Origin of the sequence: Telluria antibiotica (genome assembly GCF_011682055.1) — a bacterium.
In the GTDB taxonomy this organism is placed as follows: domain Bacteria; phylum Pseudomonadota; class Gammaproteobacteria; order Burkholderiales; family Burkholderiaceae_D; genus Telluria; species Telluria antibiotica.
On record NZ_JAAQOM010000021.1, the window covers coordinates 1 to 57,671 of the forward strand.

Here is a 57,671-nt window from a genome sequence, read left to right on the forward strand (position 1 = left end):
TTCTGCGGATCACGTTAGGGTCGGGGATTTACCTCCACGATTAATGCTCGACCTCTATCGCCAGCCTTCCACCCTGTATTCTTTCATGCCCCGGGGCGGCCGCTCTGCAATGACCGTTAGGGTGGGCTCCCCCGAGCCCACGCGAACGTTTGCGTTATGCGAACGTCACGCGTGGGCACGGGGTGCCCACCCTACGTTAAGCTGGCGATACCGGCCGTTCACAGTTTCTCGATCTGCCCCCGCGCATACCCGGCACCCGCACCGTTCGGCGCCAGCTCGAGATAGGTCTTGTACGCGGCCTTCGCCTTGTCGCCTGCACCCGCGCGTGCGTACGCGTCGCCCAGGTTCATGTATGCGATCGCGCGCGACGGGTCCATCTTGATCGCGTTCTCGAACCAGCGCACGGCCTCGGCGAACTTGTCCTGCTTGTAGAACACGAAGCCGAGATTGTTGGCCGCCAGCGCGAAGTCCGGCCGCAGCTTCAGCGCTTCCGTGAACTGGGCTTCGGCCTGCGCGTACTGCTTTTCCTTGTACAGCTGCAGGCCGTGATCGTTGGCACGCTGCGCCTGCTGGCGGCTTGACACCGGCACGGCGGCCGGCGCCTTGATCGTCTGCTCGCCGCCCTGCAAGTCCTTCACGACGACGGGCGCGGACGGCGCCGACGCCTTCGCCTCGAGCTTCGTGTTGAGGGCGATGGCGTCGTTCGACAGCTGCGCCGTGTTCGTATTCAGGAATTCGCTTTCTTCCGGCAGCTCGAACACGAAGTCGCCGCCTTCCGAGCCGGGCAGGCTGCCGAAGGCGGGCGTCTGCTGCGACACGCTGGACACCGCGGGCGCCACGTACGCCGCGAGTTCCGTCGCCGTGATCAAGCCGTCGCCGTTCAAGTCGGCCTTGCCGCCGAGGCCTTGCAGCAGCGTCCACGTGAACACGGAGTGGCCGTTCGGGCCGCCGTCGGACACCATCTGGTCCGTGCCGCCGGCCGTCAGCATCTGGCGGCCGAGCCGCTTCGCGTTATCGCGCAGGAAGGCGGCGTTGGCGCCGCCGCGCGTGAGTCCGAGCCCGCTGTAGCAGGCATCCATCACGAACAGCACGTGCTTGGCGGGCAGGCTCTCGGCGATGTTCTGGATTTCCGTCATCGGGATCGCGTCGCTGGCGAGGTTCTCCGGATCGGCGTCGTACGGCACGATGTAGCCGAGGTCGCGGCCGGAACTCAGCTTGCGCGTCGCGCCGTGGCCGGCGAAGAACACGAACACGCGGTCGTTCGACTGCAGGCCACCCGTGCCTCCATGGCCCGCGAGGTCGTGAAAGGCGGCGAGGATGTTGCGGCGCGTGGCTTGCTCGTTCTTCAACGTGATCACGTGGTCGGGCGCGAAGCCGAACTTCTGCACGAGCGTCTGGCCCACGCCTTCCGCGTCGCGCACGGCGTACTGCAGGTGCGGCCATTTCGGATAGCCGTCGACGCCGACGACGATCGCCCACGAACTCGCATACCCGGTCGCGGCCGCGCGCGCGACGGGTGCGGGCACCGCGGCCGCGCCGCCGGGTACACGGAACGTGGTGCCGTCCCAGCCGGCGAACTGGTAGCCCTCGGCGACGAGGCGGTCGAGGATCGCGGGCAGCGCCTTCACGGTGCGTTCGTGGATGTCGTGGAAGAGGATGATGCCGCGGCCTTCCTTGTCGACGGCGCGCAGGACGCGGTCGGCGATCGACGTCGGTACCGGGTCGGCCCAGTCGAGCGAGTCGATGTTCCACATGACGGACTTCAGGTGCGCATCGGCCAGCAGGTGCATGCCTTCCTTGTTGCGCGCGCCGTAGGGAAAGCGGAACAGGCTCGATCGCTGCGGATCGACGGCCTTCAGCAGCTTGTCGGTATCGAAGATCTCGGCCTTCAGGCTGTCGCCGCTTTCCTTCGACAGCTGCGCATGCGTGAAGCTGTGGTTGGCCAGCACGTAGCCGGCCGCCTTCAGCTTGCGGCTGACTTCCGCACCAGCGTTCAGCTGCGCGGCGCCGTGCGCATCGAGCGTGCCGAGGTTGCGGCCGATGCTGAAGAACACGGCCGGCGCATCGTACTGCTTGAGGATCGCGGCGATCTCCTCGCTGTAGCGGCGGTGCGGACCGTCGTCGAACGTGAGCACGATCGTCTTCTTCGGCAGGCCCTTGCCGAAGATTTCGTCTTCGTCCTTTTGCGCGACCTGGCCCTTGTCCGCGCCTTGCGACGCCGGTTCCGCCGGCTCGGGCTTGGCGGGGTAGGGCAGCACGACGCCGTAGTCCTTGAGGATGCGGTCGCGCTGGTACAGCGTCTTCAGGTAGGTGACGTAGCTCTCCCACTTCTCGCGCTTGAGCACGATCGCGCGCGACTCGAAGCGGCCGAACACGGCCTGGATCTCTTTCTCGTAAGTGCGCTCGATCTCGGCCAGCGCGTCGAGGTCTTCCGAGATCCGCTTGTGCAGCTTGATCGCCGGCAGCGACGAGTCCTTCGCCACGTGCTCCAGCAGCGACCGCATCAGTTCGCGGAAGGCGAGACGGTCGGCGTCGTACAGACCTTCGTTCGTCTCGACGTAATCGAGCAGGCCGCCGATGGCCTCGAAGCGGCGCGGATTCTGCGAGCGGGCGAGGGCCGCGAGCGCGCCGTCGACCTTCGCGATGCGTTCCTGGTTCTCGTGGAACAGCTGCTGGCCGACGCGGTTGACCTCCGCCTGCCCCTGCGCCGGCAGGCCGGCCTCGTCCTGCGTGAGCACGATCATCTTGCGGTAGGCGGCCAGTATCTGCTGCATGTCGGCGGCGATGGCGGCGGCTTCCGGGGACTGTCCGAGCGGCTGTTGCGCCTGGGGCATCGGCTTGCGGTTGACGAGATAGGTGCCACTGGCGGCACCGGCCGCGGCGACGGCGAAGATGACGAGATAGAGGGCTTTGCGTTTCACGGCGATATTGAAAAAGTTTTATCGCGGCAACAATACCACCACTTGGCTGCGGAGCGGCAAGGAAAACGCGACTCTTGTGGTGGCGCAAGCGAGGTTGCCGTCTGACGGGGTGCGCTGAGCCGAACGATGCCGGCAGCATGACACTCTTGTACTGCCGAGAATCCTTGTTATAATAGGCGGCTTCGCGCACATGGTCAGCCATGTGCTTGCGAAAACCCATCAGGAGAGATGGATGAGTGGTTTAAGTCGCACGCCTGGAAAGCGTGTATAGGTTCATAGCCTATCGGGGGTTCGAATCCCCCTCTCTCCGCCAAGTATAACTAGTTGATTTTAAAGAGAAAAAAAGCCGACTCGGCAGTCGGCTTTTTCTTTATCTGTACTATAGATCGCAGTTGTACTATTCAATTTCCGGTTACCCCAGTGATTTCGCGTTCTCGATCTCAGCTGCAGCGCGCGTGACGGCGCGACGTGCCGCTGCTGAAGGGTCGGCGCCTACTGGTTCGGACCAATTCCCATCCGCGAATACCACCGACTCGCCTCCCCACTCGATATCGATCCGTAACCGAGCTGACAGGTCCAACATGTCGTCGCTGTGCACAAGCGGATTCCAGGCGTGGGTGACCGTGCCGTCGGCGAAATGCAGGCTCAGCCAGTTCTCGCCCGCGACGATCTCGACCTGGGCACCGATCCGCGCGGCCGCTGCGGCATGCCGTCCGGGCCGTCGTCGTCGCTCTCGTGCCACTGGTCGCCGGTCCATTCGACGCGCCTGAAGTTATTCTCGTCCGTGCTCATCTTCATTCCTCCTGCTGCTACCGCTTATTTCCATGGCTGGTTTCGAGCGTAGAGCGACTCGTAAATATCCCAAAGCACCGTTCCTCGAGCATTCGTTTCTGGGGCTCTGACGCCGATTTTTTCCAGACAGTAAAAGCAGATGAGGAAGCCTGCGCATGCGCTGAGTACAGCGCGGGGGGTGTAATGCAGGATGGGCTGAAATCGACCGAAGGCTTTGCCATCCTCTTCGACAAGGTAGGGGTCTGTCGCCGAGAGGGAGGGGTGCGCCGCGAAGTGCGACAGGTGGCGATAGAGCCCATCATACATCATCAATGCATCAGCTTTCTTAGCAAACTCGAAGATTTTGATTTCTGCCGACCCGGCGTTTTCGGAGACGAACGCGGATAGTCGCTCCTTAAACACTTCAACGTTTTCATAGTCGTTAGGTTTTAAAAGCGCTTTTGCTGCCTTCGTCCGGGAAGCAATATCGTGTTCTACAAGGTCGTTCGCTTTGATTTCCCCTGCAGCGAGAGCGCCAAGCACAAATGAAGTTTCGACAAGACTGCGAGCAATGATGAGGGCTTCAATAGTCATTCCGCCTTCCGCCAAAGAAATGGCCGCCTGGAAATGGGCTGCAGCCCGGGCGAAAAGCAAACACGCGGGCAGGGTGCTTTTGTCCTCAATTTTAGGGAGCATCGATACGGCCTGCATCGCTAGACTGGAGCATTCCCCCGCGAAGCCGAACAGCTCCATGTAGTTTTCTTTTTGTTGCTCCCTAAGCTTAGTTCCGCTCAGTCCGCTGAAACCTTCGAAGTCCATTGGGGATCCTTAAATTGATGAGTCAGATGTACATAGGCTGAGTCATAGTATAAGGTCTGCATCGGCTACCGCAGCGGCTTGACAACTTCCGGCCGGCGCCTATACACACGTTCGGTGATCTTGCCGTCGGCGTGGGCCAGCAGCTGGCGTGCGTGCTCAAGCGTCTCGGCGTCGCTGGCGCACTTGGCGCGCAGGTCGTGCTCGGTGAAGTGTTCGGACACCTTCGTCTCTTCCATCACCCTGGTGATGAAGTTCCGCCAGAGCGATTCCCATCCGCCGGCGCGGCCCGTCTTCTCGTCGATGTAGCCCTCGCCGTTGCGGTTGCAGAACAGGAAGGGCGATAGCTTCACTGGCCGCGCCGCCTTGGCCATCTCGACCGCCGCACGTAATTCCTCCGACCATTCGATGATCAGCCGTTTGCCGGTCGAGTCGCGCGTCTTGTTCGGCTCGACGTAGATCCCGTCCTCCTTGAGGTCCGACATCGTCAGCCGCAACATGTCGCCGCGGCGCATGCCCGTGAGTAGCTTCAGCCGGATGTAGGCTTGGGCGGCCAGTACGCTGCCGGCCTTGCGCCGCGACGTGAGCGACAGGCACTCGACCACTTCCCAGTCCTCGACGTAGCGCGTGCGCGCCTTCTCTCCCTGCAGGCGCACCTCACCTTTGAAGGGGTGCCGGTCGATGGAGCCCCACTCGACGGCTTTCGTGAGCGCATGGCTCAACACCTCCATCTCGCGGCGCGCGCCGGTCTTCCCCTTCGCTTTGTCGACGTACTGGTAGACGTGGCGCGGCTTGATGTCCATCAGCCCCATCGAGCCAAACGCGGTCCGGACAGGCTGGATTGCGCTGCGGTTCTGCGCCTGGGTGGTCACGGCCTTCGTGGGATCACCTCAAGGGCGTAGCGGTCGAGCAGCTGGGCGACCGTCTTGGCGTCCTGCACGTACTTGAGGCGTTCGGCCCACACGGTGTACGCGTCCGACAGCGTGGCGCCGAGGCGGAACAGCTTTTTGCCGTCCCACGCGGCTTCCTGGCCGGGCGGCACCTGGTAGTAATAGGCGCCGTGGGTGTGCCGCCAGCGAAGGGGAAGTCCCTTATTCTCCGGTTTACGCGCGCGCGGCATCGAGCGCTCCCCAGTCCGGTTCTTTCGGCGCCGCGCGGCGGCCGCCGGCGGCGACGGCGCCGAACACTTTCTCGGCGTGCGCACGCATGACGGCGACGGTGCCGTCAGGCCGCACCCGGTGCTCGATGCCCACCCGCGCAGCACCCGTACCTGTGCGGCGTGCTGCACGCGGCACGTCAGCTCGCGGATCTCGTCCGAGTCCAAGAACATGTTGCTCATCACTTATAGCCCTTCTGCTTCATCGCGGACCGTCACCACCGACGTTCACGCACAGGTGCGGCGTCGTACGCACACCTCCTGGCGTTCGTGGCAGTTTGGCTGCATGGCAAGAATTACTGTCGCCATGTGCATAAAGTTTCCGCGAGTAAACCAAAGGGAACGTCCCGACTTATAATGGCGTATTGATAGGACATATATTAGCGGGCGTGCCTGCGCGCCGCCGGGAGCCGCATGACATGATTCCATTTCTTCGAATCCGCAGCGCCGCCTGTGCCGCCCTGGTGGCATTCGCGGTTGCCGCGCCGGACATGGTCGCGGCCGCGCCGTCGAAGCTGCCCGCGCTGGAGCGCCTGGTGCGCGCTGCCGACGATGGCGCGCTGCCGGCGCTCCTCGCGGCGCAGCGCACGTTCCAGGATGGCCCCTACGCCGACCGCATGGCGTACCTGAAACTGTTGCGGCGGGCGTACCAGGACCGCGGCAACGCGGCGGACGCGGCGCGGGTGTGCGACCACATCGTTGACCTCGCGCGCGAGCAGGGCGATGCACTGAATATCGCACTGGGACGGCTGGGAACCTACGACAGGAAGCTCGGTCCTGAACGGACGGCTGCGCTGGCCGCGCTGAATGCCCTCGACGTCCAGTACGCCAATCTGCACGAATCGGAATTCATGGCAGCGCTGCAGCAGGCGTATGGTGACGTCTACCTGAACCTGGGGCAGCTCGACTTCGCGCTCAGCCACTACCTGAAAGCGCTCGACCTCGCGCGCCAGCACCCGGAACTGCTGGCGCCGACCGTGAACGGATTGCGCGTGTCGATCGCCAGGGTTTATGTGCACAAGAACGCGCCGGAGAAGTCGTTGGCGATGCTGGCGCTGATCGACGAAACCGGTGGCAAGCTGGGCCCGTGGCTCGTAGTGCGCAAGTTCGTCAACGAGGGCATTGCCTACCGTATTCGGGGCGATATGGTCCGGGCGCGGGCGGCCCAGCAGAAGGCCCAGGTCGTCGCGCATGCGCACGGCCTGCTCGAGCAGGAGGCGAAGGCGCTCAGCAACATTGCCGACACCTGGCTCGCGACCGGCAACTACGTCGAGGCCGAGCGCGCCGCGCGCGCGGCACTGCCGGTGGCCGAGCGGTCGGGCAATCCTGGTGTGCCGCTCTTCGCCCGCGTGAACCTGGGTTTCGCCCTGATCGGCCAGGGCCAGGTGGCCGCCGGGCGGAAACACGTCGACGCCGTGCTGGCGGAACAACGCGCGCTGAATCTCTTGCCTGACCTGGGCCGCGTACTCGCCGACAAGAGCGAGATGCTGGAGAAGGTCGGCCTGATCCGCCCCGCGCTGCAGGCCTTGCAGGAAGAGCGCAAGGTGGTCGCGACTATCGAGGCGGCCGAGCGCGAAGACATGCTGAAGGTGCTGCAGGATCAGTTCGACGCCCAGCGCCGCGCCATCCAGATCGAGTACCTGCGGCGCGAGAACGCCTTGAAGGACGAGGAGATCCGCAAGCGCCGCAGATGGCAGTTGTTCGCGTCCGCCAGCGCCGGCATGGCGCTGCTGCTGTGCGGCTTCGTCTGGCGGTTGTATCGCCGTTCCGAGTCCACGAGCGCCCGCCTCAGCGACATGAACGAGGAACTCGCCTACCACTCCACGCACGATGCGCTCACGGGCCTGTTGAACCGTCGCTCGTTCCGCGACGCGCAGGCGGCGCGCGGGGGCGGCGCCGGTTGTTGCTTCATCCTGCTCGACATCGACCACTTCAAGTCGATCAACGACCGTCTCGGCCACGCGGCCGGCGACGACGTGCTCGTGGAAGTTGCGCGCCGCCTGCGTGCCTGTGCCGACGGGCACGGACAGGCCTTGCGCTGGGGCGGTGAGGAATTCCTCGTTCATGTCGACGGCGGCGAACCTGCGGCGCACGCGGCCCTCGTGCGTGCGCTGCTCGACGCCGTGGCGGGCGCGCCGGTCGCGCTGGCGGATGGGCAGGCGCTGGACGTGACCATCACGGCCGGTGCGCTGTCGGTGCCCGCCGGCGCGCCGCTCGACTGGCAGCACGCGCTCGTGCTGGTCGACGAGGCGTTATATCGGGGCAAGCGGGACGGGCGCCGCTGCGCCTGGTTCGGCGAGTGGGACGGGAGCGGTACGGTCGCGCGCGAGGTGCGCATCGCGGCGGTCGGTGCCGCGCGCGTTGCGGACCGGCATGCTGGCGGCGTGAAGATCGGCAGTGCCGACGGCGTCTGCGCCGCCTGATCCGCTCGGTACGTCCCGGACCACTCCCGCAGATGGCAACGCGACAGCCGCTGCCTGCTTTGACCGCCTTGGCATGCCACGGCTCTCATCACCTCGACCTCTCGAACCGCCCGGTGCGGACCCGCATGCCGGGTGGTGTGGGAGGGGACCGGTCAGACTCGCTGCCCGCCCCAATCCCGATCTACTTCCGTCTTACTGCGCGACCTTCAGATCGACGTTCGGCGCTTCCCCAAAAGTTCGCGGGCGCGGCGGATGCGCACGTCCGGCACCAGGCCGGGCATTTCGCCAGCATCCCGTTTTATCGGGACGACGTCGACCCCGCGCAGTGGCCCTGGCATCTGCCCGGCACCGGGCCCACGCACCTGCTGGCCGAGATGGCGGAGCTGGAAGCCGTGCTGGCGCGCCGTGCGCAGGCGCTGGGTGTCGAGATCCGGCGCGGTCTCGCCGTCTCGGACGTGCACCAGACGGCGGACGACGTCGCCGTGCACGCGGGCGGAAGCTTCTTTACGGCGCGCTGGCTCGTGGGCTGCGACGGTGCCCGCAGCGCCGTGCGCAAGGCCGCCGGCTTCGCGTTCGAAGGCACGGAGCCCGAGTTCACGGGCTATACGCTCAGCCTCGATCTCGCCGAGCCGCACCGCATCGCGGTCGGCCGCACGATGACGGCAGCCGGCATGACGATCCAGTTCCAGCCGGGCCACCTGGCGCTCGGCGATTTCGACGGCGGCGTCGGCCACGATGCGGGCACGCCGCTCACGCGCGAGCGCGTGCAGGCGGTGCTGCGCCGCGTGTCCGGCACCGACGCGACGGTCGCCACGCTCCATCACGGCACCACCTGGACGGACCGCGCGCGCCAGGCGACGGCCTACCGCGCCCGTCGGGTCCTGCTGGCCGGCGACGCGGCGCATATCCATTCGCCGCTGGGCGGGCAGGGCCTGAATCGCGGCATCGGCGACGCGCTGAACCTGGGCTGGAAGCTCGCCGCTACCGTTCGCGGCACGGCGCCGGACACGCTGCTCGACAGCTACCACGCGGAGCGGCATCCGGTCGGCGCGCGGGTGCTGGACTGGTCGCGCGCCCAGGTCGCGCTCATGCGGCCGGAGCCCGCGGCCCGCGCGCTGAACGCCGTCATGCGCGACCTGATCGCCACGCGCGACGGCGCCACGTACGTCGCCGGCAGGGTGTGGGGCATGCACACGCATGTTGATGTCGGCGGCGAGCATCCGCTGGCGGGCCGCAGCGTGCCCGATTACCTCTTCGACGACGGCACGACGGTGGCCCACGCGATGCGCGGCGGCGGGGCGCTCCTGCTCGACTTCACGGCCGACGCGGCGCTGGCCGCCTTCGCCGGACGCTGCGGCGGCAGGCGGCGCCATGTTGCGGGCAGCGTGCGGGAGCGGCTCGGCGCGGATGCGCTGCTGGTGCGGCCGTACGGTATCGTCGCGTGGGCGCGCGCCGGTCATCCCGATCCCGCCGAGCTGGAACGCGCGGCGGCGCGCTGGCTCGGCGCCTGTTGGACTGTGCAGAATGCCGCAGCGCGGCATCAGCGGTAATCCGCGCGCGGCCCGCATCCGGCTACAATAGGCCCATGAAAAACTGGATCAACCGCCTGCGGGGCGGTGCCGACAACACGGACGGCGCGAAGCCGGCCGTTCCCGCACCCGGCGAGCTGGACGGACAGGTGGGCATGGCCGCCGAGATCGAGGCCACGTATTACCGCTGGCTGACGGCGTCCGCCGGCTACGCCGCGCCGGCCGCGATCGAGAACGCGATCCTCGACGAGGTGCGCGGTCTCGCGCGCGACCCCGGCACCGCGGCCGAGCTGGTGCCGCGCGTGCCGGAAGTGATCCCGCAACTGCTGCGCAGCCTGCACGACGAGGCGTCGAACGCGGAACTGGCGCGCCAGGTCGCGCAGGACGTCGTGCTCGTGGCGGAAGTCATCCGCGAGGCGAACAGCGCGTACTACCGGCCCATGTCGCCCGTGAAGACGGTCGAGGCGGCCCTCATGATGCTGGGCCAGAACGGCTTGCGCATGCTGCTCGCGCGCATCGCCTTCCGGCCCATCATCAAGCTGCAGTCGACGGGGTTCGCGCGCGTGGCCGCGCCGCTCGTCTGGAACCAGTCCGAGAAATGCGCGCTGGCCGCGAGCCTGATGGCGCCCGGCCTCACGGCGGGCGCGTTCGAGGCCTATCTCGCTGGCCTGATGCAGAACCTGGGCGTCATCGTCGGCTTCCGCCTGGCCGACCGCGTCTGCGACGACGGCAAGGTGCCCGGTTCCAGCGACTTCGGCCTGCAATTGCTGGACGAGGGCCGCATGCTGTCGGCCGCCATCGCCCGCCACTGGGACTTCCCCACGTCCGTCGCCGATGCCATTGCGCACGCGGGCGAGCCGGGCGAGGAAAACCTGGCGCAAGCGCTCGCGCTGGGCGACCGCATCGCCAAGCTGCGCCTCCTGATCGACGCCCACGTCATCGGCGAGGACGACGGCTTCGTCTCCGAAGGCCTCGACAACTTCCAGCGCCGCTGCCTCGGCAAGCTGAGCAACGTCGAAAGCTGACCTCGCGCAATGGCGCCGCGTGCGCGCACCATTGCGCCACACGCGTGTTGCCACGACCGTGTTTCCGTGTAATCATGATTTTCGGGCAGGAAACTTTTTTACCGGACGTGGAGGAGACACGATGATCCGCAAGACGAAAGTTGCATCCCTGATACTGGCGATGGCCGTGCTGCCCTGGTGCGGCGGGCACGCCGTCGCCGGTCCGCTGGACGAGGCGAAGGCGAAGGTCCACCTGGACGCCGTCGCCGCCGGCGACCTGGACGCGCTGATGCGCGACTATGCGGACGACGCCTACCTGGAGTGGGTCGGGGGCCCGCTCGACGGCCGCTACCACGGCAAGGCCGCGATCCGCGCCGTCTGGCAGAAATTCATCGCGGCGAACGCCGGCAAGTCCCGTCCGGCCAGCTTCGGCAAGCTGACGGCGCTCGGCAACCCGCGCGGCACGTCGCTGCAGGCCAAGGCCGACTACGGCGGCGCGGTGCCGGTGAAAGTGTGGCACGTGCTGACCTACCGCGACGGCGACCTCACCACCGAGGTCTGGCAGATCGCGCCCACGCTGCAGATCGATCCGTGATGCCGTCGTCGTCCCCGGCGCTGCTGGCGCTGCTGCTGGCCGGCGCCGCCTCTGCCTCCGCGGCGTCCGTCGAGGTGCTCGTGCAGACGCCGGCGGGCGGCCCGGTGGCCGATGCCGCCGTGATCGTCGAGCCGCTCGCGGGCCCGGTCCCGCATGCGCGCGCGGGCGCGCATGCCGCCATCGAGCAGCGGGGCCGCGAATTCCTGCCGTGGATGACCGTCGTGCAGACCGGGACGAGCGTCGACTTCCCCAACAACGACACGATCCGCCACCACGTGTATTCGTTCTCGGAGCCGAAGCGCTTCGAGATCAAGCTGTACGCCGGCAAGCCGGGCAAGCCCATCGTGTTCGACAAGCCGGGCCAGGTCGACATCGGCTGCAACATCCACGACTGGATGGAGGCGCACGTGCTGGTCGTCGACACGCCGTACTTCGCCCGCACGGGCGCGGACGGCCGCGCCACCGTCGCGGGCGTGCCGGCGGGCCGCTATCGCCTGCGCCTGTGGCATCCGCGCCAGAAGGCGCAGGTCGCGCCGGACGAGATCGACGTGGACGACGCACCCGTGCGCCTGACGCTCGCGCTCGACGCGAAACCGCGCGAGCCCAGGCCGCACACCGAGGACGACCCGGACCGCTACTGACATGTCATCGAGATCGCTGCGGCACAGGATCGCCATCGTCTTCGTCGGCCTGCTCGTGCTGGTCATGGGCTTCGTGCTCGCGCTCGTCCACAGCAGCAGCGCGCGCATCGTCGAACGCGAGACGCAGCGCGAGCTGGCCGTCGGCGCCAAGGTATTCCAGCGGCTGCTCGAACAGAACCAGCGCCAGCTGGAGACGGCGGCCACCGTGCTGTCGGCCGACTTCGCGTTCCGCGAAGCGATCGCCACGCAGGACCAGCCGACCGTGCGCTCCGTGATCCGCAACCACGGCCAGCGCATCCACGCGCAGGTCATGATGGTCACGGGCATCGACGGCAGGATGATCGCGACGACGCAGCGCGCGGCGGCGGCCGGCGATCCGTTCCCGTTCCCCGACCTGCTCGCGCAGGCCGAGGCCGCGGGGCGCAGCGCGGGGTTCCGCCAGATGAAGAACGGCCAGCTGTACCAGGTCGTGCTCGTGCCGATCATGGCGCCCACGCGCATCGCCTGGGTCGCGATGGGCTTCCACGTGGACGACCGGTGGGCGAGTGACATGGCGGACGTGACGGGCCTCGGCGTGCACATCGTGCGCGCGGGGACGCCAGGGCTGCTCGCGTCGTCCGCGCCGCCCGCGCAACGGGCCGCGCTCGAGGGCGGCGCGCGCTACGCCCACGTGGACGTGCCGCTGGACGGCGGCCTGCAGGCCGTGCTGCAGCTTCCGGTCGCGCAGGTCCAGGCGCCGTTCGAGCAACTGCAGGGACGCCTGCTGGGCGTGATCGGCGCGGCGGTGCTCGTGTTCGCGCTGGGCAGCGTGATGCTGGCCGGGCGCATCGTGCGGCCCCTGAACGAATTGTCCGCGGCCGCGCGCCGCATCGCGTTGGGCGACTACGCGCAGCCGCTGCCGCCCGCAAAGGGCGACGAGATCGGCCAGCTGGCCGCGAGTTTCGAGCAGATGCGCAACGGGATCGCGAGCCGCGAGGAGCGCATCGGCCGGCTGGCCTATGTCGACGAACTGACGGACCTGCCGAACCGCACCCGCTTCCTCGAAGCGTTCGGCCGCCTCACGCCGGGCGGTGGGGGCGCCGTGCTGGTCGTGAACGTCGACCGCTTCGCCCTCATCAACAACGCGCTGGGCCACCTCGTCGGCGATCGCCTGCTGCGCGCCGTCGCGGGACAGCTCGCGCCCCTGGTGCCGCCCGGCGGCATGCTGGCGCGCCTGTGGGGCGACCAGTTCGCGTTCCTGCTGGAGCGCGCGGACGCCGACGCGGCGCGCACCTTCGCCGACGCCGTGCTTGCGGCATTGCGCGATCCCGTCACGCTGGATGGCCAACGCCTCGACATCGAAGCGGGTGTCGGCATCGCGCTGTATCCGGACGACGGCCCCGATGCGAGCACGCTGCTGCGCCGCGCGGAACTCGCGCTGGCCGCGGCCAAGCGGCGCCATTCCGGCGTCGCGTTCGCGTCCGAGACGGGCGCCGAGCCCGCGCACGAACAGCTGTCCCTCATCGGCGACATGCGGCGCGCGCTGGCGGCCGGCGAATTCACGCTCGCGTACCAGCCCAAGCTGGCGCTCGCCAGCGGCCGCATCGTGGCGGTGGAAGCGCTGCTGCGCTGGCAGCATCCGGAGCGCGGCAGCATCGCGCCGGCGCGTTTCATCCCGTTCGCCGAGCAGACGGGCTTCATCCGCGAGATCACGCCATGGGTGCTCGACATGGCCGTGCGCCAGGCCGCCGTGTGGCATGCGGCTGGCCTGGACATCGCCGTGTCGGCGAACCTGTCGACATTGGACCTGCTCGACCCATACCTGGGCCGGCGCGTACGCGGCCTGCTGGAACGCCACGCCGTGCCGGCGCGCCGCCTGTGCCTGGAAATCACGGAGAGCGCGCTGATGGACGATCCCACCCTGGCGCAGGCGCACCTGGACGAACTGGCCGGCCTGGGCATCAAGCTGTCGATCGACGACTACGGCGTCGGCCAGGCGTCGCTGGCCTACCTGAAAAGCCTGCCCGTCGATGAATTGAAGCTCGACCGCAGCTTCATCACGGCCGTCACGGAATCGCCGCGCAACGCCGCGATCGTCGAGTCGACGATCATGCTCAGTCACGCGCTGGGACTCACCGTCGTCGCGGAAGGTGTGGAGACGCAGGCCGAACTGCGCTGGCTGCGCGCGCACGGCTGCGACATCGCGCAGGGTTATGGCATCGGGCGGCCGATGACGGCGGCGCAACTGCAGGACTGGCTGGCCGCGTTCGTGCCCGACATGACCGTCTGACGGCGGCTCAGGCCAGGAAGTCGAACGCCGACGGCGGCCGTCCGCCGTTCATCATCCCGAACAGCGAATTGGCCCCCGCATTCGTGTACTGCTGCACGAGGGCATTCGCCTGCGCGTTGACCGCCTGGGTCAGCCGCGTTTTCTTGTCGGCGAGTGCGTCGCGGTCCTTCGTCACCGCGGTGGCCTCGTTGGCGATCGTGCCACCCGTCGCCAACTGCTGCGCGATGCCGGTGCCGACCTTGTCCGCGAGCCCCGCGCCGCCGTTCGCGAACAGCTTCGCCACGCGGTCCGGGTCGGCCGCGATCGCCGCGTTCAACGTCGCGTCGTCGACGGCCAGCCTGCCGTTCTTCGCGCTGACGCCGATCGCGGCCAGCGCGGCGGGATCGATGCCGGCCATCAGGCGCCCGACCTGGTCCTGGGCCTGCGCCAGCATGCGGTCGCCGGCCGCGTCGCCCGTCTTCAGCGCGGCCAGGCGCGCGGGCAGGGCGTTGACGGCAGCGGCGAACGCCTTCACGTTGCGCGCGATGGCGCTGCCCTTGTCGGCGGAGTCGCCGGCCAGCGTCACCGTGCCCGTGCCGACGGCCTTGAGGTCCAGCGTGACGCCGGCGATGGCGCCAGCGAGCTTGTTGCCGGCGCTCGTGACGGCCTTGCCGTCGACGTTCACGAGCGCGTCCTGCGCGGCCCGCGTCTGCGTCACCGTGCCGTGCGCGGGCGGCTGCCAGGTCAGCAGCGCCTGCAGCGCGGGGTCGCCGGTGACGCCGATGCGCATGGCGTTCGCGGCGCCCGGCTGGCCCGCCAGGCTCAGGACGACGCCCTTGTCGGTGGACGCCAGTGCCGCATCCACGCCGGCCGCCTTGAACGCGGCGGCGATGCCTTGCGGCGTGTTGTCGGGCGCGCCGATGCGGATCGTCTTGGTGCCGGCGCCCGTGTCGATCTTGACGACGGTGGGCGCGCCGCTGCCGATCGGCGTCGTGGCGCTCGGCATCCGCACGGTCGACAGTTGCTGGGCCTGGGCCAGTTGCTTCACCTCGATCTTGTGCGTGCCGGCGGCGGCGCCGGTCGCCGTGATGCGCGCATCGACCGCCTTGCCGTCGACCTGCGGGACGAGTTTCAGGCCGCTGGCCGCGAGCGTACCGGCGACGGACCTGACGTCGTCCAGCACATTGGCGAGCCGGCCCAGCACGGACAGGCGCGCGTCGTCGCGCCGGATCTGCGCGTCGACGCCTTGCAGGCCGGGGTTGCGGGCCGTCAGCGACGCGACGGCGCTGCCGTACAGATCGGACACGCTCCGGTTGCCTGCCGCCGCGGTCGCCGTGGAAGGGATCGTGGATGCCATGGGGTGATTATCCGCGCAAGCTTGTCATTTCATGCATTGAATACCGTGCCGATTACCCGTCAATCTCCGCGTTCGGCGCAGGCGCCTCGGCGAAGGCGGCGACGGCGCCCACGACTTCGCCCGACGCGTCGCGCACGGGCACCGCGTTGATCACGACGTGCATCCGCTCGTCGTCCGAGAAGCGCACCGTCAGTGCTTCGCCGCGCACTTCCTCGCCGGTGGCGGCGGCGCGCTGCAGCGGCAGTTCGTCAAGGCCCAGCAAGGTGCTGCCGGCATACACGGCGAACGCGCGCCCGCCGCGGATGTCGGGCCGCGGGCAGTCGCCGCTGTGCAGCCGCAGCAGGCGTTCGGCCGCCGGGTTGGCCTTGATGCGCCGGCATTCGCGGTCGCCGGCGACGAACAGGGCTGACTGTGCGGCCTGCATGACGCCTTCCAGCTCGCTCGTGCGGCGCTGCTCGCGCCGCTGGCTGTCCTGCAGCGCGCCCGCCAGGCGCCGCTGCTCCGTGATCTCCTCGACGACGACCGACACACCCAGCAAGGTGTCGTCGCGGTCGTACACGGGATGCAGGCTCTCGCGCCAGACGCGGCGCGCGTGCGGCCGGGCCGGCGTCGCGCCTTCGAACACGGAGCCGACGATGGGACGTCCCGTCGCGATCACCTGGCGCAGGCGCACCTCGGCGGACGGCGCGATTTCGGGGATGACGTCGTGGATCGACTTGCCGATGTGGTCCTCGACGGGCAGGCCGTTGATGTCGGCCAGCAGGCGGTTCAGGCGCACATAGCGCAGGTCGAGGTCCAGCAGGGCCAGGCCGACCGGGACGTGGTCGAACGCGGCCTCGAGGGTCAGCGCGGCGCGGCGCACGTCGCGGCCGGCGCGCTCGGCGTCCGCCAGGCGCTGCTGCTGCCGGCCCAGGAGGATGGCGACGACGGCCGCGAGGGGCATCAACAGCAACAAAAGCTCTGCACTTGCGACGGGCACGAATCTCCTCCGAAGACGACCTTTTGCTGGTTGAAATTAACAATGCTGGGTCAGCGATTCGTCAACATATCATTACATCGGCGAACTGCTCAATATCTGCATGCCAAACTGCGGCCGCGACCGAGGGAAGTGGGGATGTTTGCGCACTCACTTACGAACTTGCAGCGTTATTGCGGGCACGACCGGGGCGCGACCGACGACGTGTATGCGACAGTAATTTTACGTATATCAAAGGTTTGTCGAATCAATAATAATCGCCTGCCAGGCAGGTCAAAAAAAGAGGAGACCCATGTCATTCGTAATCGTTCTCGCCGCGCTGGCGTTCCTGATGTTCGCCGCTTACCGCGGCTACAGCGTGATCCTGTTCGCGCCGATCGCCGCGCTCGGCGCCGTGCTACTCACGGCGCCGGACGCCGTCGCCCCTGTCTTTTCCGGCATCTTCATGGAAAAGATGGTCGGCTTCGTCAAGCTGTACTTCCCCGTGTTCATGCTGGGCGCCGTGTTCGGCAAGGTGATCGAGCTGTCCGGCTTTTCGGAGTCGATCGTCAACGCCGCCATCCGCTACATCGGCCGCTCGCGCGCGAACGCCGTGATCGTTGCCGTGTGCGCGCTGCTGACGTATGGCGGCGTGTCGCTGTTCGTCGTCGTGTTCGCCGTGTACCCGTTCGCGGCCGAGCTCTACCGCCAGAGCAATATCCCGAAACGCCTGATGCCGGGCGCGATCGCGCTGGGCGCGTTCTCGTTCACGATGGATTCCCTGCCGGGTACCCCGCAGATCCAGAACATCATCCCGACCACGTTCTTCAAGACGACGTCGTGGGCGGCGCCCGTGCTGGGCACCGTCGGCTCGCTGTTCATCGTCGTCGTCGGCCTGTCCTACCTCGAATGGCGCCGCCGCGCGGCGCTGGCGCGGGGCGAAGGCTACGGCACGTCGCTCGTCAACGAGCCGGAACGCGTTGCCGCCACGTCGCTGCCGCATCCGGCGCTGGCGCTGCTGCCGCTCGTCGTCGTGGGCGTGGCGAACTTCATCCTCACGCGCATGATCCCGCAGTGGTACGGCGATTCGTTCACGGTGCCGGCCGAGATCCTGCCGGGCGTGCACACGCCGGTGACGGCGACCATCAAGACCGTCGTCGCGATCTGGTCGGTGGAGGCGGCGCTGCTGCTGGGGATCGTCGTCGTCATCGTGACGGCGTTCCGGCGCGTCAGCAGCCGCTTCGCGGACGGCTCGAAGGCGGCCGTCGGCGGCGCGCTGCTGGCCGCGATGAACACGGCGTCGGAGTATGGCTTCGGCGGCGTGATCGCGGCGCTGCCGGGCTTCATCGTCGTGAGCGATGCGCTCAAAAGCATCCCGAACCCGCTCGTCAACGCGGCCGTGTCGGTGAGTTCGCTGGCCGGCATCACGGGCTCCGCGTCGGGCGGCATGAGCATCGCGCTGGCCGCGATGTCCGACCTGTTCATCAAGGGCGCCCAGGCCGCGCAGATTCCGCTGGAAGTGCTGCACCGCGTGGTGTCGATGGCCAGCGGCGGCATGGACACCTTGCCGCACAACGGCGCCGTCATCACCCTGCTCGCGGTGACGGGCCTCACGCACAAGGAATCGTACCGCGAGATCTTCGCCGTCACCGTCATTAAGACGCTGGCCGTGTTCTTCGTGATCGGCTTTTATTACGTCACGGACCTCGTGTGACGGTGCAGCAGGCCATGCGTCAGCAGGGCGTGACCACCCGCACGACCGTCTCGCAATAGTCGCGAAAGCCCATGCGCAAATAGAGGTCGTGCGCGCGCGCGTTGGCGCTCATCACGTGCAGGAACGGCGTCTCGCCGCGCGCCAGCTGGCGCAGGATGAGCTTTTCCATCAGGCGCTTCGCGTGGCCGCGGCCCTGGTGGTCGGGATGCGTGCATACGCCGCTGATCTCGCGCAGGCCGCTTGCCGCCATGCGCTCGCCGGCCATCGCGACGAGGCGGCCATTCTCGACGACGCCGAAGTACTCGCCCAGCTCGATGGTGCGCGGGCCGAACGGGCCGGGGCGCGTCAGCTGGGCCAGTGCCATCGCGTCGTCCACGTGCGCGGGGCCCAGCGGCACGGCGTCCGGGGCAGGGTCAAAGGCCGGCCCCGGGCGGCCGTCCCACACGAGGCGGAACATCGTGGCCTCGACGTCGATGCGCCAGCCGTCCGGCGCGGGACCGGACCAGGCATCGCAATAGAACGACTCGCCGGGCGCGCAGAACGGACGCAGCGCGGCGAAGTCGGGCGCATGCGGATCGGGAAAGCCGACGATCGGCGAAAAGCCGGGTGCGTAGCGGCGCGCGCGGTCGGTGCCGGAGGACAGGTGGCGGTGGGGGCCGGAGAGGCAATTCCAGAAGATGTTGTCGAGCGGGCGGAGCATGATCCGGGGCGTGCGCAAAAATGTCACTCTAGCATGCCGCGGCGGCGTTCACGTGGGCACCCGCAGCACCCGGTCGGGCAGGGCCCCGCGCCTTGCCCGCTGCCGGTCCGGGCGACGCGGTGCGCGTCCTTACAACGGTTTGCGCACGATGTCGTAGTCAATCGGGCACGACGCGGCTATACTAAATAATTCCAGCAGGCAATATATTTACCGCTTTACACTTGTTTTTCATCCAATCTGGGGTTTTGCGATGTACCGAAATCTGCATGGCATCAAAGCCGGCACCGGGCGGGCCGGCGGGTTCACGCTGATCGAACTGATCGTCGTGATCGTTATCCTTGGCGTGCTGTCGGCCGTCGCGTTGCCGAAATTCGTCGACCTCGGGTCGTCGGCCCGCACGGCATCGATCCAGGCGCTGGCCGGGTCCGTGAAAACAGGCGTCAGCGTGGTCAAGTCGCTCACGGCGCTGCACGGGGCGGGCACGGCGGCCGGCCCCGTCAACCTGACGTTCGTCACGCTGGACGACTCGACCCAGGTGCGCGTCTGGAGCGGCTATCCCGACCGCTGGTGCGACGGCATCGGCGCGGTGCTGCAAGGTGCGAAGGTCCCGACCACCGGCTGCTACCTGTCGTCCGCGGCGGTCACGGGCGACGACTACACCTTCTATGGCTTCGGCAACAACAAGCTGCCCAACGGCGACGCCGGGTGGCGCATCGAGAGCGCGCCGACGCCCATGAACTGCTCCGTCCAGTACACGTACAACGGCACCGGCGTTCCCGTCGTCAAAGCCAACACGAGCGGCTGCTGACCGTGGCGCCGGGCACTGTTGCCCGGCGCCAAACAGTTTGTTCCATCCCACGGCATTTATCCCACGCCCGCGCTTGCCCACAATGCATGGACGGCGACACCCATCGCCATCCATGCATTGCCAGCAGCATTCATGCCGTTCGCAAATTTCAAGTTTCCCCAAGGCGTCGTCGACGCCGCGCGCAAGGAAGAGGTCATCCACCGCACGACCGCGATGTTCGTCGAGTATTTCGGCGCGCAGGCCAAGCCGTATTCGATGGTGCTCGTCGAAGAGGTGGCCGACGGCGGCTGGGGCCGGGCCGACGAGACCCTCACGCTGGCCAAGACGGGACTCGCTGCCGACGCCGCTTGATTGCAGATGCAATGCAAACGGCGCGCCGCAAGGTGGTGCTTTTCGGTAGCATGGGTCGTCCGCACATCTGGTTTTGTTTCGATGGAGACCCAATCCTCAGCCGCTCCGTCCCGTATCGACGACGTCCTCATCACAGAGGAACTGGAGCGGCGTCCGCGTCGTGCGCCCGACCACGCGGCCGAGAATCGCGCCATGGCCGCGCTCGCCCGGCAGCTCGCGACCGATCCGCACGGCGCACCGCAGAAACTGGCGGAACTCGTGCTGGACTTGTGCGACGCCGACTCGGCCGGCATCAGCCTGCTCGAGGAACAGGACGGTGAGCGCATCTTCCGCTGGCACGCGGCGGCGGGGCTGTTCGCCGACCACCTGGGCGGCACGATCGACTACGACCGGAGCCCGTGCGGCATCGTAGTCGAGCGCAATCAAACGATGCTGATGCGGTACGGCGAGCGCCACTTCGCGGCGATGGTCGGGTTCGACCCGCCGATGGTCGAGAACCTGCTGGTGCCGTGGACCGCGGAAGGCCGTGTCGTCGGCACCGTCTGGCTGATCAGCAACCGGCCCGACCGTCAGTTCGACGCCGAGGATGCGCGCGTGCTGCGCAACCTGGCCGATTTCGCGGCCGCCGCCTACCAGGCCATCGTCGCGCTCGAGGAAACGGCCGAGAGCCGGCGCGAACTGGTGCAGGCGGCCGAGGAGCGCACGCGCGTGCTGGCCGGCCACAACCGCATGCTCGAACACGAGATCGCGCAGCGCCGCCAGGCCGACGACGCGCTGCGCGCCAGCGAGCAGCGCTACCGCGACTTGCTGGGCGCGATCCCGGCCGGCGTCGTCGCATGCGACGCGGCGGGCACCGTCGTGTTCTACAACGCGTACGCGGCGCAGCTGTGCGGCGGTCCGCCCGGCGAAGCACCGTCCTGCTGGGGCCCGGACGCGTGTGCCCCGCAGGGCCACCGCCTCGCCAATTTCACGGACCCGCTGCACGAGGTACTGGCCGGCGGGGAACCCGTCGTCGACCGCGAACTGGCCGTCGAGCGGCCGGGCGGCAGCCGCATCGACGTGCTGCTCAACATCACGCCGTTGCGCGACCATGCGGGCGTCGTCACGGGGGCCGTCAACATCGTGCAGGACATCACGGCGCGCAAGCGCGTGGAGACGGCGCTGCGCGCGTCCGAACTGCGCTTCCGCACCTTGGCCGACACGGTGCCCGTGCTGATCTGGCAGAACGACGAGCAAGGCCGCAACGTCTACGTCAACCAGTACTACCTCGATTTCACGGGCCTGGGCCTCGATGACGTGATGGGCGTGCGCTGGCACGACCTCGTGCATCCGGACGATGCGCCCGGCTACATCGCCGACTACATGGATGCCGTGCGCACGCGCCGGCCGTGGCGCAACCTCGATCGCGTGCGCCGGCGCGACGGCCAGTGGCGCTGGTTCGACAATTACGCGCAGCCCCTGTTCGGACCGGACGGCACGTACGAGGGCCACGTCGGCGCCTCGCTCGACATCACGGACGCCGTGCTGGCCGAGCAGGCGCTGAAGGAGACGGACCGGCGCAAGGACGAATTCCTCGCCGTGCTCGCGCACGAGCTGCGCAACCCCCTCGCGCCGATCAGCAACGCCGTGCACCTGCTGCGCCATCCGGACGGGCGCCGGCGCGCCGACCGCCTCGTCGAGATGCTCGGCCGCCAGGTGCGCCAGATGATCAAGCTCGTCGACGACCTGCTGGAAATCTCGCGCATCACGCGCGACAAGATCGAACTCGATCCCCAGCCGCTGCTGCTGGCCGACGTCGTGCATGCGGCCGTCGAGACGAGCCGTCCCCTGATCGACCAGCACCACCACCACCTGGACGTGCGCCTGCCCGACGAGCCGCTCACCGTCCACGCGGACAGCGTGCGCCTGACGCAGGTGCTCGCCAACCTGCTCAACAACGCGGCCAAGTACACGGACCACGGCGGCCGCATCGAGCTGGACGTGCGGCGCGCCGGCCCCGACGTCGAGATCGCGGTGCGCGACAACGGTATCGGCATTCCGGCCGGCCACCTGCCCGAAGTGTTCGACATGTTCACGCAGGCGCACCGTGCGGCCGGGCGCGGGCAGGGCGGCCTCGGGATCGGGCTCGCGATGGTGCGCAGCCTCGTGCAGATGCATGGCGGGACGGTGGAGGCGCGCAGCGCGGGAGCAGGGCGGGGCAGCGAATTCCTCGTGCGCCTGCCGCTGGCCGAGACGCGCGACGCCGACGACGACGCGGGTGCCGCGGCGGGCGCGGCGCCGCTCGCGGGCCAGCGCATCCTCGTCGTGGACGACAACCGGGACGCGGCCGACACGCTCGCGATGCTGCTCGAGGCGGACGGCGCCCAGGCGCGCGCCGTGTACGACGGCCAGGCGGCGCTGGACGCGCTCGCGGACCTGCGTCCGCACACGGTACTGCTCGACCTGGGCATGCCCGAGATGGACGGCTTCGAGGTGGCGCGCCGCATCCGCGCCGATGCCGCCTGGGCCGGCGTGCGCATCGTCGCGCTGACCGGATGGGGGCAGGAAAGCGACCGCGAACGCACGCGCGGGGCGGGGTTCGATTTCCACCTCACCAAGCCCGTCGACCTGGGCATGCTGCATGCGTGGCTCGGTGTGCGCCGTACGGAGGGCGGGGCCCACACGTGACCTTGCCTTGACGCGACGTTACGCGTGGGCGGGGGCCGCCCACCCTACGTACGTGGGCATGCGGCTGATGTAGGGTGGGCACCCCGTGCCCACGCGAATGTCCGCGGTCCGTGAACGTCACGCGTTCACGCGGCGCGCGCGCGGAACGCCTTGCGATAAGCAGCCGGCGACATCTGCAGCGCGGCGCGGAAGTGCTGGCGCAGCGACAGCGCCGACCCGAAGCCCGCTTCCTGTGCCACCACCTCGACCGCGGCATCGCCCGTCTCCAGCATGTCCCGCGCATGCGCCAGCCGCTGGGCCAACAGCCACTGCTTGAACGACGTGCCCGTCGCTTGCCGGAAGTGGCGCGTGAAGTTACGCCGGCTCATGGCGGCGCGGCGCGCCAGGTCGTCGAGCGTGTGTTCGCTGCCGAGGTGCCGCGTCACCCAGTCCAGCACGGCGGACAGCCGGCCGTCGCTGCCGGACACCGGAAGCGCCCGCTCGATGAATTGGGCCTGGCCGCCTTGCCGGTGCGGCGCCACCACGAGCATGCGTGCCACGTGGTTCGCCGCGTCCGCGCCGCACAGCCGGCGCAGCAGGTGCAGGCAGCAGTCGATGCCCGCGGCCACGCCGGCCGACGTCAGCACGTCGCCGTCATCCACGTACAGCACGTCCGGATCGACTTTCACGCGCGGGTGGCGGCGCGCCAGTTCTTCCGCCGCGGCCCAGTGCGTGGCGGCCGTGCGGCCGTCCAGCAGGCCCGCCTCGGCGACCGGGAATGCACCCAGGCACAACGCGACGATGCACGCGCCGCGCGCATGGGCCGCGCGCAATGCGTGCAGCAGCGCGGGTGGCGCGGGGCGGCAGTCGTCGTGCCACGCGGGCATCACGACGACGTCGGCCCGTGCCAGCGCTTCCAGGCCGTGGCGCGGCACGATGCCGAAGCCGGCGCTCGTCGCGAGCGGCGCTTCCGGGCCGGCGCCGCACACGGTCAGTTCGAAGCGGGCGCGCGCGTCCGTGTCGGGGCGGCCGCTGAACACGAGGCAGGGCACGGACAGGTGAAAGGGCGTCATGCCATCGAAGGCGACGACGGCCACGCGGTACTTGGCTGGCTGGGATCGGGTCATGGCCCGATTATATCGAAAGGTGTCCTGCGGGCCACTGTCCGAGACGCCCCCGCGCCGCGACAATGGCTGCACACTGACCTAAAGGAGCCATCATGCAACTCACCCAGATCCGCAATGCCACCTTGCTCGTCGACTACGCCGGCAAGCGCTTCCTCGTCGATCCGCTGCTGGCCGACCGCGGCGCCTACCCCGGCTTCGCAGGCACCGCGAACAGCCATCTCGCCAATCCGCTCGTCGACCTGCCCGTGCCGCTGGCCCGCCTGACGGACGTGGACGCGGTGATCGTCACGCACCTGCACGCCGACCACTGGGACGACGCTGCGCGGCGCGTGCTGCCGCGCAGCCTGCCGCTGTTCGCGCAGAACGAGGCCGATGCACAGGCCATCCGCGCCGACGGGTTCACGGACGTGCGGACGCTCGCCGCGCAGGGCGACACGGCGTTCGGCGCCATCCGCATCGCCCGCACGGACGGGCAGCACGGCAGCGACGCCGTGATGGCCGTGATTGGCGCGCGCATGGGCGAAGTGAGCGGCATCGTGCTGCGTCATCCGGACGAGCCGACCGTGTACATCGCGGGCGACACCGTGTGGAACGGCCACGTGGCGGCCGCGCTCGACGCCTACGATCCCGACGTCGTCGTACTGAACTGCGGCGATGCGCAGGTGCCGGGGCTGGGCGCCATCATCATGGACCTCGACGACGTGGGCCGGGTGGCGCAGGCGGCGCCGCGTGCGACCATCGTCGCGAGCCACCTGGAAGCCGTGAACCACTGCATGCTGGCGCGCGCCACCCTGCGCGACTGGGCGCACGCGCAAGGCCTGGGCGAGCGCGTGCTCGTGCCCGACGACGGCGAGGCGTGCGTATTTGCGCCGGCCGGCGCGGGTTCAAGGTAGTATGCGGGAAATGCGGCGTGGCGCCGCGCACCGACGAGATGAGCCATGTCCATCGATGCCACCGACTTCGACGAGTACCTGCAGTTCGCCAACGAACTGGCCGATGCGGCGGCCGCCGCCATCCTGCCTCACTTCCGCGCCGGCGGCGGCGCCGAGAACAAGAGCAAGCACGGCTTCGATCCCGTCACGGCGGCCGACCGCGGCGCCGAGCGGGCGATGCGCGCGCTGCTCAAGGCGCGCTATCCGCACCACGCGGTCCTCGGCGAAGAAGAGGGCGGCCAGGCCGGCACGGGCCTCACGTGGGTGCTCGATCCCATTGACGGCACGAAGGCCTTCCTGCTCGGCCTGCCGTTGTGGGGCACCCTGATCGCGCTGAACGACGGCACGCGCCCCGTGCTGGGCCTGATGAATCAACCGTTCACGCGCGAGCGCTTCGTCGGCACGGCGCACTGCGCGTGGAACGGCGGCCACGTGCTGCGCACGCGACCGTGCGCGCAACTGGCCGATGCGCACGTGATGTGCACGTCGCCCGACATCTTCGATGCCCCGCAGCGCAGCATCTTCGACGCCGTGGCGGCCCGCGCGCGGCTGCTGCGCTACGGCGGCGATTGCTACGCGTACTGCATGCTGGCGTCCGGCCACGTGGACGCCGTCATCGAAGCCGGGCTGAAACCGTGGGACGTGCAGGCGCTCGTCCCGATCGTCGAGGGCGCGGGCGGCATCGTCACGACGTGGGACGGCAGCGATGTCCAGCACGGCGGCACCGTGCTCGCGTGCGGCGACGCGCGCCTGCACGCGCAACTCGTCACGGCGCTGGGCGGGTCCTAGCGGGCACCTCGCGGTCGCCCAGCAGCAGCTTGTCCGGCGTGATGGGCGTCGTGCGCAGGCGCTTGCCCGTCGCGTGGAAGACGGCGTTGGCGACGGCCGCCGCCACGCCCACGATGCCGATCTCGCCCACGCCCTTCGCGCCCAGCTGGCGGCTGACGATGCGGTCTTCCTCGTCGGCGAAGACCACCTGCACGTCGGGGATGTCGGCGTTGACGGCCACGTGGTATGCCGCGAAGTCGTGGTTCATGAAGCGGCCCAGGCGGTGGTCCGTGAACGTCTCCTCGTGCAGCGCCTGGCTGATGCCCCACACGACGGCGCCGCTGACCTGGCTCGCGGCCGTCTTCGCGTTGACGATGCGGCCCGCCGCGACGGCGCTGACGGCGCGCGTGACGCGCACCATGCCGAGCCGTTCGTTCACGCGCACCTCGATGAACACGGCGGAGTGCATGGCGCGCGCGAACTTGCGCTGCTTGAGGAGTTGCGGCGTCATGAAGAATGTTTCCTCGACCCGGGCGCGGCCCGCCTGCGCCAGCACGTCCGCCAGCGCCACGCCGCGCTCCGGCTGCCCGCGCAGGTGGAGGCGGCCGCCGGAGAATTCGACGTCCTTCGGCTTGCAATCCTTGAACGGCCCGTCGTCGCGGCAGCGCGCCAGCTTGAACAAGGTGTTCTTGAGTTTGTCGCAGGCGCCGGCCACGGCCCCGCCCACCGTCGTCACGTGCGACGAGCCGCCTTCGACGGGCGCCAGCGGCAACGTCGAATCGCCGAGCTGGAACGTCACCCGTTCGAGCGGCAGGCCGAGGCGCTCCGCCGCGATCATCGCCATCACCGTGTACGTGCCGGTGCCGATGTCGGACGCGGCGCTCGACACGACGAGGCGCCCGTCCGCATGCAGCACGGCCGCTGCGCGCGCGATCATCACGAGCGAATCCCACACGCCCGTCGCCATGCCCCAGCCGACGAGTTCGTCGCCATCCCGCATCGAACGGGGCTCGATGGGGCGGTCGTGCCAGCCGAAGCGGTCGGCACCGAGCCGGTAGCACTGGCGCAGTTCCTTGCTGGAGAACGGCTTGTCGTCAAGGTGGTCGTGCTCCGCGTAGTTCTTCAGCCGGAGTTCGAGCGGGTCCATCCCGAGCGCGTACGCCAGCTCGTCCATCGCCACTTCCATCGCGTGCACGCCGTGCGCGGCGCCCGGCGCGCGCATGTCGATGGGCGTGGCGCGGTCCTGTTCGACGAGCCGGTAGTCCAGGTGGATGTTGTCGCAGGCGTACAGATGGCCGGACCAGTTGACGACGACCTCCACGTTATCCTCCAGGCGCGACGTCTCCTGCACGGCTTCGTGCCATACGGCCTGCAGCTTCCCGACCGCGTCGGCCGCGAGTCGCACCCTGTGCCACGTCTCGGGCCGGTGGCCGAAGCTGAACATCTGCTGGCGCGTGAGCACGACGCGCACGGAGCGCTTCAGCTGCAGCGCGGCCATCACCGCGAGCGGCAACTGGTATTGCGGCCGCAGGCCGGCGCCGAACGCGCCGCCCACGTACGGGTTGCGCACCGTGACCTTGTCCTTGCCGAGGCCGAACACGTGCGACACGTACCAGCGGCTGTTCTGCGAGCTCTGGGTCTTGTCGTAGATGGTCAGGTGGCCGTCCGCGCCGAGCACGACGGTGGAGGCGAACATCTCCATCGGGTTGTGGTGCTCGACGGCGTTGTAGTACTCCGCCTCGATCTTCACGGGGGCCGCGTCCCACGCCTGCGCCGCATCGCCTTTCGACTTCGGCGGCGCGAAGCCCGGCTTCGTCGGGCGCGGCGCGTACGCCTTGTGCAGCGCCGCCAGCAGGTCGGTGTCGTGTTCCTCGACGTCGTACGTGACGCGCACGAGGCGCGCGGCGTGGCGCGCGGCTTCGAACGTCTCCGCCACGACGAGCGCCACGGGCTGGCCGCTCCAGAACACGCGGCTGGAAAACAGGGGGCGGAACGGCGAGCCTCCGGGTGCCGTCATGTCCTTGTACGCGAGGTCGTGCGCGCGCATCTTCGGGCGGTTCTCGTGCGTGAGCACGTCGATCACGCCGGGCAGGGCGAGGGCGGCCGTCGCGTCGATGGCCTTGATGCGGCCGCGCGCGACCGTACTGGAAACGACGACGCCGTACGCGAGGTCCGGCGCCGCGACCTCGGCCGCGTACTGCGCCGCGCCCGTGACCTTCGCGCGGCCGTCGACGCGCGACACGGCCATGCCGCTTTTCACGGGGCCCGTGCCCTCCGGCGCGACCGGCGTGCGCAGTTCCGGGATCAGGTCCGTCATCGCGCGCCTCCCCGCATGGCGTTCGTCAGCGCCTGCACGATGGCGTTGTGCGCCAGCGGTATCTTGAAATCGTTCTGGCCCCGGCCGCGCGCGCCATGCAGGATGCGGTCCGCCGCCGCGGCGAACGCGAGCTCGCCCGCCCGGTGGCCCACGAGCCGTTCTTCCGCGTCCTCGACACGCCACGGCTTGTGCGCGACGCCGCCCAGCGCGATGCGGGCCGCGCGGATCGTGCCATCCTCGGCGAGGTCCAGCGCGGCGGCCACCGACACGAGGGCGAACGCGTACGACAGGCGGTCGCGCACCTTCACGTACGCGCTGTGCCGCGCGAAGCGGCGGCCGTCCGGTAACGTGATGTGCGTGACGAGTTCTCCCGGTTCCAAAGTGTTGTCCACGTCCGGCGTGTCGCCGGGCAGGCGGTGGAAGTCGGCGAAGGCGATGGCCCGCTCGCCGTTCGCCGCGCGCACGTGCACGGTCGCGTCGAGCGCGCGCAGCGCCACGCACATGTCGGACGGATGCGTGGCGATGCAGCGCTCGCTCGTGCCGAGGATCGCCAGCTGGCGGTTGATGCCGGCCTTCGCGGGGCAGCCCGTGCCGGGATCGCGCTTGTTGCACGGCGCGCCCGTGTCGTAGAAGTACACGCAGCGCGTGCGCTGCAACAGGTTGCCGCCGTTCGTCGCCATATTGCGCAACTGGGGCGACGCGCCGGCCAGGATCGCGGCGGACAGCAGCGGGAAGCGCTCGCGCACGAGCGGGTGATACGCGGTGTCGGCATTGCGCGCGAGGGCGCCCAGGCGCAGGCCGGCGCCGTCTTCCGCGATCGCATCGAGGCCGGCGCCGGCGAGCGCGTTGATGTCGACGAGGCCGGACGGCGCCATCACGCCGGCCTTCATCAGGTCGAGCAGATTGGTGCCGCCGGCGACGGGACGGGCGCCCGGCGCCGCGAGCGCGACGAGCGCCGTGCCGACGTCCTGCGGCTGCGTGTAGGCGAACGGGTTCATGCGGACTCCGGGCCGGGGAGGGCGATGCCCTGCACGGCGCAGACGGCGCGCGCGATCTGCGGATACGCGCCGCAGCGGCACAGGTTCCCGCTCATCAGCTCACGCACGTCGTCGAAGGTGTTGGCCTGCCCTTCGGCGGCGAGGCCGGCCGCCGAACAGATCTGGCCCGGCGTGCAGTAGCCGCACTGGAAAGCGTCGTGGTCGATGAAGGCCTGCTGCAGCGGATGCAGGCGGTCGCCGCCGGCCAGGCCCTCGATCGTCGTGACGGCATGGCCGTTTTGCATGACGGCCAACGTGAGGCAGGCGTTGATGCGACGCCCGTCCAGCAACACCGTGCAGGCGCCGCACTGGCCGTGGTCGCAGCCTTTCTTCGTGCCCGTCAGGCCGGCCCGTTCGCGCAGCAGGTCGAGCAGGGTAACCCATGACTCGACGGCAAACGCGCGTTCCTCGCCGTTGATGTGCAGGCGGATGGGGTAGTGCGGGCAAGCGTCCATGGCGTCCTCGTGCGGGGCGAAGGCTCCACCATACGATTCCGGTCGCGGCCGTTCGGTTCGCTGACACACACTGTCGGGGCGGGCCGGCGGGGCAGTGTGACGTTTGTGCAGCGATCCTGATGTTTTTCGCATAAAAAATGACTTATCGCCAATTATTTCACTGTAGAATGTTTGCGAAGTTTTATGACGGCATAGGATGTGCCCGCGTTGCAACGGATGTGGCTCCAGTGCACAGTTCGGTGATTATCGAATAGAATTTGCTGTAAAGGCTGCGTATTCCGCTGAATTGCCTCGTTTTCCGGCCTTGATGTCGCCGGTTCTTTCTTCGCCGTCCAGGCAAGGATGCTCATGCTCAGTCACCAGGAACTTGCAGAAGAAGCACGCGTAAAGGCGCCCGTCGCGCCGGAGATGGCCGACACGCCGCCGGAAGACCGGTTCGACCGCTACACGCGCCTCGCCGCGGCCGCGTTCCGCGTGCCCATCGCGCTCCTCGTGCTCGGCGACCGCGAGCGCCCCTCGTGCAGGTCGCAGGTCGGCCTCGACGCCTGCGCGCTGCCGCATCCGCTCGCCTTGTATCCCCATGCCCTCGACCACGGGGACACGCTGGTCGTACCCGACATCGCACTCGACGAGCGCTTCGCCGGCGACACGCGCATCCGTTTTTATGCGAGCCAGCCGCTGCGCGGCCCCGATGGCCAGCCCCTCGGTACCCTGTGCATCGCCGACATGACCCCGCGCGCCTTCGGCGACGCCGACCGGCGCCTGCTGCTCGACCTCGCGCGCATGGCCCAGGAAGACTTGAACCGCGACGCCGCGTGCGCGCACGACGCGGACCAGCGCGCGCTGCACGACCGGAACGCCGTGCTCGAACTGTCGATGCGCCTGCGGGCGACGGCGGAACAGGTCGTGCGGCAGAAGCAGGAATTGCTCGACGCCGTGCTGGAAACGGTGGACGTGGGCGTCGTCGCGTGCGACGCCGATGGCCACCTGACGTTGTTCAACCGCGCCGCGCGCGCCTTCCACGGTGTCGATGCGGATGGCGGCGTGCCGCCGGCCGACTGGCCGGCCCGTTACGACTTGTACGGCGAGGACGGCGTCACGCTGCTGGCGCCGGACCAGGTCCCGCTCGTGCGCGCGCTGCGCGGCGAACGCGTGGTCGACGCCGGCATCACGATTTGCGCGCGGGACGCCGCGCCGCGCAGGGTGCTGGCGAGCGGACGCGCGCTGACGGGCCGCGGCGGCGCGCCGCTTGGCGCCGTCGTCGCGCTGAAGGACGTGACGGAACTGGACGCGTCGCGCGCCCGGCTGGCCGAGAGCGGCGAATGGCTGCGCACGATCGCCGACAACGTGCCCGCGCTGATCGCCTACGTCGACACCGACCTGCGCTACCGCTTCGCCAACGAACGCTACCGCGAGTGGTTCGGCGTGAAGAGCCAGGACATGATCGGCAAGACGGTGCTGGAGGCGATGGGCGAGGCGTTCTATGCGCCGCGCCGCGCCGCGCTGGCGCGCTGCCTGGACGGCCACGCGTCGCACCTGGAGATCGAGGAAGTGCGGCGCGGCCGCACCCGCGTGGTCAGTTCGACCTATCTGCCGCACGTGCGCGACGGCGTGGTGCAGGGCATCTACGTGCTGTCGACGGATGCCACGTCGGCGCGCGAGTACGAGCGCCAGCTGCACGCGCTCGCGCATTCCGACCACCTGACCGGGTTGCCCAACCGGCGCAGTTACGAGGAACGCCTCGCGCAGGCGATCGCGCGCGCGCGCCGCACGGCCGCGCCGCTGGCGCTGGCCTACCTCGACGTCGACCACTTCAAGCAGATCAACGACAGTCTCGGCCACGCCGTCGGCGACGCCGTGCTGCGCGAGTTCGGCCGCCGCCTGACCGGCGCCGTGCGCGGCTCGGACATCGTCGCGCGCCTGGCCGGCGACGAATTCGTCGTCGTGCTGGAGCAGGTGGGCTCCCCGCTGGAGTGCGAGCGGATCGCGGCCAAGCTGCAGGATGCGCTCCGTCCGCCGTTCGAGCTCGACGGCCGCGTCGTGCGGGTCACGAGCAGCATCGGCATCGCGTGGAGCGCGCACCCGGACCAGGCGGCGCTCGCCCAGGCAGCCGACGAGGCGCTGTACCGGTCGAAGGACGCGGGACGCGACGCGGCGTCGGTGCTGGTCGCCGGCGCCTGAATCAGGGCAGCTGGAAGCGGTAGCCCACGCCCGTCTCGGTGATCATGTAGCGGGGCTGGGCCGGGTTGTCCTCCAGCTTGTGCCGCAGGTGTCCCATGTAGATCCGCAGGTAGTGCGCATGGTCGGCCTGGTTCGGGCCCCACACGCTGCGCAGCAGCTGGGGCGTCGTCATGACCTTGCCCACGTTCGCGACGAGCACGGCCAGCAGGCGGTGTTCCGTCGGCGTGAGCCGCACGACGACGCCACCCTTGGTGACGCGCCGGTTTTGCACGTCGACCACGACGTCGCCGAACCGCACCTTGCCATCGCCGCCCGTCGCCGCACCGCGCTGGCGCCGCTGCGACGCGCGCACGCGCGCCAGCAGCTCGCCGACGCCGAACGGCTTGGTCAGGTAGTCGTCGGCGCCATGGTCGAGCGCGCGGATCTTCTCTTCTTCGTTCACGCGGGCCGACAGCACGATGACGGGCACCGCGGACCACTTGCGCAGGTCGGCGATGAAGTCGACGCCGTCGCCGTCGGGCAGGCCGAGGTCGAGGATGACGACGTCGGGCTTGCGCGTTCCCGCTTCCGTCAGGCCGCGCCGGACGGTTTCCGCTTCGTGCACCTGCCATCCTTCCTGTTCCAGCGCGCCGCGCACGAAGCGGCGGATGTGGGGCTCGTCCTCCACGAGCAGGGCGATACCGGTGAAATCACTCATCCTGTTCCTCGACTTCCAGATCCTCGTCCAGCAGGGGCAGCGCAGGCGGCGTCCCCAGCGGCAGCGTGAACACGAACGCGGCACCGCCTTCCGGACGGTTCGCCGCATGGATCGAACCGCCGTGCGCGCCGACGATCGCCCGGCAGATGGCCAGGCCGAGGCCGACGCCGGGCTTGGCCGATTCGCGCTCGCCGCGCGTGAATTTATCGAACACCGCTTCTTCCTGGCCGGGCGGCAGTCCGGGACCGTCGTCCGCGACGGTGACGCTCAGCCACTGTCCGTGGCGCTCGGCCGCGACGGCGACCGTGCTGCCCGGCGGCGTGTACTTGCCCGCGTTCTCGAACAGGTTGGCGAGCACCCGCTCGAGCAGCACGGCGTCGTACTGCACGAGCGGAAGGTCGGCCGGCACCTGCGTTTCCACCGCGTGGCCGGCGAGCGCCGCGCGGCTGGCCGCGAGCGCGCTGCCGATGACTTCCTCGACCGGCTGCCACTGGAGCTTGAGCTTCACGTCGCCGCTTTCGATGCGGGCCATGTCGAGCAGGTTCGTCACCAGCATGCCCAGGCGGACCATCTCGTCGCGCAGCGCATCCGTCATGGCGCGCTGGGCCGGCGCCAGCGGCGGCGCCGACCGCGCCAGCGACTCGGCCTGCGCCATCAACGACGTGAGCGGCGTGCGCAGGTCGTGCGACAGCGCCGCCAGCAGCGAGTTGCGCAAACGCTCCGATTCGATCTTCACCAGCGCATCCTGCGCGACCTCGATGTAGTGCACCCGTTCCAGTGCGATGGCGGCCAGCGCCGCGAAGGTATCCAATTGCTGGCGCTGTTCCGGCGCCAGCAGCCAGTGCGGCGTGGCGGCCTCGATTGCCAGCACGCCCCGCGTGCGCATCGGCGCCACCAGCGGCATGTAGAACACGGGACTGCCGGGCAGGGTGTCCGTGCCCCGGCCGGCGCTGGTGCCATGATCGAACGCCCACTGCGCGATGCCGGTGTCGAGGGCGGCGATCGGCTCGGCGCCGGCTTCGGGCGACGGCCGCACGCGCCCCTCGGCATCGGGCAGCAGGAGGACCGTGCGGGCGCCGAACGTGCGGCCGATGGCGTCGCGCGTCGCTTCCTGGATCTGCTCCGTCTGCAGGACGCCGGACAAGGCCCGCGCGAATTCGTACAGCGCACGCGTCCGGCTCTCGCGCCGCGCGGCGACGTGCGCCTGGAACCGCAGCCCCGCGGTGAGATGGCCCGTGATCAGGCCGACCGCCAGCATCACGCCGAAGGCCACCAGGTACTGGAAATCGGAGATCGCGAACGTGAAGCGCGGCGGCACGAAGAAAAAGTCGAAGCAGGCGACGCTGACGCAGGTCGCGGTGACGGACGGCCCGCGGCCGAAACGCACGGCGACCAGCAGCACCACGAGCAGGAACAGCATGGCGATGTTGGCCAGGTCCAGCCAGGCGATGGTCGGCGCGGCCGCGAGCGCCATGCACAGGCTCGAGAGCACGGCCGCGCCGTGCCCGACGAGCGCCGCGCGGGCCGGCGCGGGCGGTCCGGCGGGCGCCGCGTGGGGAGGGGCGGCCGGCGGCCGTTGCGGGGCGGCGACTTCGAGCAGTTCGACGTCGGGGGCCAGGCGCGCGATGCGGCGACCGCAAGGCATGCGCCACGACCATCCCGCCTTGCCGCGGCCAAGCGCGATGCGCGCCAGGTTGTGGCTGCGGGCGTATTCGACGACGGCCGCCTCCACGCTGTCGCCCGACAGGACGGCGGTGGCCGCGCCGAGATCGCGCGCCAGCTTGAGCGCCCCGAGGATCCGCTCGCGCCGGCCGGCTTGGAGACGCTGCAGCGCCGGCGTCTCGACGTACACGGCATGCCAGTCGGCGCCGAGCTGCGCGGCCAGCCGCGCCGCGCTGCGCACGACGCCTTCCGCGCCCGGGCCCGGCCCGACGCAGGCCAGCAGCGCCGTGCCCGTGCGCCACACGGCGTCGATGGACTGTTCGACGCGGTAGGCCCGGACGTCGTCGCCGATGCGCTCCGCGGTGCGGCGCAGCGCGAGTTCGCGCAGCGCGATGAGGTTCCCCTTGCGGAAGAAATTCCGGCCGGCCCGCTCGGCCTGGGCCGGCTGGTACACCTTGCCGAGTTTCAGGCGTGCGAGCAGCTCGTCGGCTGGCACGTCCACCAGCACCACCTCGTCGGCCCCGTCGAACACGCAGTCCGGCACGGTCTCGGCGACCCGCACGCCGGTGATGCCACCCACCACGTCGTTCAGGCTTTCCAGATGCTGCACGTTCACCGTCGTGAACACGTCGATGCCGGCGGCCAGCAGCTCGTCGACGTCCTGCCAGCGCTTGGGGTGGCGCGAGCCGGGCACGTTCGAGTGGGCCAGCTCGTCGACGAGGACGAGTTGCGGGCGCCTTGCCAGCGCGGCATCGATGTCGAACTCGGCCAGCGTCTTGCCGCGGTAGTCGATGGCGCGGCGCGGCAGGATCTCGAGCCCGTCCAGCAGCGCCGCGGTCTCGGCGCGCCCGTGGGTCTCGGCGATGCCGACGAGCAGGGTGCGCGTGGCCGCGAGCTGGCGCGCCGCGGACAGCATCGCCCACGTCTTGCCAACGCCGGCCGAGGCGCCGAAATAGATGCGCAGCCGGCCGCGCGCCGCGCGCCGTTCTTCGTCCCGGACCTGCGCCAGCAGCGCGTCCGGGTCGGGCCGCATCTCGTCGCCGGGAACGCTCATGCCAGGATCCTCATTGCGCCTTGCCGTCCAGCGCCAGGTTCAGCGCGAGCACGTTCACGCGCGCCTCGCCCAGGAAGCCCAGGACGGGATCATGCCGGTAACGCGCGATGAGCGCGCGGACCTGCTCCACGGGCAGCTTGCGCGCCGCTGCCACGCGCGCGGCCTGGTACTCGGCGGCCGCCACGCTGATCTCGGGATCGAGGCCGCTGGCGGACGCCGTGACGAGGTCCACGGGGATCGGCGCCCGGTTGCCCGGGTCGGCCGCCTTCAGCGCGGCGACGCGCGCCTTGACGGCGTCCAGCAGCGCGGGATTGGTCGGGCCCAGGTTCGAGCCGCTGGAGCCGGCCGCGTTGTAGGGCATCGGCGCGGTGGCCGACGGCCGGCCCCAGAAATGGCCGGGCGCGGAGAACGGCTGGCCGATCAGGCTGGAGCCGACGGTCTTGCCGCCGGCGTCGACGAGGCTGCCGTTCGCCTGATGCGCAAAGGCCAAGCGGCCGATGCCGGTGACGGCGGCCGGATACAGCGCGCCGCACAGCAGCGTGAGGGCGCCGAACATGACCAATGCGGGACGAAGAGTGGATATCATGGATGCTCCTTGTTCAGACGAGGTTGAGCGCCGCCAGCAGGACGTCGATCAGCTTGATGCCGATGAATGGCAGGATGATACCGCCGATGCCGTAGACGAGCAGGTTGCGGCGTAGCAGGGCGGTAGCGCCGATCGCGCGGTAGCGCACCCCGCGCAGCGCGAGCGGGATCAGGAACACGATGATCAGCGCGTTGAAGATCAGCGCCGACATGATCGCCGACGACGGGCTGGCGAGACGCATGACGTCGAGCGCCTTCAGTTGCGGATAGGTGCCGACGAAGGCCGCCGGGATGATGGCGAAGTACTTGGCCACGTCGTTGGCGATCGAGAACGTGGTCAAAGCGCCGCGCGTCATCAGCATCTGCTTGCCGATCTCGACGATCTCGAGCAGCTTGGTCGGGTTCGAGTCGAGGTCCACCATGTTGCCCGCTTCCTTGGCGGCCTGGGTGCCGGAATTCATCGCCACCGCGACGTCGGCCTGCGCGAGCGCGGGCGCGTCGTTGGTGCCGTCGCCCGTCATGGCCACCATGCGGCCGTCCGACTGGTATTGCCGGATCAGCTTCAGCTTGTCCTCCGGCGTGGCCTCCGCGAGGAAGTCGTCGACGCCCGCCTCGGCGGCGATCGCGGCGGCGGTCAGCTTGTTGTCGCCGGTGATCATCACGGTCTTGATGCCCATGCGGCGCAGTTCGGCGAAGCGTTCCTTGATGCCGCCCTTGACGATGTCCTTCAGCTCGACCACGCCCATCACGCGGCCACCTTCGGCCACGACGAGCGGCGTGCTGCCGCGGCGCGCGACGTCTTCGACGGTGCGCACGACCTCGGGCGGGAACGGCATGCCGAGCGCCTCGACGTGGCGGCGCACGGCGTCGGCCGCGCCCTTGCGGATCCGGCGGGCGCCGCAATCGACGCCGCTCATCCGGGTTTGCGCCGAAAACGGCAGGAATTCGGCGTGCAGGTTCTCCAGCGCACGCTCGCGGATGTTGAAGCGCTGCTTGGCCAGCACGACGATGCTGCGGCCTTCCGGCGTCTCGTCGGCCAGCGACGCCAGTTGTGCCACGTCGGCCAGTTCACGCTCCGTCACGCCCGGCGCGGGCAGGAACGCGGCGGCCTGGCGGTTGCCGAGCGTGATGGTGCCCGTCTTGTCGAGCAGCAGGACGTCGACGTCGCCGGCCGCTTCCACCGCGCGGCCGGACGTCGCGATGACGTTGGCGCGCATCATGCGGCTCATGCCCGCCACGCCGATGGCCGACAGCAGGCCGCCGATGGTGGTCGGGATCAGGCACACGAGCAGCGCGATCAACACGGTGATCGTGACCGGCGTGCCAGCCTTGGCCACCTCCACCGCGTACAGCGAGAACGGCAGCAGGGTCACCGTCACGACGAGGAACACGATGGTCAAGGCCACCAGCAGGATCGTCAGCGCGATCTCGTTCGGCGTCTTCTTGCGCTTGGCGCCTTCCACCATTGCGATCATGCGGTCGAGGAAGGTCTCGCCGGGGTTCGCCGTCACCTTCACGACCAGCCAGTCGGACAGCACGCGCGTGCCGCCCGTGACGCTTGAAAAATCGCCGCCGGATTCGCGGATCACCGGCGCCGACTCGCCCGTGATCGCGCTCTCGTCCACCGACGCGACGCCTTCGACGACGTCGCCGTCGATGGGCACCACGTCACCGGCCTCGATCAGGACGTGGTTGCCCTTGCGCAGGTCGGAGGCGGGGCAGGGCAGCCACGTGGTGCCGTGCTTCGGCGTGGCCAGCTTCTTCGCGGTCACGGCTTCCTTCAGGCCGCGCAGCGAGGCCGCCTGCGCCTTGCTGCGGCCTTCGGCCAGCGCTTCCGCGAAGTTCGCGAACAGCACCGTGAACCACAGCCAGACGGCGCAGGCGAGGATGAAGCCGGTCGGGGCTTCGCCCGTGCCGAACAGCGCCTGCACGTACAGCAGCGTAGTGATGATGCTGCCGACGTACACGACGAACATGACGGGACTGCGCAGCTGCGTGCGCACGTCGAGCTTCCGGAAGGCGTCGACGAGCGCCGGACCGACGAGGCCCGTGTCGAACATGGACAGGCGCTTGCCGGCCGGCGCGGTGGACGGCGCGGCCGCCGGCGCCGTCAGCGGGGAATTTGTGTGGGACATGGCGACTCCAGATTATTTGGCGAACAACTGCAAGTGCTCGACGACGGGGCCGAGCGCGAGCGCCGGGACGTAGTTCAGCACGCCGACCAGCACGACGACGCCCACCAGCAGGCCCACGAACATCGGACCGTGCGTGGGCATGGTGCCGGCCGTCACCTGCAGGCGCTGCTTGGCCGCGAGGGAGCCGGCGATCGCCAGCACGGGCACGATCACGCCGAAGCGGCCGAACCAGATCGCGATTGCCAGCATCCAGTTGTAGAACGGCGTGTTGGCGGACAGGCCTGCGAACGCGCTGCCGTTGTTGTTGGCGGCGGAGCTGAACGCATACAGGATCTCCGAGAAGCCGTGCGCGCCGGGATTGGCGACGCCGGCCTTGCCGTCGGCCGCCAGTACGGCGATCGCGGTGCCGGCCAGTACCAGCACGGGCGTGACGAGGATGGCGACCGACGTCATCTTCATTTCGTAGGCCTGGATCTTCTTGCCCAGGTATTCCGGCGTGCGGCCGATCATCAGGCCGGCGATGAACACCGCCATGATCGCGAAGATCAGCATGCCGTACAGGCCGGAGCCGACGCCACCGAAGATCACCTCGCCAAACTGGATCAGCAGCAGCGGCACGGCGCCGCCCAGCGGCGTGAACGAGTCGTGCATCGCGTTGACGGCGCCGCACGAGGCGGCCGTCGTGACGGCGGCGAACAGCGCGGAGGCGTCGATGCCGAAGCGGGTCTCCTTGCCCTCCATGTTGCCGCCCGCCTGCAGGCTGCTGGCGTGCTGGTCGATGCCGAGCGCGACGAGCGCTGGATGCGCCTGGTGCTCGGCCACGATCACGCTGCCCGCCATCACGACGAACAACACGGTCATCGCGGCCAGGACCGCCCAGCCCTGCCGGCGGTCGCCGACGAGGCGGCCGAACGCGAAGCACAGGCCGGCCGGGATCAGGAAGATCGACACCATCTGGAACAGGTTCGACAGCGCGGTCGGATTTTCGTACGGGTGCGCGGAGTTGGCGTTGAAGAAGCCGCCGCCGTTCGTGCCCAGCATCTTGATGGCTTCCTGCGACGCCACGGGACCCAGCGCGATCGTCTGCGTCGTCGTGGTCAGCGTCTCGGTGACGGGCTGGCCTTGCGTGTCCAGCACCGGCTGGCCGTCGGCGCCCGTCTTCGGCTGCGTGTAGGTGAGGGGCTCGAGCAGCTGGACCTGCTGGTAGCTGGAGAAATTCTGGATCACGCCCTCGCCCATCAGGAACACGGCGAACACGAGCGACAGCGGCAGCAACACGTACAGGGTACTGCGCACGAGGTCGACCCAGAAATTCCCGATGGCGCGCGCCGACTTCGACGAGAAGCCGCGGATCAGCGCGAACACGACGGCGATGCCGGTGGCGGCCGAGAAGAAGTTCTGGCAGGTCAGGGCCAGCATCTGCGTGAGATAGCTCATCGTCTGTTCGCCGCTGTAGCCTTGCCAGTTGGTGTTCGTGACGAAGCTGACGGCGGTGTTGAACGCCGAATCCGGGCTGATGTTGGCGAGGCCCTGGGGATTCAGCGGCAGCCAGGCCTGCACGCGCTGCAACAGGTAGACGACCAGCGTGCCGAGGGCGTTGAATGCCAGCAGGGCGAGCGTGTAGGCTTTCCAGTCCATGCCCGCGTTCGCAGCGACGCCGGCCGCCCGGTAGAGCAGGGCTTCGAGCCGGTGCAGCCAGCCGAATCCGCGCACGCGGCCGCCCTCGGCCACGCGCGCGAGCAGGATCCCGAGCGGCCACGACGCGGCCAGCAGGAGAACGAAGAACAGCGCCGGCAGCGCCAGCATGTGCATGTCCATCACAAGTCCTCCGCGCAGAACATGGCGTACAGCAGGTACGCGAGCAGGGCGCCGGATGCGACGGCGCCGATCAGGTAGAACAGGGTCATTTGCGCTCTCCCAGTTTGGCGCAGCCGCTTGTCATTCCCCACATCGCGATGAAGAACAGGACGAGCGCGCCGATATAGACGATATCCATGGTGACCTCTTCAGGATCGTTGTTCAGAAAGTCTTGCTGGCGCCGACGACCAGCGCCTTCTTGCCGAGGAACTTGCCGTTCGCGGGCGATGCGTACGCGGTCTCGTCGGCGTTCGTGCCGACGAAGGCGACGGACAGGCTGGCGATGCCGACGTCCTTCGTGACGCCGGCCTTGTAGTCGGTATAGCTGGCGGCGTCGTGGTGGCGCACGTCCTGGCGTCCGGCATGCAGGTTCAGCGTGAAGCCGCCGCCGAGATCGACGTTGGCGCCGACGTCCAGGTAGCCGCTGTGGCGGCTGTCGACGTAGCCGAACAGGTTCGTCAGCGCCAGCGAATACTTGGCGTAGGCCGGACCGTAGCCCAGTTGGCCGTAGACTTCCGTCGTGTCCGCGTCGGCGGCGCCCGGCACGTCCTTCAGGCCGTTGGACGGATACACGTAGGCCAGCACGCCGGCGTCGTAGCTCACGTCGGCGCCGAGCTGGCCGCGCTTGCCCGCGTACAGGTCCCATTCGACGTCGCCGCCGCCGCCCGCATCCTTGGTCCACTTGATGGTGGACAGCCAGGTGCCGGCGTACAGGCCGGTCGGATTGTGCGTGTAGTCGGCGCCGCCCTGCAGCGCGGGCTGCAGGCGTGTTTGCGAAATGCCGCGGTAGCGGTAGTCGGACGTGACGGCCGCGTTGAAGGTCACGCTGTTGTCCGGCTGGGTTTCCTGGGCGTGCAGCGGCGCGGCCAGCGCCAGGACGATGGCGGGCGTGGCCAGGGTGAGGACGGTGTGTTTCATGATCGACTCTGTTTCCTTGTTTTTTGTGGAAGCTGCCCGCCCGCCGGGAGGGGCGGGACGGGCCATGCGCTCCGCCGCGCGGGCGGCGTCGCGTCGAAGGTCCGGTGGACCTCCCCGTACAGGGCCGCCATCTCGGCGGCGCCGGAACTGTTTTCGACATCGCTGGCGCATTGGCCGGGAACGTCGCTACCCCACAGCAGCGCCGGCAGGTGCGCGACGGTGCGCGCGACGCCGGCCGACATCACCTGGGCCGCGTAGGCGCGGATGGCGGCCAACGCCTGCGGCGCCGGGTCGCGCTCGCCGCCCACGGGCACGAACAGCACCCGCAGGCCGGGATTGAACATGCGGGCACTGTTGAGCCGGGCGATCAGCGGGTAACGGGCGTCGATGTCGGCCTGCTCGCACGTCAGCGGCACCAGCGCGACCTGTGCCGCGATCAGCGCGCCGCGGCAGGAAGCACTGCAATCTTCGGTGTCGATGACGATGTCGTCGAAGTGCGGCAGCAGCCGCTCCAGTTCGGCCGACAGGCCGCCGCCGGGGACGGTGCGGATGGCCACCGCCGGGCGTACGTGTGAACGGACTCGGTCGATGCTCCAGCGCTCGCACAGTCGCTGCGCGCTGGCGTCCAGCAACACGGCGTGCCGTCCGTGACGCCCGGCTTGGCGCGCCAGGTTCTCGGCGAGCACGGCACCGACGGCCGGCAGGGAAGCATGAACAATCGTGATGATCATGGCTGCGGCGCTCCGGTGGGGCGTCCGCCCGGGTTGGCATTCTCGGCCTGCATATGCGCTCCTTGCTTCGTTGATCGCGATGCCTGGAGTGTAGGCAGGGACCCGTAAAAATTTTCTAAAAAGACGTCCGGCCCGGATAAAGGGATTGTTTATACGGGATTGTTTATACGGCGCGGGCACGGCCGCTCTTTTTACAAAATCTTTACGGGCCGGCCGGTACGATACCGGTCACGAACATTGCCTGGAGAACGTGGTTGGATACGCAGCACAACAAGAAGAACGTCGCCGGCCTCGCGCTGGCTGCCGTCGGCATCGTGTACGGCGACATCGGCACCAGCCCGCTGTATTCATTGAAGACCGTGTTCGATCCGGAGCACGGGCTGGCGCTCACGCCGGCCAACCTGATCGGCGTCGTGTCGCTGATCTTCTGGGGCCTGACCGTCATCGTCTCCTTCAAGTACGTGACGCTGGTCCTGCGCGCGGACAACCGCGGCGAGGGCGGCATCATGGCGTTGCTGGCGCTCGCGCTGGGCGCCGTCGGCAACCGCCAGCGCCTGCACGTCGCGCTCCTGCTGATCGGCGTGTTCGGCGCATCGCTGTTCTACGGCGACAGCGTGATCACGCCGGCCATTTCCGTGCTGTCGGCGGTCGAAGGGCTGGAAGTCGCCACGCCGGCGCTGAAGGCCTACGTCGTGCCGCTGACGATCGTCGTCCTCGTCTGCCTGTACGCGGCACAGCGCCACGGCACCGCGGGCATCGGCCGCTGGTTCGGCCCCGTCATGCTGCTGTGGTTCGCGGCGCTGGCGGCGATGGGCGTGCTGAACATCGTCGCGAGCCCGGGCATCCTCGTCGCCTTGAACCCGTGGCACGCACTGCGCTTCTTCATCGACAACCGGGGCACGGGGTTTCTCGCGCTCGGCGCGATCGTGCTGGCCTTCACGGGCGCCGAGGCGCTGTACGCCGACATGGGGCACTTCGGCCGCGCGCCGATCCGGCTCGCGTGGTTCGCCGTCGCCTTTCCGGCGCTTGCACTGAATTATCTTGGACAGGGCGGCCTGCTGCTGGCCCGGCCGGAGGCGATCGCGAATCCGTTCTACCAGCAACTGGGCGCCTGGAGCGTGTATCCGCTCGTCGTGCTGTCGACCGTCGCGACCGTCATCGCGTCGCAGGCGACGATCTCCGGCACGTTCTCGATGACGAAGGAAGCGATCGCGCTGGGCTTCCTGCCGCGCATGCGCACGGTGCACACGTCGGAGCGCGAGATCGGCCAGGTCTATCTTCCGCTCATCAACTGGCTGCAACTGATCGCGGTGCTGCTGGCCGTGATCGGATTCGGCTCGTCCGACAACCTGGCGTCGGCATACGGCATCGCGGTCACCGCGACGATGCTGGCGACCACGATCCTGACCTATTTCGTGATCCGCTACCGCTGGCGCATGAACCTGCTGCTGTGCCTGGGCGCGACCGGCTTCTTTTTCCTGATCGACGCGGCGTTCTTTTCGGCCAACGTGCTGAAACTGCTGCACGGCGGCTGGTTCCCGCTGACGCTGGGCGTCTTGCTGTTCACCGTGATGCTGACCTGGCGCCGCGGCCGCCAGCAGGTGTTCGACAATCTGCAAAAGCATGCCATTCCGCTCGACGCTTTCCTGGAGTCACTGTTCATTGGCCCGCCGACGCGGGTTCCCGGCACCGCCATCTTCCTGCGCGGCGAGAGCGATGGCGTACCCCATGCAATGTTGCACAATCTTTTGCACAACAAGGTCCTCCACGAACGCGTCGTGTTTCTTACCGTGCACATCACGGACGAGCCCCGGGTCGATGCGTCGGCGCGGATCCGCATCACGGCATTGGGGCATGGCTGCCACCAGGTCGACGTCAGGTTCGGTTTCAAGGACGAGCCGGACATCCCCGGCATGCTCGCGCAATGCGCAACACTCGGGCTGCCGTTCGACACGATGGAGACGTCGTTCTTCGTCGCGCGACAGACCGTGATCTCGACACCGGGCGGCGGCATGGCGCCGTGGCGCGAGCACCTGTACGTCGCGATGCAGCGCAACGCGCGCGATGCCGCCGACTACTATCGCATTCCGACCAACCGGGTCATCGAGCTGGGCACGCAAGTGGAAATCTAGCGGGCCGGATACCCCCGGTACCGTGCGCCGGTGGACGCGGCGACGCGACGCGGCTAAGCTGGGGGCCGAGAGGATCCGGAGCAACGCATGGACAATTCCGATGACCGCGCCGGGATCGGCGGCGAACCCGCCGACTCCGCATTGCCCGTGCCCGACGGGTCGCGCCGTCCGCTGGCGACGCTCGCCATCGTTTTGCTGTCCTGCTTTTGCGTGCTGCTGGCCGCCCTGCAGGCGTGGAGCGCCTGGCGCGCATATCGGACGGAGCTGGACGACAGCCGCGTCACCACGGCCAATATGGCGCGTGCCCTCGCGTCGCACGCGGAAACGTCGATCAAGCTGGGCGACGCCGTGCTGGCCGAGATGGTCGAGCGCATCGAACACGACGGCATGGACGACGCGGCGGCCGCGCGCCTCACGCAGCGGCTGCGCACGATCACGCACGACGTGGGCGAGCTGCACGGCCTGTTCGTGTACGGCCCGGACGGCAAGTGGCTGACGTCGTCGCTGCCGCGGCCCATGCAGGGCAATAATTTCGACCGCGAGTATTTCCAGTACCACCTGCTGCACAACGACCGGGGCACGCACGTGAGCGTGCCCGTGCGCAGCCGCTCGACGGGGGCATGGATCCTGCCGCTGTCGCGCCGCATCGAAGCGCCCGACGGCAGTTTCGCGGGGGTGGCGCTGGCCACGCTCAACCTGGCCTGGTTCGGCCGCTTCTACGAGAGTTTCGACGTCGGCAAGAACGGCACCATCGTCCTTGCGCTCGACAACGGCACGCTGATCTTCCGCCGGCCGTTCAACGAGGACCAGGTCGGCATGGACATCCGCAACGGCACCATCTGGCAACTGGCCCAGAACAGTACCAGGCCGGGATCGGTCATGCTGACGCCCCGCATCGACAACGTCGAGCGCCTGTACAGCTACCGCCACCTGCAGGGCTTTCCGCTGTTCGTCGCGTGCGGGGTGGCCGTGGACGAGATGCTCGCCGGCTGGCGCCGCAGCACGCTGCAGACGGCGGTGCTGGGAGTTGCGGCGTTGCTGCTGCTGGCCTGGGCCGGCGGCCTCCTCGTGGCCCAGATCCGTATCCGCGAGCGGCTCGAAGGCGACCTGCGCCGCGCGAGTGCGGCGCTGCAGCGCCACAACGCGTCGCTGCAGAACCTGGCCGACAGCGACAGCCTGACGGGCCTCGCCAACCGCCGCCTGTTCGAGGACCGCCTCGTCCGCGAGTACGAGCGCGCGCGCCGCAGCGGCGCCCCGTTCGCCCTCGTCATGATCGACATCGACCACTTCAAGCAGTACAACGACCGCTACGGCCACGTGGCCGGCGACGATTGCCTGCGCCGGGTGGCCGGTGCCATCGAGGTCGGCGCGCGCCGGCCCGCCGACCTCGCGGCGCGTTACGGTGGCGAGGAATTCGCCGTCATCCTGGCCGACACCGACCTCGCCGGCGCGCAAGCCGTGGCCGACCGCATCCGCGCCGCGGTGGCTGGCCTCGACCTGCGCCACCAGGACAATCCGGCCGGCCGCGTCACGCTCAGCATGGGCCTGTACGTCGGCCACCCGGCGCTGGCGGACCGCAACGATCCGCTGGCCTGGGTCGACGTGGCCGACCGCCTGCTGTACGAAGCGAAGGGCGCCGGACGCAACCGCGTCGTCGCGCGCGAGGGCCACGCGGCGGCGGCCTGACGCCGGCGCGGCCCGGGGTTGTGTCAGAATGGCGGCCCGTTCGACGTCGAGGACACCATGGAAAAGCTGATTTCGGAATTGATCCGCCTGTACCTGCTGCCGGGCAGCCCGGCCGCGCAGGCGTTGGCGCAACGCGGAGAAGGCCGGGCATGCGCGCCCGTCGACCTCGCAGCGGACGGGGTCACGCGCGCCATCGTGCTCCCGTTCCGCAGGGCGGCCGGCGAGGACGCCCATCACTGGGACCGGTTATGCACCGTCGCGAACGCCCTGCAGGCGGACTTCGCCCTTCCCGCGCCGGCCGTGAGCGTCGCGAGCGCGGGCGGCTACGTGCTGTGGCTGTCGCTGGCGGTGCCCGTCCCGCTGGCCGATGCGCGCCGCTTCGTCGACGGCCTTGCCCGCCTGTGGCCGGACACGCTGCCGGCGGCCGGTGACGTCGTCGGCGCGCCCGTCGAACTGCCGCCGTGCCTGGACGCGGCGACGGGCCGCTGGGCCGCGTTCATCCATCCGGGCATGGGCGCCTCGTTCGCGGACGAATCCGGGCTCGAGATGGCGCCGCCCGCGCCGGGGCAGGTCGCGTTCCTCGACGGGCTCGAGAGTATCAGCGCCGACCGGTTCCAGGCCGCGCTGGCGCGGCTGGCGCCCGGACCCGCTTCGGTGCAGCCGCTGATCGTGGCAGCGCCGCGTGACGGCGGTACGCCCGCCGGCCTGCTGCTGAAGGATGCGACCTTGGACGACATCGTCCGCCACCTGCACGCGCGCAATATCGAACCCACGTTTCGCTTCCTCGTCGATCAAGCGCAGAGATAGTTCGCCAGCTCGTCCGGCGTCCCGCGCGGAAACGCTTCCTTGATCCAGTCGAGGAAGGCGGCCACGCGCGCGCTCAGCAGCCGCCGCGACGGGTACAGCGCCCACAGGGCGATCTCCGGCCCGTCCACGTCGCCCCAGCAGACCAGCGTGCCGGCCGCGAGGTCGCGGCCGACGAGCGAGACGGGCAGGCACGCGGCACCGATGCCCGTCCGCACGGCATCGCGCACCATCATCAGTGACGACAGCCGCAGCACGGGCGCGATCGCGATGGCGGGCCGCCCCGTCACGTTCCACGCGCGGCTGCCCTCGTCGCGCACGACGGCAGGGGCGGGGACGCCTTCCGGCGGCTGCGCGAGTGACGGGGCCGCGACGACGACCATGCGGTCGCGCAGGAAGATGCGGCCGATGAGGTTGTCGTCGGGATCGGGATTCACGCGGATCACGAGGTCGTAGCCTTCCTCGACCATGTCCACGGGCCGGTCGTCCGTCGTCACTTCCAGCCGCACGTCCGGGTAGCGCAACGCGAACCCGGCGGCCAGCTTGCCCATCGCCGTCTGCGAGAACAGCAGCGGCGCGCTGACCCGCATCCGGCCGCGCGGGCGTTCGCCGCCGGATGCGAGCGCGGCCGCCGTCTCGTCGATCTCCGTCAGCAATGCCGCCGTGCGCTCGTGCAGGGTGCGTCCCTCCTGCGTCAGCTTCAGCGTATGCCCGCCCCGTTCGAACAGGCGCAGGCCAAGGCTCGCCTCCAGTTCCGCGACGCGGCGCGACAGCGTGGCCTTCGGACGGCCGCTCGCCCGCGCGGCGCGGCCGAAGCCGCCGTGGCGGGCGACAAGATTGAAATCGGCGAGCGCCAGCAAGTCCATGTGTTCCACCTGTGAGACGGGATGTCCAATTCTATCGTCTATCGGATCGCTGTTGGGACGCCTAAGCTGTGAAGCGTCAACCGACACCTCTCAACCTCAAACAGGAGAACATCATGACCATCCTCGTCACCGGCGCAACGGGCAATGTGGGCCGCCACGTCGTCCACCAACTCGTGCAACGCGGCGCCAAGGTGCGGGCCCTTGTCCGCGACCCCGCCAAGGCCGATTTTCCGGCGGGCGTCGACGTCGTGCAGGGTGACCTGCTGGACGTGGACGCGCTGCGCCGTGCCTTCGATGGCGTATCGGCGCTGTTCCTGCTCAACGCCGTCGTGCCCGACGAATTCACGCAGGCGCTCGTCACCCTGAACGTGGCGCGGGAAGCGGGCGTGGACCGGGTCGTGTACCTGTCCGTCATCCACAGCGACCTGTACGTCGACGTGCCTCACTTCGCGGGCAAGTATGGCGTCGAGCGGATGATCGAGCGCATGGGGTTTTCGGCCACGATCCTGCGCCCGGCCTACTTCATGGACAACGATGTGACCATCAAGGACGTCGTGCTCGGCTACGGGACGTACCCGATGCCGATCGGCGCGAAGGGCGTCGCGATGATCGATGCGCGCGACATCGGCGAGATCGCGGCGATCGAGCTGATCCGCCGCGCCGACGCCACGCGGCCGCTGCCGCTCGAACGCATCAACCTCGTCGGCCCGGACACGCTGACGGGCGCGGACGTCGCCGCCATCTGGTCGGACGTGCTGGGCCGCACCGTGGCCTACGGCGGCGATGACACGGCCGGCTTCGAACAGAACCTGCGTGGGTTCATGCCGGCGTGGATGGCCTACGACATGCGCCTGATGAGTGAGCGCTTCCTCGCCGACGGCATGGTGCCGGCAGCGGGCGACGTCGACCGCCTGACCGCGCTGCTGGGCCGCCCGCTGCGGACGTACCGCGATTTTGCCGACGGCATCGCGGCCTGAACGGGCCGGCTCCGCCGGGCATCCTTCGGCTTTCCCGCAGTCGAACCTCTGATATTTCTGATTCTATTGCTCGCTTGACAGCTATACACTTTGTCCATCGTCAAGACATATGACGACCCGCCGATCCGGCAGCGATCGGCGGAACCAAGCTGAAAGGGATGCAACATGAATGGAACGTCTTTGAATGCGGGGGTGAAGCTCATCGCCGCGGTGGTCGTGGTGATCCTGTTGTTCGCGCTGGCGCCGTTCGGCACGGTGCCGGCCGGCTACCGGGGCGTGATGACGACGTTCGGCAGCCCGAGCGACCAGGTGCTGAGCGAAGGCATCCACTTCCGCGTGCCGCTGGCGCAAAGGCTGAACCTCGTCAACGTCTCGATCCAGAAGGGCGAAGGCGAGGGCGACGCCGCGTCGCGCGACCTGCAGACCGTGCACACGCGCGTGGCGCTGAACTACCACGTGCGGCCGGATGCCGCGGTGACGGTGTTCCGCGACCTGGGCAACGAGCCGGGCCAGCGCATCATCATTCCCTCCGTGCAGGAAGCCGTGAAGGCCGTCACGGCGCGCTTCACGGCGGAAGAGCTGATCGCCAAGCGCACGGACGTACGCGACCAGATCATCGCGCAGCTGCGCGAACGGCTGGCACGGCATGGCATCGTGGTCGACGAGTTCTCCATCGTGAACTTCAATTTCTCGCGCTCGTTCAACGATGCGATCGAAGCGAAGACGACGGCCGAGCAGCTGAAGCTGAAGGCCGAACGCGACCTGCAGCGCATCGAGGTCGAAGCGAAGCAGCGCGTGGCGCAGGCCAAGGCCGAGGCGGAGTCGCTGGCCGTGCAGCGCCAGCAGGTGACGCCGGAACTGATCCGCCTGCGCGAAATGGAAAACCAGCGCATGGCCATCGAGAAGTGGGATGGCAAGCTGCCTAACGTTGCCGGCGGCGCGATTCCGTTCATCAATGTGGCGGGCGCGGTGAAATGAGTGTGATGTGAAATGAAAAAGGGCGTTGCCGGTGCGAACCGAGCAACGCCCTGTCTAACTAGCGAGTCTTGTCGACCGCCGCGGCTTACAGCTTCCAGTGAAGCGCAGCCGAGACCGAACGTCCGATCTGCACGGTACCGAAATTGGTCAACTGCGCGTTACCAGCAGTGCCGAAGTGGTAGTACTGCTGTTGCATCTCGTTGGTCAAGTTCACCCCGCTAAGATCGATCGACATATTGTCGTTGATCTTGTAGGAGATTTGCATGTCCACGCTCTTCTCCGGATGACGCCAGATACCGATCGGATTGGCGAACAACGCGGCTTCGTTGCTGGCCAGGAAGCCGGAGCGCCAGACTTGCGACAGGCGCGCGCTGATCGGGCCCTTTTCGTAAGCCAGAGTGGCGTTGTACGAACTGTTGGACACCCCGAAGAACGGCGTCTCGAGCTGGGAGACGATGACGCCGGCATCGTTCGCGTCGGGCACGTTCTGCGACGAGGTCAGGTGCGTATAGCTGCCCTGGAATCCCAGGCCGTCCAGCGCGCTCGGCAGCCACTTCGGGAAGTAGATCAAGCCGAGTTCGGCGCCTTTGATCGTGCCGTTCGAGGCGTTGACCGGCGAGTTGATGACGTAGTCATAGCCGTTCGTATGGTCGCCGCCCGAGGTCGAGTTGCGGAACGGATCGTTCGCCGGATCGACGTGAACCCGGTGACGCAAGCCCACGACCAGGCCGTCGATCTTGCGCTTGAACAGCGTACCGTAGAGTGCGCTGTCCTTCTGGAAATACCACTCGGCCGTCAGGTCGAGGTTCTTGGAGCGCGTCGGTTTCAGGTCCGGATTGCCGCCGCTGCCCGAGCCATAACCCACCTTCGACACGTCGTCGCCGAGTTGCAGGACCGGATTCAGATCGCCGAAGTTCGGGCGGCGCAGGGTTTCGCCGTAGTTGAAGCGCACCACGACGTCCTTGGACGGGTCGTAGATCAGGGTCATGCTGGGCAGCAGCTTGCTGGTCGACTTACTGGCACCCGTCGGCGTGACCGCCTTGGTGGTGGCATCGACCTTGTAGAAGCTCATGTCGGTCTTGACCTTGACGTAGCGCACGCCGAAATTGCTGCGCAGGGAATGGCCGAACAGCTCGTTCTCGGTATTCCCCATCACGAAGAGGTTGGTCGTCTTTTCATCGACATCGAATGTCTTCTGCAGGCGCAGTTGGTCCGTCGTCATGAAGTTCGCATCGGCCGAGTGGTAGAGGTTACGCCAGTCGTCGATATGGTCGCGGATGTAGTAGGCATTGGGCTCCACCCACGAGCGCGGAACGTCCGAGATGTCCGTGCCGAAGTTCGCGTTGACGGAGGAATACGCGGCACCCAGCGAGGCGAGGTTGCGGCCCAGGAAGGCCGATTGCGTCCGGTTGGCCTCTGACGCCTTGCGGTCGTCGAGGCGCGCGCCAAAATGGATCGTCTTCAGCGCGCCCCAGTCGGCATCGAAGACGCCCGTCAGACTGGCCGTCGCGGCGCTGCCCTTGTTGCGGTTGGCGTTATCGTAGAACTGCGCGACGTTCCACTTGGTCGGGTCGGCCAGGTCGGCGTCGTTATTGAAATGGAACGACGTGTTGTTGTTGCCGTCATTGAACTTGACGTTGATGGACGGTGCGACGCGATCGATCCGGGTGGCCGTGAATTCCGAGTGATAGGTGCTGGTCTGGTACGACAGATCACCGTCCAGCGTCAGGCGGTCGCCGACGTTCCATTTACCGTTCAGGGCATACACGTAGGAATCGGTTGCCGACGTCGTGTAGTCGCCGCTGTTGAAGCCATAGACGTTATTGACCGAACGGCTCTGGATGACGTTCGTTCCCGGATACGTCGTGATCGTCCCTGCAGGATTGCTGCCGAGGTCCCCCCACCAGTCGACAAAGCTGAACAGCAACCGGTTGAAGGACTTGTCACGATAACCGCTGTACATCGATTCGAAGGTATAGACCGAATCGCTGTTCGGTTTCCACTGCAAGGCGATATTGGCGGCAGGACGCTTGCGCTCGCCCTCGACGTCGCTCTGGAAGACGGCGTCGCGTGCCAGGTAATACGGATACGCTTGGCCACCGAAATTCAGCGTCGAACCCGCAGCCATCGGCAGGCCGGTATGCGTACCAGGCGTCCAGATCTTATTGTCGAAGACGCGCTGCAACGGCGTGTAACCCGAGGGATCTTCAGCGGCATTGGGGCTGACGAACGGCACCATGGCACCCGGCGTCACGCTCTCGTTGCGGTACGTCGTCTTGGTCGCCGACAGATTGACGAGGGCACCGATTTCGCCGATGCCCGTTTGCCAGCGGTTGCTTGCCATGGCGCTCAGCTGCGGGTTCGCCTTTTTTGCGGGCTCGAGATAGGTTTCACGTGCCGACAGCGACACTTTCGAACCCTTGAAATCGAACGGCCGTAGCGACTTGACGTCGACCTGGCCTGCGATGCCGGTTTCCAGCTGGCTGGCATCGCGCGTCTTGTAGACGTCGATTTGTCGCACCAGGGTCGAAGGAATATCCTGAAGCGCGACTTGCGTGCCGGACGCGGTGAAGATATTGCGGCCGTTCCAGGTGGTTTCGACGTCGGGCAGGCCACGGATGGACAAGGTGCCGACTTCGCCGCCGGCGCGATTGGTGACCTGGATACCCGTCACGCGCTGCAGCGCTTCGACGACGTTGTTATCAGGCAACTTGCCGATGTCTTCGGCAACGACGGATTCCACGACCTGGTCGTTGGTGCGCTTGATCGCCAGGCTCTTGCTCAGCGATGCCCTGAGGCCGGTGACGACCACGGTCTCGACCGGCGCAGTGTTGTCGGTGGCTGCTTGCGCCCAAACCGAGGCGCTGGTGAGCAGGCCGGCACCCATCAGGGCAGTCACGCTCAGCTTCAAGGCCAACGGACGTGCAGATACTTGCGATTTCATACGTCTCCTGTATTTGTAGTTATCAAAAAGTGCTTCTCAACCCAGCTGTTAATTCATGTTAGAGACCCAACGGTTATCGATCCAATGATTTTTTCTGGGTTTCTAATACCGATTTCGATATCAACATGATCACAATGACAACAAAAGCGGGAGCAAAGTCGCACGCGATGACGTGGTCAAAATGCAGGTTTCACAGAGGAAAACAGTGTCGGGAGGATGAGGAAAACGGAGATGATCAACCGCAATGGGTAAAGCGATCAAAAAGCGATGCAAGCAAGTCGTCGATGCGCGTTGGAACGTAGCGGATCGGCAACAAACATGTCTTGACAGATGCGCGGCGTGGGTTGAAAAGCGAGACGTGAGGCTGCGGGCAAGTGTGGTGTCAGGCGGGTTTGCCGCTGTTCAGTCCCAGGTAGCGTCCTTCCTGGTCGACGTGCGTCGGGTCGACATCCATCTCGCTGTCGGGTACGGCAGTCAGCTTGTTGCGGATGATGAATTCCATCGTCGCGTAAGCATGCGCTAACGTCGCGTCGCTGTCGATCGGCTGCTGCGCGAAACGGTAGACTCTGACGGTCATCGATACCTCCGGTGCGGGTCCTGGCATAGGCTAGCATCAAAAGCACAGGACACACCGGAACCAACGAAAAAAAGCGGGACCGGAGTCCCGCCAAGAGGGTACAGCAGAAGAAGAGGCGAATCAGGCCATCAGAAGCGGTAGGTCAGCGAAGCTTCCCAGGCGCGGCCGAAGATCGGACGAGCGTTGATCGGGCCGACACTGGCGCCGACGAGGCGCGAGTTGCCTTCGGTGAGGCCCAGCGCGTTGTTGACGTTCGTGCCCGTGACGCGGAATTCCAGCTTGTCCGACAGTTCGGCCAGGATGCCCAGGTCCAGCGTGTTATACGACGGCAGGTACTGGGTGTTCTGCTGGTCCGCCCAGCGCGCGCCCACGTGCGCGTACGTGCCGTAGAAACGCAGCGCGTAATCGCCGACCGGCAGACGGTAGCTCGGCGAGAAGCGGTACTGGAACTTCGGCTGGCGCTGCACCTGGTTGCCCGAGATGGCCGGGTTGTCCTTGTACGTGGAGTCCTGCCAGTCGCCCGTCAACTGCAGTTGCAGGTCCGTGATGGGACGCACGGCGAGTTCGAATTCCAGGCCCTTGCCCTGCGAGCCGCTCACCGAATACAGCACGCCGTTCGTCGTGATCTGCTGGAACGAGATGCCCGTGAAATCCGTGAAGAACGCGTTCACGTAGGCGCTGTACAGCGGCGTGGCCGTCTTGTAGCCGATCTCGTACTGCGTGACCTTCGGCGTCGGGACGCGGTTGCGGTCGTTCACGACGTCCTGGCTGCCGGCATTGCGCAAGTCGTCGAAGTAGATGAACGTGTGGCCCTGGTTGGCACGCACGAACACGCTGGAATCCTTCGTGAGCTTGTACAGGCCGCCCGCCGTGAACGAGTTCGCGGTGTCGTCGCGCGACAGTCCCGTGAAGCTGCCGCTCGGCATCGAGGTGCCGTTGTTGTACACGGTCAGCGGATTGTTGTCCGTGTCGCCCGACGTCAGGTTCGAGATCGTGCCCGAAATGTGCTGCTTCTCGTGGCGCATGCCGGCGTCGACCTTGATGCGGTCGTTGATGCGCCATTCGTCGGCCAGGAACACCGCGGTGTTGTGGCCGTCGTACGATGCCACCGGCGCGTAGAACACGTTGCCGTCCGTACCGTTCTTCGAGACGACGGCACCGTTGTTCAGCTGGACGTTGATGAGGCGCGCGTTCGGCGTCGCCGTCATGAGGTGGCTGTTGCCGAGGTACCAGACGTCGTGCGACGAGTAGTTGGCGATGTAGGCGCCGGCCGTGATCGTGTTGTTGTAGCCGATGTCGCGGCTGACGCGGAATTCGTCCGTGAACGAGCGCAGCTTTTTCTCGACGGCCCACAGGCCCGCCTGCACGACTTGCTGGTCGCCTGCCACGGTACCGCCGCCGTTGACGTAGGTGATGGCGCCGCTCGTCGCGGGCGCGCCCGCTGCCGCCAGCACGGCCGCGTTGCCGTTGCTTGATGCGATGGCCTGGCTCACGTAGTCGGCGGCGCTCAGCGGGTTGTTACCCGTGAACATGGCGATCGTGTTCAGGTCGCCCTTGAAGTAGTTGAACTTGTTCGACACGTCCCAGCCGTTCAGCTTTTGCTGGAAGTCCGCGCCGACCAGGTTCGACGACAGGCCGCGGCCGTCGCCCAGGTCGTACGTCAGCGTCTTGCCCGGACCGGCTTCCACCGTGAAGTTGCGCATCTCGTTGCTCATCAGGGTGCCGCGCAGCGGGTCGAAACCGGGGAACGACGAGATCGTGTGGCCGTTGTTCGACGAAATCAGCGGCACGCCCGTGTAGAACGCGTTCTTGTCCGACGTCGAGCGGGCGTACACGGTCAGCTCGCCCTGGTCCAGCTTGCGGGTGAGCGACGCGGACAACTGGCCGCCGTCGTCCGCGGGGAAGCCCGCGTCGCGCACGCCGTTCGTCGTGCGGTAGAAGCCGCCGATCATGCCATACCAGCCGTCGGCGATCTTGCCGCTGTAGACGCCGTCGAAGCGGCGCAGGCTGCCGGTGCCCGTCGTGAAGCGCAGGCTGCCTTCCGGATCGTCGCCGCCTTTCTTCATGATGAAGTTCATCGTCGCGCCCGGCTGGCCGCTCGAGTAGATCGTGCTCGGACCGCCGCGCAGCACTTCCACGCGCTCGATCGTGTCGTCGAGGCGGAATGCGGACGAGCCTTCGAAGAACGACAGCACCGGCACCGGATAGATCGGATTGCCGTTCATCTGCACGGAGACGAACGGCGAATCGCTGCCCGACGGGAAGCCGCGCACCTCGATGTTGGCGCCGGACTGGCCGCCCGTCGCTTCGGCGTACACGCCCGGCACGATCTTCAGCACGTCCGCGGTGCTGGACGGGGCGGCCTGCTTCAGCTGCTCTTCCGTCGCCGTCGTGATCGAGAAGCTCGTGTCGATCTTGCGCGTGCCGGAGGCCGATGCCGTACCGGTCACGACGACTTGCTGGATTTCCTGCTGGACCCCGTTCTGCGCGGACTGCGGGGAAGCTTGCTGGGCGCTGGCCTCGGACTGGGCCACGAGCGCGAGAACGGCGAGGGCAACTGCCGACAGTTGCGGGAACTGCATGGTGTTTTTCATTTTATGCTCTCTGGTGTTTGGGAACCGTGTGGGGCGTCTCCTCCCCGGTTTCCCCATCGATTGTTGGATCGATAAGGAAAGTGCGGCCATTGAAACATCGCATTGACATCGATGTCAATCGAAATGCTATCGATGTCATTTTTTGTCGACACGGCAAAAAAATCTGTCATAATGCGGTCCGCTCAAGTAATCTGATATCGCTACCTCTGCTTTACCGAACCTGAACAACATGGCGCACGCGAAGAAACCCCTGGCCGGCGAATCGGCCGTGACGATGGAAGACCTGGCGAAGATCGCCGGCGTCTCCACGATCACGGTGTCGCGCGCGCTGCGCGACAGTCCGCTCGTGACGGACAGCACGCGCGAAAAAATCCGCAAGATCGCGCAGGAGCAGGGCTACCGCTTCAACATCAGCGCGCGCAACTTGCGCATGCGCCGGTCGTATTCCGTCGCCGTCGTCGTAGAGATGACGCCCGTGAAGGGCCGCCCGATGTCCGACCCGTATCCGCTCGAACTCCTGGGCGGCATCACGCAGGAACTCACGACGGCCGGCTACAGCGTCGTGCTCACGTCGAAGCAGTTGCTCGACACCGCCCCCGTGCAGGGCGCCGACGGCCTGATCCTGCTGGGCCAGGGTTCGCATGGCGAAGCGGTGAAGGCCTTGCAGCAGACCACGTTGCCGCTCGTCGTGTGGGGCGCGCCGGAAGAGGGCGCGACGTACACGGTGGTTGGCTCCGACAACCGCAAGGGTGGCGCCAGCGTCGCCGAACGCTTCCTGGAACAGGGGCGGCGCAAGCTGATCTTCGTGGGCGACGTCGACCATGCCGAAGTGCAGGAACGCTGCGCCGGCTTCATCGACGCGCTGTCCGGCCGCGCCACCGTGCACATCCTGCGCCCGAAGGCGTTCACGTTCGAAGCGGGTTTCGACTGCGTGACGTCGCTGTTGAAAAAGAAGAGCGGCCACAGTATCGACGGCCTGTTCGCCGCCAGCGACCTGCTCGCGATGGGCGCCATCCGCGCGCTGACGGAAGCGGGGCTGCGCGTGCCCGCCGACATTTCCGTGATCGGCTATGACGACACGCCGGGCGCCGCCAGCTTCGTGCCGCCGCTGACGAGTGTCCACCAATACCTGCGCGACGGCGGCGTGCTGCTCGCGAAAAAAATGCTGGCCATGATCGAAGGCCAGCCGGCGCAGTCCGAAATGCTGCCCACCACGCTGATCGTCCGCCACACCTGATCGCCCATTACCACCGATAACGCTTGAATCCGCGCCCCGCGCACGAACGAGGAAACCGAAGTGAAAAATGACATCGATAACAATAGCGCGATCGCGGCCGAGCCGTGGCGCATCCGCGAGGACGCGCTGGAGCCGGCGCGCGCGTTCCTGCACGAGACCCTGTTCACGTTGGGGAACGGCTGGATCGGCATGCGCGGCACGCCGGACGAGGGGACCACGGGCGGCGCCGGCCAGACGCTGGAAGGCACGTACCTGAACGGCTTCCACGACACGGAATCGATCCGCTATCCGGAGAATGCCTACGGCCTCGCACGCGTGAACGAGTTCATGCTGAACGTGCCGAACGCGAAGCGCGTCGCGGCCGTCGTCGACGGCGAACGCTTTGCGCTGGACACCGGCCGCGTGCTCGCGTGGGAGCGCACGCTGGACTTCCGCACGGGCCTCCTCGTGCGCACGGTGGAGTGGGAAACGAGCACCGGCAAGCGCCTGCGCATCGCGAGCCGCCGCCTCGTCGCGCTCTCGCGCAAGCACGTGGCCGCCATCGAATACGCCGTCACGCCGCTGAATTTTTCCGGCACCGTGCGCATCGTCGCGGACGTCGATGCCGACGTGACGAACCTGCAGGCCGGCGACGATCCGCGCGTGGGCTCCGCGTTGACGGGGCCATCGCTCGTCGAGGTCGCGCGTGAGGTGGGCGCGCAGGACGTGCTCCTGTTGCAGAAGACGCGTCACAGCGGCTTCACGCTGGCGACGGCGACGGCATCCGTGCCGTCCGCGGCAAGCGCCGTGCGCGTGGAGCCGGTCGCATTGGGCCAGGCGTTCGAGGCCGACGTCGCGCAGGGCGCCACGTTCACCGTGCACAAATACGTGGCGTACGCGAGTTCGCGCGATATGCGTGACGCCGCCGCCGGCCCGCACGCGCGCGCCGAAGTGGCTGCCGCCCGCGACGCCGGCTTCGTCGCGCTCGCGGCCGAGCAGGCCGCGTATCTCGCGCGCTTCTGGATTGATGCCGACGTCGCCATCGCCGGCGACGACGCCTTGCAGCAGGGCGTGCGCTTCAACCAGTTCCACCTGCTGCAATCGGTCGGCCGCGACGGCAGGACGAATATCGCCGCGAAGGGCGTGACGGGCGAGGGGTACGAGGGACACTATTTCTGGGACACGGAAATCTATGTGTTCCCGTTCTTCCTGTATTCCCGTCCCGAGATCGCGCGCGCGCTGCTGCAGTACCGCTACAACGGCCTGCCGAAGGCGCGCGAGCGGGCACGCCAGATGGCGCACGACAAGGGCGCATTGTACCCATGGCGCACGATCGCGGGCGAGGAGTGTTCCGCCTACTTCCCGGCCGGCACGGCGCAGTACCACATCAATGCCGACGTCGCGTACTCGATCCGCCTGTACCTGCTGGCCACAAGCGACTTCGACTTCATGGCGGAGCAGGGCGCCGAGATCGTGCTGGAGACGGCGCGCATCTGGACCGGCATCGGCAGCTACGACCGCAAGGGGCGCTTCTGCATCAACGAGGTGACGGGGCCGGACGAATACACGGCCCTCGTCAACAACAACTACTACACGAACGCGATGGCGCGCATGCACATGACGTTCGCGGCCGACGTCGCCGAGCGCCTGCGCAGCGAGCGGCCCGCCGACTATGCGCGCGTGGCGCACGCCATTGGCCTGGACGACGCGGAGATCCGCGCATGGCGCGCCGCCAGTGCCGCGATGTTCCTGCCGTACGACGACGACCTCGGCATCCACGAACAGGACGACAGCTTCCTGTCGAAG

The 57,671-nt window shown here is 68.1% G+C and carries 44 protein-coding genes and 1 tRNA gene (1 of these 45 running past the window's edge); 21 read left to right on the forward strand and 24 right to left on the reverse strand.

Going from position 1 to position 57,671, the window contains the following annotated elements; all coding sequences use genetic code 11:
• Positions 1-218 precede the first annotated feature (218 nt).
• A complete protein-coding gene (locus HAV22_RS26840; RefSeq protein ID WP_371869751.1) occupies positions 219-2,921 on the reverse strand; it encodes a polysaccharide deacetylase family protein in 2,703 nt (900 codons plus the stop codon).
• 222 nt (positions 2,922-3,143) lie between these two features.
• On the opposite strand from HAV22_RS26840, the gene HAV22_RS26845 reads away from it, so the two are divergent.
• Positions 3,144-3,234 (forward strand) — tRNA-Ser (locus HAV22_RS26845).
• A gap of 99 nt (positions 3,235-3,333) precedes the next feature.
• Here HAV22_RS26845 and HAV22_RS26850 read toward each other — a convergent pair.
• The 4 genes from HAV22_RS26850 to HAV22_RS31400 form a co-directional block, all read right to left on the reverse strand.
• Entirely contained in the window at positions 3,334-3,678 is a 345-nt protein-coding gene (locus HAV22_RS26850; protein ID WP_166863670.1) for a hypothetical protein, read from the reverse strand.
• A gap of 59 nt (positions 3,679-3,737) precedes the next feature.
• Positions 3,738-4,511 carry a DUF5677 domain-containing protein gene (locus HAV22_RS26855; RefSeq protein WP_166863672.1) on the reverse strand — a complete coding sequence of 258 codons (774 nt, stop codon included), beginning with the start codon at positions 4,509-4,511 and terminating at the stop codon, positions 3,738-3,740.
• A 65-nt stretch (positions 4,512-4,576) separates the two neighbouring features.
• Positions 4,577-5,380, reverse strand: a complete 804-nt coding sequence (locus HAV22_RS31730) for a tyrosine-type recombinase/integrase (RefSeq protein WP_371869752.1) — start codon at positions 5,378-5,380, stop codon at positions 4,577-4,579.
• Positions 5,377-5,838: a hypothetical protein gene (locus HAV22_RS31400; RefSeq protein WP_229421444.1), complete on the reverse strand. Its 462-nt coding sequence runs from the start codon at positions 5,836-5,838 to the stop codon at positions 5,377-5,379. The genes HAV22_RS31730 and HAV22_RS31400 overlap by 4 nt, the downstream gene beginning before the upstream one ends.
• 245 nt (positions 5,839-6,083) lie before the next feature.
• On the opposite strand from HAV22_RS31400, the gene HAV22_RS26870 reads away from it, so the two are divergent.
• The 6 genes from HAV22_RS26870 (at position 6,084) to HAV22_RS26895 (ending at position 14,125) form a co-directional block, all read left to right on the forward strand.
• A complete protein-coding gene (locus HAV22_RS26870) occupies positions 6,084-8,087 on the forward strand; it encodes a GGDEF domain-containing protein (protein WP_166863676.1) in 2,004 nt (667 codons plus the stop codon).
• Positions 8,088-8,212: 125 nt separating this feature from the next.
• Positions 8,213-9,637 carry an FAD-dependent monooxygenase gene (locus tag HAV22_RS26875; RefSeq protein ID WP_229421445.1) on the forward strand — a complete coding sequence of 475 codons (1,425 nt, stop codon included), beginning with the start codon at positions 8,213-8,215 and terminating at the stop codon, positions 9,635-9,637.
• Between the two features lie 35 nt (positions 9,638-9,672).
• Complete coding sequence (locus HAV22_RS26880) at positions 9,673-10,641, forward strand: HDOD domain-containing protein (RefSeq protein ID WP_166863680.1); 969 nt, start codon at positions 9,673-9,675, stop codon at positions 10,639-10,641.
• Positions 10,642-10,762: 121 nt separating this feature from the next.
• Entirely contained in the window at positions 10,763-11,215 is a 453-nt protein-coding gene (locus HAV22_RS26885; RefSeq protein WP_229421446.1) for a nuclear transport factor 2 family protein, read from the forward strand.
• Positions 11,215-11,856, forward strand: a complete 642-nt coding sequence (locus tag HAV22_RS26890) for a methylamine utilization protein (RefSeq protein ID WP_166863682.1) — start codon at positions 11,215-11,217, stop codon at positions 11,854-11,856. The genes HAV22_RS26885 and HAV22_RS26890 overlap by 1 nt, the downstream gene beginning before the upstream one ends.
• A gap of 1 nt (position 11,857) precedes the next feature.
• Positions 11,858-14,125, forward strand: coding sequence for a putative bifunctional diguanylate cyclase/phosphodiesterase (locus tag HAV22_RS26895; protein ID WP_166863684.1), 2,268 nt, complete (start codon positions 11,858-11,860; stop codon positions 14,123-14,125).
• 7 nt (positions 14,126-14,132) lie between these two features.
• On the opposite strand, the gene fliD is transcribed toward HAV22_RS26895, so the two are convergent.
• Both fliD and HAV22_RS26905 read right to left on the reverse strand, forming a co-directional pair.
• Positions 14,133-15,461 carry a flagellar filament capping protein FliD gene (gene fliD, locus HAV22_RS26900; RefSeq protein ID WP_166863687.1) on the reverse strand — a complete coding sequence of 443 codons (1,329 nt, stop codon included), beginning with the start codon at positions 15,459-15,461 and terminating at the stop codon, positions 14,133-14,135.
• A 52-nt stretch (positions 15,462-15,513) separates the two neighbouring features.
• A complete protein-coding gene (locus tag HAV22_RS26905) occupies positions 15,514-16,404 on the reverse strand; it encodes a PAS domain-containing protein (RefSeq protein ID WP_229421454.1) in 891 nt (296 codons plus the stop codon).
• A 325-nt stretch (positions 16,405-16,729) separates the two neighbouring features.
• On the opposite strand from HAV22_RS26905, the gene HAV22_RS26910 reads away from it, so the two are divergent.
• Positions 16,730-18,130 carry a GntP family permease gene (locus HAV22_RS26910; RefSeq protein ID WP_166863691.1) on the forward strand — a complete coding sequence of 467 codons (1,401 nt, stop codon included), beginning with the start codon at positions 16,730-16,732 and terminating at the stop codon, positions 18,128-18,130.
• A 19-nt stretch (positions 18,131-18,149) separates the two neighbouring features.
• Here the strand turns inward: HAV22_RS26910 and HAV22_RS26915 are convergent, their stop codons facing one another.
• Positions 18,150-18,830, reverse strand: coding sequence for a GNAT family N-acetyltransferase (locus HAV22_RS26915; RefSeq protein ID WP_166863693.1), 681 nt, complete (start codon positions 18,828-18,830; stop codon positions 18,150-18,152).
• A gap of 250 nt (positions 18,831-19,080) precedes the next feature.
• Between HAV22_RS26915 and HAV22_RS26920 the strand changes: the two genes are divergently transcribed.
• The 3 genes from HAV22_RS26920 to HAV22_RS26930 all read left to right on the forward strand — a co-directional run bounded on the left by HAV22_RS26920 (position 19,081) and on the right by HAV22_RS26930 (position 22,656).
• A complete protein-coding gene (locus HAV22_RS26920; RefSeq protein ID WP_166863695.1) occupies positions 19,081-19,638 on the forward strand; it encodes a type II secretion system protein in 558 nt (185 codons plus the stop codon).
• A gap of 132 nt (positions 19,639-19,770) precedes the next feature.
• A complete protein-coding gene (locus HAV22_RS26925; protein ID WP_166863697.1) occupies positions 19,771-19,989 on the forward strand; it encodes a tautomerase family protein in 219 nt (72 codons plus the stop codon).
• 81 nt (positions 19,990-20,070) lie between these two features.
• On the forward strand, positions 20,071-22,656 hold the full coding sequence (locus HAV22_RS26930) for a PAS domain S-box protein (RefSeq protein ID WP_166863699.1): 2,586 nt from the start codon (positions 20,071-20,073) through the stop codon (positions 22,654-22,656).
• Positions 22,657-22,781: 125 nt separating this feature from the next.
• Here HAV22_RS26930 and HAV22_RS26935 read toward each other — a convergent pair whose 3' ends face one another.
• The gene (locus tag HAV22_RS26935) at positions 22,782-23,762 is read right to left on the reverse strand and encodes a GlxA family transcriptional regulator (RefSeq protein ID WP_166863701.1); all 981 of its coding nucleotides are present in this window, start codon (positions 23,760-23,762) and stop codon (positions 22,782-22,784) included.
• 92 nt (positions 23,763-23,854) lie between these two features.
• Here HAV22_RS26935 and HAV22_RS26940 point away from each other — a divergent pair, with 92 nt between their 5' ends.
• Positions 23,855-24,655 carry an MBL fold metallo-hydrolase gene (locus tag HAV22_RS26940; protein WP_166863703.1) on the forward strand — a complete coding sequence of 267 codons (801 nt, stop codon included), beginning with the start codon at positions 23,855-23,857 and terminating at the stop codon, positions 24,653-24,655.
• 45 nt (positions 24,656-24,700) lie between these two features.
• Positions 24,701-25,483 carry a histidinol-phosphatase gene (hisN, locus tag HAV22_RS26945; protein WP_166863705.1) on the forward strand — a complete coding sequence of 261 codons (783 nt, stop codon included), beginning with the start codon at positions 24,701-24,703 and terminating at the stop codon, positions 25,481-25,483.
• Here hisN and HAV22_RS26950 read toward each other — a convergent pair.
• The 3 genes from HAV22_RS26950 to HAV22_RS26960 are packed head-to-tail and all read right to left on the reverse strand — an operon-like array spanning position 25,461 to position 29,271.
• A complete protein-coding gene (locus HAV22_RS26950) occupies positions 25,461-27,779 on the reverse strand; it encodes a xanthine dehydrogenase family protein molybdopterin-binding subunit (RefSeq protein ID WP_166863707.1) in 2,319 nt (772 codons plus the stop codon). The genes hisN and HAV22_RS26950 overlap by 23 nt on opposite strands.
• Positions 27,776-28,777, reverse strand: a complete 1,002-nt coding sequence (locus HAV22_RS26955; protein WP_166863709.1) for an FAD binding domain-containing protein — start codon at positions 28,775-28,777, stop codon at positions 27,776-27,778. The genes HAV22_RS26950 and HAV22_RS26955 overlap by 4 nt, the downstream gene beginning before the upstream one ends.
• Positions 28,774-29,271, reverse strand: a complete 498-nt coding sequence (locus tag HAV22_RS26960) for a (2Fe-2S)-binding protein (RefSeq protein WP_166863711.1) — start codon at positions 29,269-29,271, stop codon at positions 28,774-28,776. The genes HAV22_RS26955 and HAV22_RS26960 overlap by 4 nt, the downstream gene beginning before the upstream one ends.
• 348 nt (positions 29,272-29,619) lie before the next feature.
• Between HAV22_RS26960 and HAV22_RS26965 the strand changes: the two genes are divergently transcribed.
• The gene (locus HAV22_RS26965) at positions 29,620-31,452 is read left to right on the forward strand and encodes a sensor domain-containing diguanylate cyclase (RefSeq protein ID WP_166863713.1); all 1,833 of its coding nucleotides are present in this window, start codon (positions 29,620-29,622) and stop codon (positions 31,450-31,452) included.
• A 1-nt stretch (position 31,453) separates the two neighbouring features.
• On the opposite strand, the gene kdpE is transcribed toward HAV22_RS26965, so the two are convergent.
• The 8 genes from kdpE to HAV22_RS27005 form a co-directional block, all read right to left on the reverse strand.
• On the reverse strand, positions 31,454-32,149 hold the full coding sequence (gene kdpE, locus HAV22_RS26970; protein ID WP_166863715.1) for a two-component system response regulator KdpE: 696 nt from the start codon (positions 32,147-32,149) through the stop codon (positions 31,454-31,456).
• Positions 32,142-34,865 (reverse strand): DUF4118 domain-containing protein, encoded by a 2,724-nt coding sequence (locus tag HAV22_RS26975; protein WP_166863717.1) that lies wholly within the window; start codon positions 34,863-34,865, stop codon positions 32,142-32,144. The genes kdpE and HAV22_RS26975 overlap by 8 nt, the downstream gene beginning before the upstream one ends.
• Positions 34,866-34,875: 10 nt before the next feature.
• A complete protein-coding gene (gene kdpC, locus HAV22_RS26980; protein WP_166863718.1) occupies positions 34,876-35,451 on the reverse strand; it encodes a potassium-transporting ATPase subunit KdpC in 576 nt (191 codons plus the stop codon).
• Positions 35,452-35,464: 13 nt separating this feature from the next.
• Positions 35,465-37,510 carry a potassium-transporting ATPase subunit KdpB gene (gene kdpB, locus HAV22_RS26985; RefSeq protein WP_229421455.1) on the reverse strand — a complete coding sequence of 682 codons (2,046 nt, stop codon included), beginning with the start codon at positions 37,508-37,510 and terminating at the stop codon, positions 35,465-35,467.
• An 87-nt stretch (positions 37,511-37,597) separates the two neighbouring features.
• Complete coding sequence (gene kdpA, locus HAV22_RS26990; RefSeq protein WP_166863722.1) at positions 37,598-39,403, reverse strand: potassium-transporting ATPase subunit KdpA; 1,806 nt, start codon at positions 39,401-39,403, stop codon at positions 37,598-37,600.
• The gene (locus HAV22_RS26995; protein ID WP_166863724.1) at positions 39,403-39,492 is read right to left on the reverse strand and encodes a potassium-transporting ATPase subunit F; all 90 of its coding nucleotides are present in this window, start codon (positions 39,490-39,492) and stop codon (positions 39,403-39,405) included. Before HAV22_RS26995 ends, kdpA begins: the two co-directional genes overlap by 1 nt.
• Positions 39,493-39,604: 112 nt before the next feature.
• On the reverse strand, positions 39,605-40,360 hold the full coding sequence (locus tag HAV22_RS27000) for a TorF family putative porin (RefSeq protein ID WP_166863725.1): 756 nt from the start codon (positions 40,358-40,360) through the stop codon (positions 39,605-39,607).
• Positions 40,357-41,091, reverse strand: coding sequence for a hypothetical protein (locus HAV22_RS27005; protein WP_166863727.1), 735 nt, complete (start codon positions 41,089-41,091; stop codon positions 40,357-40,359). Before HAV22_RS27005 ends, HAV22_RS27000 begins: the two co-directional genes overlap by 4 nt.
• A gap of 254 nt (positions 41,092-41,345) precedes the next feature.
• Between HAV22_RS27005 and HAV22_RS27010 the strand changes: the two genes are divergently transcribed.
• The 3 genes from HAV22_RS27010 to HAV22_RS27020 all read left to right on the forward strand — a co-directional run bounded on the left by HAV22_RS27010 (position 41,346) and on the right by HAV22_RS27020 (position 45,716).
• On the forward strand, positions 41,346-43,223 hold the full coding sequence (locus HAV22_RS27010) for a potassium transporter Kup (protein WP_166863729.1): 1,878 nt from the start codon (positions 41,346-41,348) through the stop codon (positions 43,221-43,223).
• Between the two features lie 87 nt (positions 43,224-43,310).
• Complete coding sequence (locus tag HAV22_RS27015; protein ID WP_166863732.1) at positions 43,311-44,909, forward strand: GGDEF domain-containing protein; 1,599 nt, start codon at positions 43,311-43,313, stop codon at positions 44,907-44,909.
• Between the two features lie 57 nt (positions 44,910-44,966).
• Positions 44,967-45,716, forward strand: a complete 750-nt coding sequence (locus tag HAV22_RS27020) for a hypothetical protein (RefSeq protein WP_166863734.1) — start codon at positions 44,967-44,969, stop codon at positions 45,714-45,716.
• On the opposite strand, the gene HAV22_RS27025 is transcribed toward HAV22_RS27020, so the two are convergent.
• The gene (locus tag HAV22_RS27025) at positions 45,701-46,579 is read right to left on the reverse strand and encodes a LysR family transcriptional regulator (protein WP_166863736.1); all 879 of its coding nucleotides are present in this window, start codon (positions 46,577-46,579) and stop codon (positions 45,701-45,703) included. The genes HAV22_RS27020 and HAV22_RS27025 overlap by 16 nt on opposite strands.
• A 113-nt stretch (positions 46,580-46,692) precedes the next feature.
• On the opposite strand from HAV22_RS27025, the gene HAV22_RS27030 reads away from it, so the two are divergent.
• Complete coding sequence (locus HAV22_RS27030) at positions 46,693-47,556, forward strand: SDR family oxidoreductase (protein ID WP_166863738.1); 864 nt, start codon at positions 46,693-46,695, stop codon at positions 47,554-47,556.
• Positions 47,557-47,748: 192 nt separating this feature from the next.
• Positions 47,749-48,534 (forward strand): prohibitin family protein, encoded by a 786-nt coding sequence (locus HAV22_RS27035; protein ID WP_208296387.1) that lies wholly within the window; start codon positions 47,749-47,751, stop codon positions 48,532-48,534.
• Positions 48,535-48,619: 85 nt separating this feature from the next.
• On the opposite strand, the gene HAV22_RS27040 is transcribed toward HAV22_RS27035, so the two are convergent.
• The 3 genes from HAV22_RS27040 to HAV22_RS27050 form a co-directional block, all read right to left on the reverse strand.
• Positions 48,620-51,478, reverse strand: a complete 2,859-nt coding sequence (locus tag HAV22_RS27040) for a TonB-dependent receptor (RefSeq protein WP_166863742.1) — start codon at positions 51,476-51,478, stop codon at positions 48,620-48,622.
• A gap of 382 nt (positions 51,479-51,860) precedes the next feature.
• Positions 51,861-52,055 (reverse strand): hypothetical protein, encoded by a 195-nt coding sequence (locus tag HAV22_RS27045; RefSeq protein ID WP_166863744.1) that lies wholly within the window; start codon positions 52,053-52,055, stop codon positions 51,861-51,863.
• Positions 52,056-52,183: 128 nt separating this feature from the next.
• Positions 52,184-54,649, reverse strand: a complete 2,466-nt coding sequence (locus tag HAV22_RS27050; RefSeq protein ID WP_166863746.1) for a TonB-dependent receptor — start codon at positions 54,647-54,649, stop codon at positions 52,184-52,186.
• A 229-nt stretch (positions 54,650-54,878) separates the two neighbouring features.
• Here HAV22_RS27050 and HAV22_RS27055 point away from each other — a divergent pair, with 229 nt between their 5' ends.
• Together HAV22_RS27055 and HAV22_RS27060 are read left to right on the forward strand one after the other, a co-directional pair.
• The gene (locus HAV22_RS27055; protein WP_166863748.1) at positions 54,879-55,886 is read left to right on the forward strand and encodes a LacI family DNA-binding transcriptional regulator; all 1,008 of its coding nucleotides are present in this window, start codon (positions 54,879-54,881) and stop codon (positions 55,884-55,886) included.
• 60 nt (positions 55,887-55,946) lie between these two features.
• On the forward strand, positions 55,947-57,671 hold the 5' portion of the coding sequence (locus tag HAV22_RS27060; protein ID WP_166863750.1) for a glycoside hydrolase family 65 protein. Its footprint extends 609 nt past the window's final position; only the first 1,725 of its 2,334 coding nucleotides appear in the window; it begins with the start codon at positions 55,947-55,949; its stop codon lies beyond the right edge, outside the window.

Coding starts and splice junctions, on each gene's coding strand:
- HAV22_RS26895 (WP_166863684.1), top strand. CDS start 11,858: ATGTCATCGAGATCGCTGCGGCACAGGATCGCCATCGTCTTCGTCGGC.
- HAV22_RS27020 (WP_166863734.1), top strand. CDS start 44,967: ATGGAAAAGCTGATTTCGGAATTGATCCGCCTGTACCTGCTGCCGGGC.
- HAV22_RS26965 (WP_166863713.1), top strand. CDS start 29,620: ATGCTCAGTCACCAGGAACTTGCAGAAGAAGCACGCGTAAAGGCGCCC.
- HAV22_RS26875 (WP_229421445.1), top strand. CDS start 8,213: ATGCCGGGTGGTGTGGGAGGGGACCGGTCAGACTCGCTGCCCGCCCCA.
- HAV22_RS26940 (WP_166863703.1), top strand. CDS start 23,855: ATGCAACTCACCCAGATCCGCAATGCCACCTTGCTCGTCGACTACGCC.
- HAV22_RS26905 (WP_229421454.1), bottom strand. CDS start 16,404: ATGCCCCTCGCGGCCGTCGTCGCCATCCTCCTGGGCCGGCAGCAGCAG.
- HAV22_RS31400 (WP_229421444.1), bottom strand. CDS start 5,838: ATGTTCTTGGACTCGGACGAGATCCGCGAGCTGACGTGCCGCGTGCAG.
- HAV22_RS26910 (WP_166863691.1), top strand. CDS start 16,730: ATGTCATTCGTAATCGTTCTCGCCGCGCTGGCGTTCCTGATGTTCGCC.
- HAV22_RS27055 (WP_166863748.1), top strand. CDS start 54,879: ATGGCGCACGCGAAGAAACCCCTGGCCGGCGAATCGGCCGTGACGATG.
- HAV22_RS26855 (WP_166863672.1), bottom strand. CDS start 4,511: ATGGACTTCGAAGGTTTCAGCGGACTGAGCGGAACTAAGCTTAGGGAG.
- HAV22_RS26935 (WP_166863701.1), bottom strand. CDS start 23,762: ATGACCCGATCCCAGCCAGCCAAGTACCGCGTGGCCGTCGTCGCCTTC.
- HAV22_RS26925 (WP_166863697.1), top strand. CDS start 19,771: ATGCCGTTCGCAAATTTCAAGTTTCCCCAAGGCGTCGTCGACGCCGCG.
- HAV22_RS27025 (WP_166863736.1), bottom strand. CDS start 46,579: ATGGACTTGCTGGCGCTCGCCGATTTCAATCTTGTCGCCCGCCACGGC.
- HAV22_RS26880 (WP_166863680.1), top strand. CDS start 9,673: ATGAAAAACTGGATCAACCGCCTGCGGGGCGGTGCCGACAACACGGAC.
- kdpC (WP_166863718.1), bottom strand. CDS start 35,451: ATGATATCCACTCTTCGTCCCGCATTGGTCATGTTCGGCGCCCTCACG.
- HAV22_RS27015 (WP_166863732.1), top strand. CDS start 43,311: ATGGACAATTCCGATGACCGCGCCGGGATCGGCGGCGAACCCGCCGAC.
- HAV22_RS27005 (WP_166863727.1), bottom strand. CDS start 41,091: ATGATCATCACGATTGTTCATGCTTCCCTGCCGGCCGTCGGTGCCGTG.
- HAV22_RS26930 (WP_166863699.1), top strand. CDS start 20,071: ATGGAGACCCAATCCTCAGCCGCTCCGTCCCGTATCGACGACGTCCTC.
- hisN (WP_166863705.1), top strand. CDS start 24,701: ATGTCCATCGATGCCACCGACTTCGACGAGTACCTGCAGTTCGCCAAC.
- HAV22_RS26950 (WP_166863707.1), bottom strand. CDS start 27,779: ATGACGGACCTGATCCCGGAACTGCGCACGCCGGTCGCGCCGGAGGGC.
- HAV22_RS27050 (WP_166863746.1), bottom strand. CDS start 54,649: ATGAAAAACACCATGCAGTTCCCGCAACTGTCGGCAGTTGCCCTCGCC.
- HAV22_RS27045 (WP_166863744.1), bottom strand. CDS start 52,055: ATGACCGTCAGAGTCTACCGTTTCGCGCAGCAGCCGATCGACAGCGAC.
- HAV22_RS26870 (WP_166863676.1), top strand. CDS start 6,084: ATGATTCCATTTCTTCGAATCCGCAGCGCCGCCTGTGCCGCCCTGGTG.
- HAV22_RS27040 (WP_166863742.1), bottom strand. CDS start 51,478: ATGAAATCGCAAGTATCTGCACGTCCGTTGGCCTTGAAGCTGAGCGTG.
- HAV22_RS27000 (WP_166863725.1), bottom strand. CDS start 40,360: ATGAAACACACCGTCCTCACCCTGGCCACGCCCGCCATCGTCCTGGCG.
- kdpB (WP_229421455.1), bottom strand. CDS start 37,510: ATGTTCGACACGGGCCTCGTCGGTCCGGCGCTCGTCGACGCCTTCCGG.
- HAV22_RS26975 (WP_166863717.1), bottom strand. CDS start 34,865: ATGAGCGTTCCCGGCGACGAGATGCGGCCCGACCCGGACGCGCTGCTG.
- HAV22_RS26890 (WP_166863682.1), top strand. CDS start 11,215: ATGCCGTCGTCGTCCCCGGCGCTGCTGGCGCTGCTGCTGGCCGGCGCC.
- kdpE (WP_166863715.1), bottom strand. CDS start 32,149: ATGAGTGATTTCACCGGTATCGCCCTGCTCGTGGAGGACGAGCCCCAC.
- fliD (WP_166863687.1), bottom strand. CDS start 15,461: ATGGCATCCACGATCCCTTCCACGGCGACCGCGGCGGCAGGCAACCGG.
- HAV22_RS26920 (WP_166863695.1), top strand. CDS start 19,081: ATGTACCGAAATCTGCATGGCATCAAAGCCGGCACCGGGCGGGCCGGC.
- HAV22_RS26955 (WP_166863709.1), bottom strand. CDS start 28,777: ATGAACCCGTTCGCCTACACGCAGCCGCAGGACGTCGGCACGGCGCTC.
- kdpA (WP_166863722.1), bottom strand. CDS start 39,403: ATGGACATGCACATGCTGGCGCTGCCGGCGCTGTTCTTCGTTCTCCTG.
- HAV22_RS26885 (WP_229421446.1), top strand. CDS start 10,763: ATGATCCGCAAGACGAAAGTTGCATCCCTGATACTGGCGATGGCCGTG.
- HAV22_RS26850 (WP_166863670.1), bottom strand. CDS start 3,678: ATGGACCGGCGACCAGTGGCACGAGAGCGACGACGACGGCCCGGACGG.
- HAV22_RS26995 (WP_166863724.1), bottom strand. CDS start 39,492: ATGACCCTGTTCTACCTGATCGGCGCCGTCGCATCCGGCGCCCTGCTC.
- HAV22_RS26960 (WP_166863711.1), bottom strand. CDS start 29,271: ATGGACGCTTGCCCGCACTACCCCATCCGCCTGCACATCAACGGCGAG.
- HAV22_RS26915 (WP_166863693.1), bottom strand. CDS start 18,830: ATGCTCCGCCCGCTCGACAACATCTTCTGGAATTGCCTCTCCGGCCCC.
- HAV22_RS27030 (WP_166863738.1), top strand. CDS start 46,693: ATGACCATCCTCGTCACCGGCGCAACGGGCAATGTGGGCCGCCACGTC.